Here is a 57,144-nt window from a genome sequence, read left to right as displayed (position 1 = left end):
GTGGGCAAGCGCGCCCGGCGGGGCGCGGCCGCGAAAAACGCCTGGAGGGGAGATGGGGTATCCCTCGCTGCTCACGCCGCCCGAGCCCTTGCGAGATGCGGCGGCGGCGCTCGCCTCGATCCACGCGGCGAAGCTCGGCCTGCGCGCGCCGCCGCTCGGTGATGGAAGGCCGCTCGGGCCCGGGGGCGTGGTGCTCGCCGCGGCCGTGGGGCTCGCGGAGACGAAGGGCGTGGCGGAGGCGCTCGCGGAGGCCTGTCCGGAGCTCTCGGGGGCATGGGATCTCGTGCTGCGGGACGCGATCTGCGCGCGCGCGCTCGCGACGTCGATCGACGCGGACCTCGCAGACATGCTGCGCGCGCGTTCGCCGCTCACGGCCGCGCTCGGCAGGCCCGCGCCCGGCGGGGAGGACGAGACGATCACGACGATCGCCGCGCTCGCCCGGCACGCGGACGGGAAAAGGTTGGTGGTCCAAACGTTCGCGCGGCCGGGCGCTCCGCGCGAGGTGCGGCGGTTCCGCGCGGCGGCGATGGAGCGGCTGCGCACGGGGGAAACGAGCTTGCTCGATCTGGTGATCGAGGTGTACGAGGCGGGGCTCGTGTTTCATCGCGAGCGCGTGATCGAGGAGATCTCGGCGGCGCGGGCGGTGATCCTCGGGCGGGGGGACCCGGAGGCGAAGATCGAGGACGCGCTCGCAGTGGCTGCGTTTTACGGGCCGCTCTGGCGGATCCGGCGGGCGCACGCGGAGCTCTTGCGAACGCGGCACGGGCTCGATCTCGAAGGGATGCTCGAGGGGACACGGCTGTTCCAGCTCGGCGCGCGCCTCGCCGGAGAGGATGCATGAGCCGGCCGCTCGTCTCGCTCGCGCCGCTCGGGGATGCCGAGGCATTTCTGGACGCGCTTTTTCATGCGCAGGATCAAACGCTGCGCGGATTGCTCGAAGCGTGGCCTGCCGTGTCGCTGGAGCCGCTCGCCGAGGTGCTCGATCGGCGCGTGTCGGATCTGCGAATCAAGGTGGTGACGATCTCCGAGCGGACGCCGGTGTTTTGGCCGCCGGGGCTTCGGCTGCCGACAGCGACGGCACACGCCGCGCCGAAGGCATCCGCGCCGGTCGTCGCGCCGCGGGCGCCCGCAGCCGCGGCAAAGCCGCCGCCCGCGCCCGCGGCGGAGGGGCATCCGCAGGCGATCTCGGAGGCGCAGGCCGTGGAGATCGCTTATGGCGACGAGATCGAGCAGGTCGCGTCGTTCCTGCACGCCGGTTTGTCGGCCATGGTCATTTGCGACAAACTCGTCGTGCGGCACCTCTGGCCGCGGATCGTGGCGGCGGCGCGGCTCGATCGGGTGGTGCTGGAGTTGCCGCCCGAGGACGCGGAGGCGGGGATCGTGCCGCGGGGCCTGCGGCAGATGCAGATCGCGCGGCTGCGGGAGCTGATCTTCGGGCTGAAGGAGGGGCAGGTGCTGGTGCTGCCGCACCTCGATCTGCTGGTGGCGGCGACCGAGCGCGGGATGTCGAGCGAGGCGCGGGAGATCACGGAGCTATTGTACGAGGCGCCGGATCGGCCGCTGCTCGCGTTCGTGGATCGGTCGCTCGTGGTGCCGGAGGTCGTGGCGGCGCGGTTTTCCGTGCGGATCTCGCTCTCGGGTTTGCCGCGGGAGGTGCCTTTGGAGGGGCGGCGGGCCCCGGTGGGCGTGGCGCTCGTGACCCAAAAAGAAAGGGCGATGTTCGCCGATTACAAGGCGGCGGAGCTCTTCAAGCAGGTCGCGGGGCTCAATCCGATCCGCCTGCGTGACGCGATGGCCTATGCCGTGCAGATCGAGGCGCGGCGCGGGCATGGCCCGGACAACCCCTCGCGGGTCGCCCGGCTCTACGAGTCGATCCGGGTGTTCAAGGCGCAGACGTCCGAGGATTTCGTCATTCCCGAGGTCACGATGGACGACATCGGGGGATATGAAGACGAAAAAGCCCTGCTCGCGCGGGCGATCAAGCTGCTCGCCGGGGTGTTCCAGCTCCCGGACGACAAGCTCCGGCGTGAGCTCATCCCGCGGGGATTTTTGTTCCACGGGCCGCCGGGGACGGGCAAGACGCTGTTCGCGAAGGCGATCGCGAACCAGATGAACGCGACGATCCGCGTCGTGTCGGGGCCGGAGGTCACGGACATGTACGTGGGCGAGAGTGAGCGAAAGCTCCGCGCGATTTTCGCCGAGGCGCGCCGGAACGCGCCGAGCGTGGTGGTGTTCGACGAGTTCGATTCGATCGCGGCCAAGCGCAGCGGGCGCGACGATGGCGGGAGCCGCGCGGGAAATGCGCTCGTCGCGCAGATTTTGACGGAGATGGACGGGTTTCGGCCGGACGTGCCGATGCTGGTGATTGGCACGACGAACCGGCTGAACCTCATCGACGAGGCGTTGCTCCGGCCGAGCCGGTTTCAGCCGATCGCGATCGGATTGCCGGACGAGGCGGCGCGGCGGCGCATCGCCGAGGTGCACGCGAAGCATTTTCGGATCGAGGCGAGCCCCGCGTTGCTCGATGTGATCGCGGAGGCGACGCACGGGATGAACGGGGATCAGATCCGCTCGATTTTCCGCGACGCGTGTGTGGGGCTGTTTTGCGAGACGCCGCCGGTCGAGCCGACAGCGGAGCGGCTCGGGTTTCTGGTCGGGAGGATTCGCGCGGCGGCCGACGAGCAAAGGCTCGAAGGGGCTGCGCCGATCGTGGCTGTCGCCGCGCGGGCGGCGTCGGGGCCCGGGCCGCGGCGGCCGTCGGGGGCCTTGTTCACGCTTGCGTCGGGGAATGGCCCCGGCGGGAATGGGACGTCTGGAGGAGGATCGACGTGAGTTATCCGGAGGCGACCCTTCGGACGGTGGAGCGGCTGTCGCGGCTCGCGAAGGAGCTGAAGCGGCAGTTTTTTCTGCGGGACGAGGCGGTCGACATCCTCGTGCTCGGCGCGGTTTGTCAGGAGCACGTGCTCTTGCTCGGGCCGCCGGGCACGGCGAAGAGTGATCTCTTGACGCGTTTCGCCGAGCAGATCGACGCGCCGCGGTTTCATTACCTGCTCACGCGGTTCACGGAGCCGGCCGAGATTTTCGGGCCGCTGGATCTGCCTGCATTTCAAGAAGGGCGGTACCACGTGCGCACGGAGGGGATGTTGCCTTCGGCGACGATCGCATTCCTCGACGAGGTGTTCCAGGGCGGGAGCGCGATCCTGAATACGCTGCTCACGCTGGTGAACGAGAGGGTGTTTCATAATGGCCCCGTCCGGCAGCGGGTGCCGCTGATGTCGCTCGTCGGGGCCTCGAACGAGCTGCCGGACGATCCGACGCTGAAGGCGTTCGCCGATCGGTTCGCGCTGCGGGTGCTGGCCCCGCCGGCGCCGGACGAGGGGCTCGGAGAATTGCTCGATCGAGGCTGGGACCTGGAAGTGGAGCGGCTCGACGCGGCGAAGAGGAGCGAGCGCGGGGAGGGGACGGCCGTGGTGCCGATGTTGAAGGAATCGGCGGTGCGGGGGCTGCAATATCATCTCGCGGAGGTGAAGCTCTCGGAGGTGCGGCCGCTGTACGAGCAGATCCTGCGAGATACACGGGCCGAGGGGCTGGAGCTTTCGGATCGGCGGATCGTGAAGGGGCTCCGGCTCGTCGCGGGCGCGGCGCTCGTCGCGGGGCGGGAGCAGGCGGCGGTCGAGGATCTGTGGCCGATCAAGCACGTGTGGTCGCGGCCGTCGGACGCTCCGATCCTGCGACGCGTGGTGGAAGCGCAGATCACCGAGGCCGGGGGCGCGAAGGCGCCGCGGGCGCGAGGGCAAAAGTACATTCTCGCGGACCTGGAGACGCTGGAGGAGCGCGAGGGGAGCTTGCGCGGGGAGACGGCGATCTCCGCGCATTTGATGGCGCTCAATCGCCTGCGGCGCGAGGTGATTCTGGATCACCCGGACGGGCGGGAGCTCCGGGAACGAATCGAGGTCGTCGTGCGCCGCGTGCTCGCGCGGCTCGAGGAGGCGTGATGTGCAATCCGCGTCGGGTGGAGGTGACGGCGACACGCGCAATCGTGGAGGCATGGGAGCGTGAGGTGCGCCGCGTGGCGTCGCGGACGGGGACGGTGCGCGGCGAGGTGCGGATCCGTCAATCGCTCGCGGCGTCGCTCGGCGCGCCGGCCCTGGCCGCATTGGAGCGCGCGCTCGACGCGGGGGATCTCGCGTGGCGGGAGGTGCCGGAGGGATACCGGTACGCCATCGAGGGAGGATATGCGCTGTATTCGCCGGACGATCGGAGCTTGACGATTGTGGCGACGCAAAGCGCGGAGGTGGTCGGGCGGGGCGAGGCGGAGAGGCGTTTGTCGGGGCGCGTGGAGGAGGAGATCTCGGCGCGCGGGACAGGGGCCTATTACGACGACGGATACAACGGGAGGACACGGGCTGCGGCGGACGTGGATGCGCGGGCCGCGGCGCAGGTCGCGCTCGACGCGGCGGCGCGGGCGCGGGTCGCGCAGGCGGCGAGCGACGCGGAGCTGTCCGTGCGCGCGGAAGTCGAGGCGCAGGCGGCGCGCGCGGCGGAGGCCGATTTCGAGGCGCGCGCGGCGGAGCGGCAAGCAGAGCTCCAGCGGCAGGTGGAGGGGCGCGCGGATCGGGTCTTCGCGGAGGCGCGGCGGGCCTTTCACGCGCTGCTCGCGCGAGCATACCGGGACGCGCTGCTCGCCATGGCGCGGCACCGTGGAGCGCAGGGCATTTCGGTGCACGAGGACGGTGACGTGCTCGAAATCGAGTTCGAGCTGCCGAGGTAGGAGGCGCGCCATGCCGACGCTCGTGCGATTTCGTTTCAACAAGGTGACGGGGGAGGTCGAGGAGTTTCTGGTGGACGATCAGGATCGCCACCTGCCCGAGGCCGAGCACGATCGCATCGCCGCCGAGGTGGGGCGGTTCGTCGCGGCTTTCCCGCGGCTGCGGGAGGTGGGGCCGGAGGGCGCCGATCTGCGTGAGGCCGGGGGCGCGCGCGAGGAACCCGCCGAGGAGGCGGAGGGCGGGCCGCTGGTGCCGGAGGTCGAATGACGTCGCCGCGGGAATTATGGGCGTCGGCCGGGCGGTGCTGGCTCTCGAACGGGGACGAGGACGAGGCGCTCCGGTGTTTCGAGGCGGCCGCGGCGTGGGGGAGCCTCGGGGTCCTGCTCGAGCGAAAGGGACGGTTTGTTGAGGCGGCAACGGCCTATCAGCGCGCGGAGCAATGGGTGGACGCGGCGCGCTGTTTTCACGCGGCGGGGAAATGGGAGCCGGCCGCGCGTTGCCTGGCGCGGGCGGAGCTGCCGATGCGGCGGGCCTGGACGCTCGTGCACGAGATGGGGCTCCTGGCCGATGCGGAAAAGGTAATCGACGCGGCGCCGATGCGCGACGTGGCCGAGACGGTGTCGATGACGCTCGTGCGTGCGCGTTGTGACGTGGCGCGCGGGGATCACGCGGCGGCGGCGAAGAAGCTGCGCGAGGTGTTTCCGGATCTCGCGAAGGTATCCCCGGCGTCGGGGTATCGGTGCGTCACGGAATGGGCCGTGCTGGTCGGGGAATCGATGCGGCGGCCGGATCTGTCGGCACTCGCGCTCGCCGCTGCACCGCGCGGGGTCGAGGCGGACGAGTTATGGGAGCGCTGGTCGTCCCGGGTGTTCGGAGAGGTGGTGCCGCCGCCATTCTCGCTGCACGCGCGGGATGAGGAGGCGGGCGCCGGATGAGCGACGGCAAACCCCCGACGTTCTGGCAGAAGCTCTTCGGGCGCGCAGGTGACGTGGCGCGATCGGATGAGGCGGCGGCGAAGGAAGATCCGCCGCCACCGCCGCCACCGCCACCGCTGCCGCCGCCACCGCCTCCGGCTGCGATTCCGCCTCCGGCTGCGGTTCCGCCTCCGCAAACCGAGGCCGTTGCGGAGTTTGTCCAGGCGCCGGCAGGGCAGGCCATGGCGCTGCTCGAGGCAAACCTCTGCGGGGCCATGTTTTCCGGCGCGGGCGAGGCCCTCGCCTTTCTCGGAGCGCTCGGCGGGGCGCGGCTCGCGGCGCGGGCGGTTTGTCGGAGAGGTCCACAAGGAAGAGTATGGGTCGAGGCGGCCGCGCCGCCCGAGAAAGCAGCGATGCTCGCGCGTCTGGCCGGTGGGCGAGCATTCACGGGGCTCGTCGCGGGCGCAGGCGAGGAGCCGACCCTGGGCGAGCCGCGGGCGTGGGTCGCCATGTTGCCCGATGGAAAACCCATGCCGCCGCGGATCCTTTTGCCGCAAGGGCCATCGCGTACGGTGCTGGTCACGGGGCGCGACGTGGAGCGGCTGGAGCGGACGTTGTGGAGCAAGGCGCCATTGCCTTCGCTCCTCGAATCGACGTCGCTGCGCGCCGAGCGGGCGCGGGCGCGCAGCGAGGTCGTGGCCGTGGTGCCGCCGGAGCTCGCGCGCTGGGTCGTGGGGCGTTGTCTCGCGCTTGGGCTCGTGGTCTCGCTCGCGCCGGCGGAGCGGCGGGGGCTCGTCGAGACCGAGGAAGGCGCGGGCGTTGTATGGATGCGCGTGCACGCGCCGAAAGGCGTGGTGCCGGCGTCGTGGATCGCGCGGCTCGCGGATCTGCCGGGCGTGGTGGTCGCCTATGCGGCCGGCGGAGATGCGCGGCTCTTCGTGGATGCGCGGTGCGACGCGCCGGCGTGGGCGCCGTTTTTCGCGGCGTTTTTGGGGCGGGACGAGGTATGGGTGCTCGGCGCCGTGGACGTGGGGCACGCGCGCCTGCGTCTGCTCGGCGAAATGGTCTCCGGCGGCTCGCTCGTGACCTTGCCGGATCGCGCGGCGGCGCCGATCGAAATGGGAGCGACGGCGGCGCGGTTGCCGGCGCCGATCCAGGTGGAGCTCGTGCACGACGGGCGCGCGACGCGGGGCGACGCCGTGCTGCTCGACGCCGATGAGCTCGAATGGGCGCGGCAATGGCTTTTGCGGCTGCCGGCGAGGGATTCGGTGGTTCTCGCGTTCGGAGACGAGCGGCACCTGCTCCTCGCGGCCGACGAGACGGCGTCACGCGTGCCGTTTGGCTTATCGCTCTCGCGGATCGGACCGGGGGCGATTTATATGGAGCAGGGGCTCGGGTTTTTCCCGGCCATGCCGCCCGAGGCGCGGCGCCGGGCGTTCGGGCCAAAGGAGGGGGAGCTCGTGGTCGTGACGCGCGGCGGCTCCTTCGTGTTCCGGATCGATTCGCTCGCGCCGGCCTGGGCGGCGTGGATCGCGGAGCCGCCGCCCATGCACCCCGAGCCGTTTGGCGAAGCGACACGAAAACTCGCGGAGATCGAGCGGCGGGCGCGTGCGGACGAGGCGCGCGCCGCGGCCCGGAGGCTGCCGATCGAATTCGATGTGCAGGACGGCGAGATCGACGCGGCGCGGATGCGCGAGCAGGCCACGCGCGCGCTCGCCGCGGGGAACCTCGCCCGCGCGGCGCAGCTCTACGAGCGCATCGGTGATCTCCGCGCGGCCGCCCAGCTCTACGAACGCGCCGCGCGCGGCGAATAGATCGACGGAATCGGCGCGTCGCCGACGTGAAGGCGTTTCGCCTCGGGCAGTCGTGTGTTTCGAGCGCCTTCCCGCGTGCTCCTTCCTGCCGATCGTTGTAGTCTGCGTTACTTTCGTGGGGCGCCGAACGCGTGACGCATGCGTGTTCGGCGAATGAAAGAGGGAGGATGCATGCAACGACGACGGATGGCGGGCGTGACGCTCGGCGTGGGGCTTCTGCTCGGTCTCGGGGCTTGTAGCAAGAACGACGATTCCCGGGTCGAGTCCTCGCCGGGGCCAGCGGCCTCGGGTCCCGCGATGTGGTCGAACGCGCTCGGCGCCGACGGCAGGCAAGCAGGATGGTTCGTCGGCGCGTCCAAGACGGGCGAGATCGTTCTGGTCGGGACGATGGAAGGGTCCGTGCAATTCGGCGACGCAGGGGCCCTGCAAGCCAAGACGAAGAGCGACATCTTCGTGGCATGGCTCGGGCAAGACGGGAAAATCAAGCGCGCGCGGCGCTTCGGTGATTCGGGCCGGCACGTGCCCGTGGGGGTGGCCGTCGATCCGCAGGGCGGCGTCGTGATTTCGGGCCTCGCCGACGGGAACATCGATTTCGGCGGCGGTCCGCTCGCCGATCTCGGCGGCGGTGACGCCTTCGTGGCCTCGCTCGGTCCAAACGGCGAGCTCCGGTATGCGCTGCGCGTCGGCGACGCGATGATGCAAAACGGCGGCGAGGTCGTGCTCGCCTCCGACGGGAGCGTGTACTGGTCCGGCTCGTTCGACGGGACGATCGATATCGGCGGACAAACCCTGACGAGCGCCGGAAACTCGGACGTGTTCGTCGCGCGGATCGATCCCGCTGGCAAGGTCACCTGGGCGAAATCGCTCGGCGGGGCAGGGACCGAGGCCGACGGCTCGCTCGCGATCGACGCGAAGGGCCAGATCCTCGTGTCCGGATATTACGAGGGCGCGCCGAACCTGGGCGCAGGCGCGCTCCCGGACACCGGCGCGACGGACGGCGAAATGCTCGTCGCCCTCGATTCGTCGGGCAAGGTGCTGTGGTCGCAAGGCGCGCCGAACAAGACCGGCTTCTTCGGGTTCAGCATGCAGGCGGGCGAGAACGGGACGTTCCTCGTCGGCAGCGTGGCAGGGTCGATCGATTTCCTCGGCAAGACGCTCGCCGCGCAAGGTGGCTCGGGCGAGGGCCTCGGGGTCGTGCTGATCGACAGCGCAGGCAAGGTGCTGCGCGCGGACGTGTTCCCGGTGGAGCGGCTCGGGCAGGTCTTCGCGACGCCGGTGAAGGGCGGCGGTCTCGTCCTGGGGGGCCATTTCCAGGGCACGGTCGATCTCGGAGGGCAGAAGCTCACGAGCGCCGGCGAGGAGGACATGTTCGTGGCCTGGATGAACCCACAAGGGCGCATCGAGCGTCGTGAGCGGCTCGGCGGCAAGGAGCACGAGCGGCTCGGCGATATCGCGATGACGCCCGACGGGCACGTCGTGCTGACCGGGATGTTCGAGGGGACGATGAACCTCGGCGCCGGCGACCTGACGAGCGGCAAGGGGCCGGACGCGTTCATCGCGTTCCTGCGGTAAGGACCAACGGAGCGCGTCGGGCTCGCTTTGGGCAGGGTGGGCCCGACGCGCTCGCTTTTCTTTGCTTCGTTATCGCGTGGGCTTGAGGTGGAATGCCCCGCAGCCCGGGTATGTGATCTTGCCGGCGAAGAGGGAGTTGTCGGTGGCGATTTCGCCCTCCATGCTGACCATGATGTAGTGCTCGGGCTGCACGATCCAGCGGCTCGGATCGAAGCGCACGCGGCGGGTCTCGGGCTCGTACGTGCCGGAGATGAGGTACGAGCCGGTCACGCCCGAGGGGGCGTGCTGGAAGTCGAAGACCGCACGCACGACGCGGCCGCGGACGTCGACGATGCGGAGCGCGAGGCCCGTGTTGCCTTGCGTGCAGTCGTAGTCGCCGACCCAGGTGCGCGCGCGCTGGAACGGGTTTTCCGCGGGGAACTCGCTCGGGACCCAGCCTTCGTCTTGTTGGACGATCTCGGGCGCCGGGGCACCCTCGGGCTGGTTGACGATGATGTAGATGGCCGTGGGCTCGGGCGCAGCGAACTCCGCCGGATCGGGAGGCAGCGGCGCCGCGGCGCGGACGTAGTGCGGGCCGCCCCCACACCCGAGGGCAGAAAGCGCGCCGACGAGGAGCACCCCTCGCACGGCACGAAACCCCATCGCGACCCTTTCCTCGGACGAGCTCAAGAACATCGTGTCCTCCCCGGCTCGAGTGCCTTCGTGACCCGCGGCGGCCGGCCGCAGGGGGGAGAATAGCGCGTTTTCCCCGAAAGCACGTTCCTTTCGCTCGTTTCGCGGAAGTCGCGTCGCTCTGGACATGATCCCGCGCAGCGCCCCGGAGGCCCCGACGGCGTTTCCCGAGCCTCCCTCGGTCAACGGCGAACGTGCAGCGGTTCACGGCGCGGGGTAGAGATCACACACCATGGATCTCCTTCTATTCCGACACGGCGAGGCCGTGGAGAACGCTCCCGGGCTCGGCGACGCAGGCAGGTGGCTTACGGCGAAAGGCCGTCGGGTGTCGCGAAAGGTCGCGCGCTGGCTCGACGAACGGTCGTCGCGCAGGCCCACGGCGATCTGGACCTCGAGCCTGGTGCGCTCGGTGCAAACGGCGGAGATCCTCGCGGCCGAGCTCGGGCTGGAAGAGGAAATCCTCGTGCGGCCGGAGCTCGCGCCGAGCGGGGATCTCGCGGATCTCGTGCGGCTCATCGAAGCCCATCGCGGGCGCGGGCCGCTCGCGCTCGTGGGCCACGAGCCGGGGTTGTCGATGCTCGCCCGGAACCTGCTCGGCGACGTGACCTGGCCCGGGATCAAGAAGAGCGGGGTCGCGGCGATCCGTCTCATGCCTGCCGAGGGCGACGGGGGACGGCGGGAGGTGAGCTTCCGGTTTTTGCTCCAGCCGAAGGGGATGGAGATCGTGCGCTCGCTCGACGTGAGCTCGCTGGAAGACGCGGCGCCGCCGCAGCAGGCGTCGGCCTAACGCAAGCTCTTCGCCGCCGCTTCGAGGACGTCGACGTCGCGCACGCCGTCGGCCTCGGCGCGGTAGGAGAGGACGATGCGGTGGCGGAGCGCGGGCACGAGCATGGCGCGGACGTCGTCGACGTCGGCGGCGGCCTCGCCGCGGAGGGCGGCGCGGGCCTTGGCGGCGAGGACGAGGGCCTGGCTGCCGCGCGGGCCGGCGCCGTAACGCACGTACTCCTTGACCTCGCGGGCGACCTTGCCCGCCGTGGGGCGCGTGGCCCGGCAGAGCGAGACGGCCAGGGAGACGGCCTCGTCCGTGACGGGGATGCGCGGCACGAGCTTGCCGATCGCGCGCACGTCGGCGGCATGGAGGACGGGCTCGATCTGCGGGGCCTTGCCGCTCGTGGTGCGGCGCGCGACCTCGCGCTCCTCTTCCTCGCTCGGGTAATCGACGTGGATTTCCAGGAGGAAGCGGTCGAGCTGGGCCTCGGGTAGAGGGTAGGTGCCCTCCTGCTCGATCGGATTGCGGGTCGCGAACACCTGGAAGGGATCCGGGAGCGGGTGCGTCGCGGCGCCGACCGTGACCTTGCGCTCCTGCATCGCTTCGAGGAGCGCTGCCTGGGTCTTCGGGGGCGTGCGGTTGATTTCGTCGGCCAGGATCAGGTTGTGGAAGATCGGGCCGGGCATGAAGCGCAGCGTGCGGCTGCCGTGTTGCTCGTGGAGGACGTCGGTGCCGGTGATGTCGGCCGGCAGGAGGTCCGGCGTGAACTGGACGCGGCCGAACGAGAGGTCGAGGGCGCGGGCCAAGGAGGCCACGAGCAGGGTCTTGGCGAGGCCCGGGACGCCGACAAGCAGGGCATGGCCCCGCGCCGCCAGGGTGACGAGCATGGATTCGACGACCGCGTCCTGGCCAACGACGGCCTGGGCCACGGCGGTGCGGAGGCGCTTGGCGGCGGCCTCGGTCTTTTCGAGCAGCTCGGCGTCGGAGAGTTCGGCCTCGCCGGTGTCGGTCGTCGTATCGGTGGACATGGGGGTTCGGGGGCGCAGCTCCGCTCGCGGAGTGGAGCCCCCGAAGCGGTGTACGCGGCTGGCCTCGTACCGCGGGCGTCGTGCCCGAGCAAGGCTTCCGGAACTTCCCATGATCCGTCCGGGCCCAACTGTGTGACAATCACATCGATGCCCCCGAAGCAGGAGCCTCGCGAAAAAGACACGCGGGAGGTCGCCGCGTTCGCCGTGCCGCCGCCGCCCCTCGTCCCCGCGGAGGCGGACGAGGCGCGGGAGGCCAGGGACGCAGCCGAGGAGCCCTCGAAAGAGCGCGAGCGTCCGCCGGAGCGGACGTCGAGCCCGGGGAAACGGAACGGGAACGGGAACGGGAACGGCTCGGCGAAGGCGCAGGTCGCGGACCACGCGGCGACGGCGCCGCTCGAGTCGCTGAGCCTGCGCGACGACCCGATCCCATCGGTGCCGCCGCCGCCCGCGGCAGGGCCCTGGCGCTCGTACAAGGAGATCCTGGCGAAGCTCTCGCAGCGCGTGCTGGAGGCGCAGCGGCCGATCCGGATCCTGCAGGCGCTGCGCTGGGAGTCGGTGGTGGAGGAGCAGTTCCTCCGCGGTAAGCAGCGGGATCTGCCGAAGGTGACATACGCGTCGGACCTGGGCTTCGACGCGGACGCGAAGATCGCCGAGCTCGAGGAGATCCTGCGCGACGCGGAGCGCGAGCTCGGGAAGAACGATCGGCTCGGGAACATCCTGCGGCAAACGGCGGCGGAGTACCGCGACGTCGTGCGGATGCTCAAGGCGCGCGGGAAGCGCGATTTCTACAAGATGTCGCGGGTGCTCTACGGGTCGCCGAAGGACAAGCTGCCCGACGGTCAGACGAGCGTGCGCGACATGGGGATCGTGCTCTACGACGTGCTCACGGCGATCGGCGGCGAGAAGCTCGGTCCGCCGGAGCGGCGGGAGATCACGGCCGAGATGGCGGCGATGGAGCTGAACGCGCGCTTCGATCGGTTCTTCGGGAGCGCGGCGATCCGCGTGCAGGTGGACGACTCGATCCTCGCGGACGCGGCGGCGGGCAGCGACTACGTGAAGATCCGGAGCGGGGCGACGTTCTCGACGCGGGACATCGACATCCTCGAGGCGCACGAGGGCTGGGTGCACGTGGCGACGAACCTGAACGGTCAGGCGCAGCCCGTGGCGCGCTGGCTCGGCAAGGGGCCGCCGCGCACGACGGCGGTGCAGGAGGGGCTCGCGGCGCTCGTCGAGATCTTCACGTTCCGATCCTCGCCGCGGCGCGCGAAGAAGCTGAACGATCGGATCCTCGCGGTGGACAAGGCCGAGGACGGCGCGAGCTTCCTCGACGTGTTCGAGTGGTACCGGACCGAGGGCTACGAGGAAGACGAGTGCTTCCAGAACGCGCGCCGGGTCTTCCGCGGCGGGCTGCTCGAAGGCGGCGGGCCGTTCACGAAGGACGCCTGTTACTGCAAGGGGATCGTTTTGAACTACGCGTTCATGCGGGCCGCGATCCAGCAGGACAAGGCCGCGCTGATCCCGTTCTTGTTCGTGGGGAAAGTGGCGCACGAGGACGTGCCGGTGCTCTACGCCCACGTCACCGACGGGATCGTGAAGCCTCCGCCGTACCTGCCGCCGCTCTTCGACGACATGAACGGGCTCGCGATCTGGATGTGTTACTCGTCCTTCTTCTCACGGCTCGGGGCCACGGCGATCGCCGAGCACTACAGCAAGGTGATGGCGCTCTAGCAAAGAGCGCACCGCATAAAGCCGCGGCCCTGTCAATAAAAAAGGACAGGTCATGGGATCGCGGACGATGCGGTATGGGGTGAGCGTGGCGCTTCTCAGCGTCGCGCTCGGCGGGTGTGGAGAAAGCGGCGGGACGGGCGGCACGGCCGGGGCGAGCGCGTCGAGCACGGGCACGGGCGGCGCCGGCGGCAGCGGGGGTGACGGCGGCGGCGGGATGGGCGGCGCCGGCGGCTCCGGCGGCGGGACCGTGGACAAGGCGAAAGATTGCGCCGACACGTTCGGCGACGCGCTCACGAGCGCCTTCGGGCGCGCCGATGGAACGGTGCTCGCCATCGTGAAGCCGACCGATACGCAATGCGCGATGCCGAACGACGATCACGTGGTCGTGCAGGTGGTCATGGACGGCAAGGCGTATCGGATGGTGGTGAACGTGCTATCGAGCTTCGGGGATCCGAATGTGCGGTACCTGGAGACGTCGCACGCGTTGCCCGGCCCGGCGTGGGCAGAAGGCTGGCACCCCGACCTCTCCCTCGATTATGTGAACGACCTCGGGGTGCAGGCGGAGGCATTCGCGCCGTACGACATGCCCACGTTATCGGACATGATCGCGGACGTGATCCCGCTCGGCGAGAAGATCAGCGTTTATGCCCACAGCTCGGGCGGGGCGAGCGCGCACAAGGTGCACCGCAACAGCGCGGCCGAGGATGGGGTCATCGTGCTCGATCCGGAGGGCGCCGCGCCGAAGATGCTGCTCTTCCGCTTCTCGAATCAGGTATTTTGAGCTTCTCTCCGCGTTGCGCCGCGCGGCCCTGAAAACGGGACCCGCGCGGCGCGCATGGGCCTCGGCACGGCCCGTAGGGGGCCCGCCCCTAGGATTTCTCCTGCAAGTCGACGCATGCTCGGGGCATGTTCCATCGCCGGACCGCTCGACGTTTCGACGCCCGGGCCGAATGAAATGGGTCGTGGTCAGACCTTCGCGGCAACCGAGCACATCGCTGCTTTTCGGCCCACGGAGGAAAGACCTCACCGAAGCGAAGAGGAAACAGGGGGAGGTTTCGTATGAAGAACACGTCGAAGGTCTTTGCGTTGATCCTGTCCGCGTCGGCTGGCGTATGGCTGACGGGTTGCGCGGCCGAGTACGGGGATCTCAGCGAGGATACAGACGACGCGGCGGCCAACCTGGAGAAGGGCGGCATCACGAAGGGGCATCTCGGCGGTCAGGCGGAGTTCCCCGCGATCTCGAAGGGACGGGGCATGATCGGGCAGGGCAGCCAATTCGAGGGCGGGCTGGGCAAGGCCGCGCGGGTCGTGGCAGGCGGGACGCAAATCGAGCAGCCGGCGTTCGGCGGAAGTCTGGAAGGCGGCCAGGCTGCGCGCGAGGAGAAGGTCGAAGAGGGGCAGCGCGCCGGTCTCGAGGGGCAGCTCTCGGAGACGGCCCTCGTGAACGAGGAGTCGGCGGGGCAGGACGTCGCCGGCCAGGTCGAGGAGGGTGATACGTCGGAATCTCAGGAAGCGCTCTCGAGCTGGTGCGGGGCTGGCATTGGGTACGCCGGGTTCGGGTACGGCTGGCGAGGATATTATCCCGGTCGGCTCTTCTACGGCGGCATCGGCGCGGGCTGCTACCGCCCCTGCGGCGGCTTCGCCTACTTCGGCGGCGGGTGCGATCTCGGCTTGCCGGGCGGTTATTGGTGAGAGCTGGGCCTATCGCCCGAATCGCTCCGTGAATCGAGCTTGTGGGCCCGGTTGGACTTCTTGGAGTTCGATCGGGCCCGGTTCATTCCATGCTCCACGATTTCCCAAACAATCGAACCTGCGCCGGACATCGGTTTTGGGGAGCCCGCGGGGTGATCGTCCCTGCGGGCGTTTCACTGCCCCTACCGCTCGACGTTGGGCCGCCCCGGCCAAATGAATTCGCTTGTGGTCGGACCCTCATGGCGGAGCGAACAGCGCGCTCTTTTCACGCAGGGAATGGCCGCAGCGAAGTGGGAACAGGGGGAGGTTCGTATGAAGAACGTGTCGAAAATCGTGGCGTTGATCCTTTCCGCGTCCGCGGGCGTCTGGCTCGCGGGTTGCGCCGCGGAGGTGGGGGATATCGACGAGGAGACGGATAGCGCTCTCGACAACGTGCACAAGGGCGCTGGCTTGACCAAGGGGCGCATCGGCGCCGCGACGGATGTCTCGGTGGGCCAGGACAGCCAGCTCGGCGAGAACCAGCCCCTGGGCGGCCAGGTCGCGGGCGAGATCGCGGGAGGCATGCTCGGCAAGGGCCTCGGCAAGGGCATGGGGAAGGGGAAGGGATTCGAGCAGGGGCTCGGCAAGGGCGCCATGGGGAAGGGCCTCGGCAAGAGCACGGAGAAGGGGCTCGGCGAGGGCTTCGCGCAGGCGCTCGGCAAGCACTTCAGCAAGAGCGCGCCGATCGCGGCAGGGGAGAGGGCTGGGGAGCAGCCGGCGCTCGGCCAGCAAGAGGAAAGTGGTCAGGTCGCGGAGGAAAGCGGCCGGATCGCCGGCGAGAGCGGTCAGCTCGCCGAGGAGAGCGGCGGCCAGGTCGCGGGCGCGGAGAGGATCGAGGGCCAGGTGGCCGGCCACGAGGGGCAGAGCGAGGGCTCGGCGGTCGCGGGTGAGGAAGATGCCGACCAGGCCAGCCAGGGCGAGGAAGCGACGGCGGAATCGCAGGAAGGGCTCACGGCGCAGCCGTGGCGCCGCGGCTGGTACGGACGAGGTTATTACGGCGGGTACGGTCGGTATGGATACCGCTACCCGTATTACGGCGGTTATCGCCCGTACTACTACCCGTACTACGGTGGCTACCCGTACTACAACTACCCGTATTACGGCGGCTACTACCCGTACTACGGCGGCTACCCGTACTTCCGGCATCATCGCCGTTACTGGTGGTGATCGGCGGAACCGCTTCGTGACGTGAACCCATGGGCCCGGTGGGTCTCCTCCGGAGGCCGACCGGGCCCGTTTCATTTCATCGTTGTCTCGATTCCGCGCCCACCCCCGGCGGCGCCGCGGCCGCTTCCGTCCCGGCGGCGCGTCCGCCGTCCTCTCCGCCTCCGCCCGCCCTTCCTCCCTTTCCCCTTCCGCTCCCGTCCGCCCCGGTGGCATCATCGTCGCCGTGAGGATTTGCCCCGCGTGCTCGCGCGAGTACCCCGATGCGCGCTCGCATTGTCAGGATGACGGGATCAAGCTCGTCAGCCTGGACAAGACGGCGGCGCTCCGGGCCGAGCAGCTCGTCGGGCAGCTCGTCGACGGGCGCTACCGCATCGAGCGCGTGCTCGGGCACGGCGGCATGGGCACGATCTACGCCTGCCGGCACGTCGTCGTCGGCAAGGCGTTCGCGATGAAGGTGCTGCGTCCGCCGCGCAGCGGGCAAAACGAGGGCGTGCTCGCGCGCTTCATCCGCGAGGCGCAGACCGCGAACGCGCTGAAGAGCCGGCACATCATCGAGACGACGGACTTCGGCCAGCTCGCCGACGGCCCGTTCTACGTGGTGATGGAGCTGCTCGAGGGCTTCGATCTCGCGCGGGCGATGCGCGAGTCGAGGCTCGGACCGGCGCAGCTCCTGCACGTGTTCATCCAGATCGCCGACACGCTCGAGCTCGTGCACGCGCACGGGATCGTCCACCGCGATCTGAAGCCGGACAACGTGTTCCTCGTGCAGGAAAACGGCGATCCGCTGTTCGTGAAGCTCCTCGATTTCGGGATCGCGAAGGTCCTGCACAGCGGTTCGTCGGAGCTGACCGAGGAGGGGATGATCCTCGGCACGCCGCACTACATGGCGCCGGAGCAAGCGCGCAGCGAGAGCGTGGATCACCGCGCCGACGTGTACTCGCTCGGCGTGATGATGTACCGCGCCTTCACGGGGAGGCTGCCGTTCACCGCGGAGTCGACGATCGGCGTGATCACGCGGCACGCGATGGAAGCGCCGGAGCCGCCGAGCCGGTTCTGCGCGATGGATGGGCTGCTCGAAGCGTTGATCCTGCGCTGCATGGCGAAGCGGCCCGAAGAGCGGCCGCAACGCATGGCCGAGGTGTCGCGGGATCTGCGCGCGCTCGCGATGAAGTCGTCGGGGCAGGGCTGGCCCGTGCCGAACCCGAGCAACGCGCCGGCGCCCTACGCGACCGGGAACTTCGCGCGGATCTCGACGAGCAGCGTGCCGATGCCGATGCCGGCGGCCACGCCGAGCCAGGCGCCGCCGCCGATGATGGAGAGCGGCGCGACGCAGCGCGGGTTCGTCACGTCCGCGACCGGGATGCACAAGGCGCCGCCGAAGCGCAGCGCGGCCGTGCTTGCGTCGCTCGTTGTCGCGGCGCTCGCGATGAGCGGGATCGGTGCGGTGCTCGCGTTCGCCGTGATGCGCGGAGGCGGAAGCTCGCAGCAGAACGCGAGCGCATCGAGCGCGGAGGCGCCCGCCCCGAGCGCGAACCCGAGCCCGACGTCGCCGCCGCAGGCGCTCGCCGCGACGGCGCCGCCCGAGTCCACGATTTCTCCCACGACGTCGGCCGCGCCGCCGACGACGTCGACGCCGACGGCGACACCCGCGACCCCACAGACGCAGGCTCGCGGGACGTCGCCGGGGCCCGTTCGCACCGCAGCGCCGCCGCCCACGACCACCAGCAAAACGGGCCGCAGGTCGGAGATCCGGAGTCCCTTCGAATGATCCGTCGCTCCATGCCGCTCGTCGCGGCGTCGCTCCTCGGTTTGTCCTTCCTCGTCGCGAGCCCCCTGGCCTCGGCCCAGGCGAAGAAGCCCACGTCCGCTCCGACGACGAAGAAGAAGCCGCCGAACAAGAACGATCCGAAGCTCGTCGAGGCCAAGCGCCTGTTCCAGCAGGGCGAGGATCTCTACACGAAGGGCGACTACGAGAAGGCGATCGAGGTGTGGGAGATGTCCTACGAGCTCTCGCAACGAGAGCTGATCCTCGAGAGCATCGCGAACGCTTACGAGCGGCTCGGGAAGGCCGAGAAGGCGCGCGAGTACCTCGGGCGCTGGCGGGAAGCGGCGCCGCCGGAGGAGCACGCGGATCTCGACGCGCGGCTCGCGAAGCTCGACGAGCGCATCGCGAAGGAGAAGACCGAGCAGGCCGCGAAGGAGAAGGCCGAGAAGGACGCCAAGGACAAGCGCGACGCCGACGAGCGAGCGAAGCGCGAGGGCGGCAAGCTCTTCATGCCGGGCGTGATCCTCGCGGCGGCGGGCGGGGCCGTGGCGATCGGCGGCGGCGTGCTCGACATCCTGGCCGCGACCCGCCGGCCGGACGCTGCGTCGGTCTGCGGAACGGCGGCGGATGGCCGGCAGCTTTGCCGGTCGTCGGCGAAGGACGACATCGAGACGTCGAACACGTTCGCGACCGTGGGCGACATCATGCTGATCGGCGGCGGCGTGGCCGCGGCGGTGGGCGTCGTGCTCGTGGTGACGCAGAGCGGCGGGAAGAAGGGCGCGGAGGAGAAGCAGGCCGTCGTCGCGCCGTGGTTCTTGCCGGGCGGCGGCGGGGTCGTGGCGGGCGGGTCGTTCTAGCGGACGCGTACCGGTCGCATACGACGCAGGCGCCGAGCGATGCGGGTCGATCGCTCGGCGCTTGTCAAGCGATTTAAGGCGTGCTGTTGGGATCCGCCGGATCACTCCCGGCGTCGTGCTCGTCGCCGTCGCGGAACCCGTCCTCGTCGCGGTCGAGCCCCAGGCGCTCGCCTGAGCCGGGCGGCGTGCAGGTATAGGTCAGTGGCAAGTTGAGCAGGAGGGACACGAGGCGGAGCGTGGTGTCCGCGATCGGGGGAGAGCCCGCGCGATTGCTCGTGAACAGACCGCCGCCGGCGTACAGATAGCCGAGCTCGCTGCCGAGCAGGCGCCCCTTCACGACGAGATCACATTCCCCGGCCTCGGCGCGGCTGCGCAGCAGATTGAGGCGTGCGTGGACGGCCGCGTTGCTCGTTTGGGTCAAGGTCGCCTGCTGCCCGACGATCGGCGCCATGTTGGTGTCGAACGCGAGCAGGAATGACTCGACCTGCCGGCGCAAGAGCTGGCCGCTCGGGCCGACCGGGAACCCCTCGGGGTTGAATTCGCTTTCTCCGAAGCCGAAATGCATGAATCGGAAGATCGTGTCGATCATGCCGTCGTGCAGATAGCCGAAGCCGCGCACCTGATCGCCCATGAAGCCATTGTCGCCCGGCTCGATCCCCGGCGCCTCGGCCATGCCGAACATCCCGACCTTCTGGTAGAGGTTGCGGAAATGGGGGACCTTCATCGTTTGCGGCGTCCCCTCGAAGGTGCTCAGCCCCATCGTGCCGAAGAAACCTGGCGCCTCGCTCTCCGGGTTGCCGGTGGTATCGAGGGTGTGGCATCCCTCGCAGCTATGCGTGACGTCGGACAGGGGGCCGGTGAAGAACGCTTTTCCTGCTTGCTGGTCCGGCGTGAGGGAGTTGTCGAGGTTGCGGATCGGATTCGGCGGATAGGTGATACGCAGGACGAAATCGGTGAATGCGTCCATGTCCGCCTCGGAGAGCTCGGTGTGGCGCCCCAAGAGCTCCACGAAGGCGGGGTTGAATTTCTTGAAGGCCGCGACCTCGTCGAAGATCCCGCTGTCCGGCTGGACGGACGGCGCGTCGTTGCCGCCGGTGCGGTCGCCGCGCCAGTGCATCGGGCCGTGGTTTGCCATGCCGCGCAGGCTTTGGGTGGTCATGGGGCCCTTCAACGGACGATAGTCGGGGGTGCCGGGATCCTCGACCAGGAAGGGCCCCGGATTGGTGATCGTGACCGCGTCGGGGTTGCCGAGATCCCAGGCCAGGCTGTCGAAATCGCCGAACACGTGGCAACTCGCGCAGGACGAGTCGCCGTGGCTGGAGGAGAATTTCGCGTCGTAGAGGAACTTCCGGCCATGCGTGATGCTGGGCGGCTCGGGGTTGTGCATCGGGACGTGGGCCGTCTCGACGCGCGCCGCGGTGTCGATGATGGAGATAGCGTTGTCGAAGCTCGTCAGCGCATAGAGGCGGCCGCGCGCTTGATCGAGGACGATCCCCGTGGGCCCCCCGCCCGAGACGGGGATATGGTTCGCCGCCGAGGGCGCGAACGTGTCGTTCTCCAGGGCTGCGGTGTTGAAAATGCCGATCTTGTCGGAGCCCAGGGCGGCCACGTAGAGCGTCGCGCCGTTGCTGGTGATGGCCATGCCCTGCGGGAGCGCGAGGCTCCGCTCGTTTTCCGTATTGGGCAGGGGCGCGCAGCAGGTCGCGTAATCGATGTGCTTGTTGATGTGCCGCGGGGCCACGCTGCCCGGGCCCAGCACCGTGATTCGGCTCTCGTGCAGGTGTCCCCGCAGCGTCTCGCCCGCGAAGATCCCCGGGCCCTCGAACCGCTTGTCATTCTGCGCGTCGGTGTTGGTGACGTAGACCTTCCCGTTCACCGGGTTGACGATCATGTTGTACAGAATGGTGCCGACGCCGGTGTAAAACCCTGACACGCCCGCCTTTTGCGCCGGCGGATTGGTCGTGGCGTCGATGACGAACACGTCCTCGTCGGGCAACGAGAAGCGCATCTCGTCGTCCCAGGTGCGGCCGATGGAATCGACCCAGTGGGCGCCGTTGTACTTGACGATGATGCTGCTCTCGGGCTGCGGGACGCCCTCGAAATTCGTGTTGGGCGCGGCGACACCGCCGGCCGCTTCCCCGCCGTCGGGGACCAGCAGATCGCTGACGACCGTGGTGCGGTTGCCGGAATGGAAGGCGGCCGCATACACCTTGGAGCCGTCGGGGGAGACGGCGAGCGCGCGCGGCGTGTCGCTGAAGAGGGTCACGATGGTGAGCGGCGTCCCGCCCAGGGGCGCGCCCAGCGCATTGGCGTCGAAGACCCATACGTCGGCGCGGCCGACGCCGGGCGTGGTGAACTGCGGGTCGCTCGGGCGATTCTGGCCGCGGTGGGCCGTCGTGATGAATGCGCGCCGGCGGTTTGGCCCACCAAAAACGATATCACGCGGTTCGTCCCCCACGAGCAGCGTGCGCACCACCCGCCCGTGCGCCGGATTGCTCACGTCGACGACGCTGATGCTGTCCGAGAGATGATTGACGACCCATACCTCGTCATCGTTCCTCGCCGCGACGGCGACGGGCTCGAGCCCCACGGGCACCGAGCCGACGTGTGATAGGCCGTTCGTTTTGACGCGGAAGATCTCCAGGCGACCATCGGGGGTATTGACCGCGAAGAGATGTTTGCCATCGGTCGAGAGTGCGAGGGGGCGCACTTGACCACTTTCAAAGAGTGTGTACGACGAGGCAGCGTGAGCGAGGGTGGGGGCGGCGAGAGGGACGGCGAGCCCGATAACCGCGAGGGCTTTGCGCAGCAATCCAGATCTGGTCATCACCTTTTCCTTGCAAGCGTCGCGGGGCGGATCCCGGCGTTGCGCCGGAGAGCGTGCTCGACGCCACTCTGCAATGTGCTACGGGTGACGAGCCCGCGCAAATCGGTCCCGAGTTCGACGAGCGTGCGCGCGATTTCCGCCCGGATCCCTGTGAGGACGACCTCCGCCCCGAGGAGCGCCACGGCCTGCGCGGCCTGGATCAGCCCATTGGCGACATCCGCGTCCACCACCGGGACGCCCGTCACGTCGAGGATGGCGACCGCCGCCCGATGCGCCATCACCCCTTCGAGCAGCGTCTCGATGACCTGCTGCGCGCGCGCGGCGTTCACGGTGCCGATGAGCGGCATGACCACCACGCCCTCGGCGATGGGGATGAGCGGCGTCGACAGGGCGCGCAGGGCCTCGGCCTGCATACGAATGATCTCCTCCTGGAGGCGTACGTTTTCGGCCTCGGCACGCTGCGTCTGCTCGATGGCCCGCTGCGCCCGCTGCTGCGAGGTGACGTCGATGTTGAATTCGACCACGTACTCGGTCCCGTCGTCGCCCTCGACGGGGATGTAGGTGGTCTCGGTCCACACCACGCGCTCGTCGACGGTCGCCAGGGTGGACCCCGCGGTATCGTAAGAGGTCGGCGGCATCGTGATGTTCGTGTGCTCTGCAGCCGCCCGCTCGAAATTGGCGACGAACCCCATCGATATCGATGCCGGATCGGTCAGGATGTTGAATTTCCCGATGATGTCTTCTCGCACACCCCCGATGACGTCGAGGGAATTGCGGTTCATCGCGACCGATAGGCCATCCCGCCGGTAGACGCCCAGGCCCACGGGGATGGAATCGAAGATCTTGCGATAGGGGACGCGGCGCTCATGCTCCGTGAGGGTGCTCTCCAGCACCTCGCGCTCGGCGAGCGCACGCTCGAGCTCGTCCACCCGCGCGCGCAGGGCTGCGTTATCGGCTCGCAAGGCTTCGTAGGTCGGCTCGTCGTTCACGCCTCTCCTCCTTCCGGGGCCGTACCGCCAGCACGCATGGGTTGGAACAGCAAACAGCCGGGATTCACCCGCGTATCGTATCCAAGAGCAAGACCCGCGAGGAAGCGAATCCGTGCGGCGCGAGGCGGGATTCCGTGTCTTGTCGGGGCGATGTGAGGAAGGCAATGCGACAGCCGATTGACGCTCACGTCTTGCGTTCAGTTTCCTCGGAATTTCGGGCCGACGCGGTAGCGCCGGGGGGCGCCCTTTCTTCCTACCAGCCGACCGAACGCGGCATGCAGCGGTGGGGTGCAAAACGATGGAGCGCGACGAGCTCGCAATCGCGCCTACGTGTGTCCTGCCAAGCGATGGGGCGTGGCGATTGCCGAGTTCTTCCGGGGAAGCGTATTTCGTGATTCTAGCGGCTCTCGCTTCGAGGCGGGTACGGTCGGTACGCGGGGGGCTTGCCGTCGAGCGCGCGCTCGACGTTGCGCCGGACCCGGGCCCGGCGGATCCGCGTGAAGAGCGCGTTGCCGCCGGGGAGCAGGAGCCTCACGAGCTCGGTCGCGAAGTTCCACGCTGTGCTGCCGAGGACCAGCCATTTCCACGCGTTGTTCGGCAAGCCGAGCTCGTCCCCCGCGTCGTCGCCCAGCACGAGGCGCGAAAAGCCCGCACGCCACTGCGCGTCGATGTAGACCAGCGGACGGGGTCGATCCGGCTCCACCGGCACGGCGAGCAGCGCGGCGGCGAGCTTGCGGCTGTCCTCGTCCCCTCCGGGCTGCGTCGCGGCCGACAGGTAGACGAGCGCGCACGCCTCCTTGAAGTCGTGCGGGAGCAGGTCGAGGCGGACGCCCATGAGATACCCGACGTAACGCCAGAAATGCACGAGCGCGTCGGCCTCGCGCCGCGTGATGAGATGGCCGAGGGTGCGGAGGCCAATCACGAACACCGACGAAAAGAGGAGGTTCGTCGCGAGCAGGTCGGCCTGGTTCACCGGCAGGCCCCACGCCTCCATGCGCCAGCGCGGATCGTCCGTGAGCCGGACGCGGACCATGGCGTGCATGAGACGGACCATGACGGCGCCGCGAAACCCCGCCGAGCCGCGCGCCACCGTCCGCGACTCGTACAGGTCGAAGACGAATTTCGAGGTCTCCGCGAGCCGCCGATACGCCATGGATTCGAGAGCGCCCGTGAATGCGATCGGCTTGTTCGCGGCCGACGAGCGGTAGCCGCCGGTGAGGCAGATGCAGCTCAGGACCCGCTCGCCGCTCATCCCCACGCGATCCGCCGTGCGCGCCGCGAGCTCGAGTTGGTCGTTATCGACCCATTCCGGCCGGGCGTCGAGCTCGGCGAAAAGGGCGACGAGCGGCGCGGGCGCCTCCGGAATGCTGGCGATGCCCTCGTCGACGGCGCGCGCCAGGAGGCGATACCCCTCGCCGCGCGGCAGCTCGGCGAACATTCGAACGACCTCGTCCGCGAGCGGATCGCCGTCGAAGAGGGTGTCGCGGAAGCGCGCGATGTGCTCCTCGCGCGGCGGCGGAAGTCGGTACGCCTTCCGGAAGAGCGCGTTGCGCGCGCTCTCCTTCACGAGAGGGTCCTGGTACCGGGTCGGAACGGCGCGGGCGCTTGCGTGGGCGGCCATGCGGGTCTCCTGCATCTCCTGGTTGCCCAGGATCATGATCCGAGCAATAACGCCGATCAGCTCGGATTCTACGCCCCGCATCGGTGGAGCACGCGCATGATCGCAAAAGTCTTTGATCCGAAGCCGCGCAAGTGGCCCCGGCAGGGGCGGTCCCGGGCCACCTTCGACGCGCTCCTGGATGCGACGGCTCGGATTCTTGAAGAGCGCGGCTACGAGGGGCTGACGACGAACGGGGTCGCGGAGCGCGCCGGCGCGAGCATCGGGACGCTCTACGAGTACTTCCCCGACCGCGAAACGCTGGTCGCGCTCCTCGTCGAGCGTGAAGCGCGCCGGGTGCTCGCGGCGCTGGAGGCGAGCATGGCCTCCCTCCATGGCCTTCCGCTCGAAGCGGCGATGCGGATCTGGCTCGAAGCGATGTTCGCGGAGCTCGAATCGCGCCGGGCGCTCGTGGCCGCGCTCCTGACGGGTGTTCCGTTCGTGGGCCTCTTGCCGATCGCGACGGAGTTTCCGGCGCGCCTCGTTGGCATCGCGGCCGCCGGGGGGAGCCATCGGCGCGAGGAGATCACGCTCGACGGGCTCCCTTCGGTCTTCTTCCTGATGGCAAACATGCTCCGCGGCGCCTACCTCGCGATGCTCCTCGAACCACCAGCCGGCCTGTCTCGCGCGTGCATGCTCGACGACCTGACGGTGCTCGTGATGCGCATGCTCCGCCCTTCGCAGCCCGCGACGCCTCCCGCCACCGGCGAGGGCTCATGACGTGTTTGTCAAGCTAATTTTCCTCGGCGCCCGAGGGCCGCGCGAGGAGGCGGGACGGACGCGACGGCCCTTGAGGCATCGAGGGTTGCCGGGCATGCTCTGTCGATGCCGACGTCCGACGGAGCGAAGAGCACCAGCTACGAGCGCCTGCACCACATCATGGCGGCGGCCGAGGACCGCAGCGGCCCGTGCGCGGCGCAGGTCTTCGGCCTTTTGCGTGCCCAGGGCATGCAGATCCGCAGCGTGCTCGATGTCGGCTGCGGCCTGGGATCGTGGCTGGCCGCCGCGCGGGACGAGCTCGGCGCGGAGGTGCTCGGCGTGGACGGGCCCTGGACGAACCTCGATTTGCTTCGAATCGACCGCGCCCGCTTCCAGGTGGCGGACCTCGAAAAGCCGCTGTCCCTCGGCCGGTCGTTCGATTTGGCGATTTCCGTCGAGGTGGGGGAGCATCTCCCCGCAGAAGCGGCCCCGGTGCTCGTGGCCTCGCTCGCGAAGCACGCCCCCGTCGTCCTTTTCTCGGCGGCGATTCCAGGGCAGGGAGGCATTTCGCACGTGAACGAGCAATGGCCCGCCTATTGGGCAACACGATTCGCGGAGCACGGATTCGGGTGCTACGACGTGCTGCGCCCGCTTCTGTGGGAGCGCAGCGACGTCGATTGGTGGTACAAGCAGAACCTGCTGCTTTTCGTCCACGAGGCGAGGGCCGCGGAGGCAGGGGTGCGGCTCGGGCTCGGCAGCCCCGAGACGCCGCGCCGGCTGGTCCACCCGGACGTATTCGCCGTGCGCTGCCCGCCTCGGAACATCGATATCTTTTACGAGAATGGGACGGCCAAGGGCCGGTACTGGGAGTGCGACCGCGAGACCGGTGAGCTGCGGGATGGCGGTCGCTGACGGGAACGAGCGGTAGGCGAGGACAGTCCGCGCCCACCGCCCCCGTCTCCCTCCCCTCGGATCAGTTCACGCCGTTCGTCCCGGCCTGGTAGTGCGTGTAGCCGGCCGTGGCCTCGTCCTCGTCGTGGCCCTTGCCGTTGCTCGACATCACGCGCTCGACCTCGGCGTCCATCTTGCCCGTGAGGATCTTGCTCCACATCACCCAGTCGGCCGCGAAGGACCAGAGCGGGTACTTGAAGCTCGCGGGCTTGTTCTTCTCGATGAAGAAGTGCGAGAACCACGCGGGCCCGTAGCCGGCCACGAGCGCGATCGGGACGAGCGCCGGGCGGCGGAGGGCGATCGCCGCGAGGGCCGTGAGTCCCGCCACGGTCGTCCCGGCGAAGTGGAAGGTGCGCGTCGCCTTGAGGCTGTGCTCGCGCACGTAAAACGGCCAGAATTCCTCGAAGCTCTCGATGTCCTTCGTCGACATGTTCGAACTTCTACCACGCCGGGCCGCGGTTCACTTGCCCTGGAACGACGCCTTGCGTTTCTCGACGTAGGCCGCGATGCCCTCGCGGGCGTCCTCGGAGGCGAAGAGCTCGGCCTGGAGCTCCCGCTCGAAGGCGAGGCCTTGCTCGAGGCCCATCTCCAGGCCGGTCTGCACCGCGCGCTTGATACGCCCGACGGCCAGGGCCGCGCGGCCTGGGGTCGTGAAGCCCTGGGCGTACGCGATCGCGCGGTCGAGGAACGCGGCGTGGGTCTCCGTGTCCCAGACCTCGTCGACGAGGCCGTAGGCGAGCGCCGTGTCGAAGTCGAACGTCGTGCCCTCGCACATGAGCTTGATGGCGCGCGGTTTTCCGACGAGCCGCGCGAGGCGTTGCGTGCCGCCCGTGCCCGGCAGGACGCCGAGCGCGACCTCGGGCAGGCCCACCTTCCCGGCGCCGCGCCGCGCCACGCGCAGATCACAGGCGAGCGCGACCTCCAGGCCGCCGCCCACGGTGTGGCCGTTCAGCGCGGCGATGACGAGCTTCGGCGTGTGCTCGAGGCGCAGGAGCGTCTCGTTCGCGTGCAAGCAGAACTGGTATTTGAAGCTCGGCGTCGCGGCCTTCAGCATGTTGATGTTGGCGCCGGCGCAGAAGAACTTCTCGCCGTGACCCGTCACGACGATCGCCTGCACCGCGTCATCGAAGCGGCAAGCGAGGATCGCCGCGTCGAGCTCCTTCATCATCTCGTGCGTGTAGCCGTTCACCGGCGGGTCGTTCAGCGTGAGGACGGCGACGCGAGATCTTGTTTCGCACTCGACAAGAGCCATGGCGCGCCCCATTTACCGTGACGGCGCGACGGGATCCACCGTCGCTGCCACGGCGGGCTCGCTCGCGATGCGCGCGTGTTCTCCTTCCTTCCGCGACGCCGGCCTCGGGCGCGGCGGCGCGAACCACCTTCAAACGGGGCACGGTTTCGTGCTACCTGGGACGCGTTGATACCCATGGATCCTGCGGACGTGCGGCAGAAGCTCAAGGAACTCATGGTCACCGAGCTCAACCTCGAAGGGAAGACGCCGGCGGACATCGACGACGCGGCGCCGCTCTTCGGCGAGGGGCGCGGGCTCGGGCTCGACTCGCTCGACGCGCTGCAGCTCGCCATGTCCGTGGAAGAAAAGTTCGGCGTGCGTGTCCCGGAGGGAGACGAGGCCCGCAGCATCTTCGCCTCGGTCGACGCGCTCACCGATCACATCGTGCGCGCGAAGGCCGCGGCCTGACGAGGAACTTTCCTTTGTCGCCCGGCCGAACGCGCCGGGCGGCGCCGTGACGAGGCCGAGGGGCGCATGCGCATCTGGGTGACCGGCATTGGCGTCGTCTCGCCCCTCGGGCGCGGGGCCGGCGTCACCATGGACAGGCTGCTCGCGGGCGATCGCGCCTTCGGCGAGCTCTCGATTTTCCACCTGCCCGACATGCGCACGCGGCTCGCCGCGGAGGTCCCCGGGATCTCGGCGGCCGAGGTCGCGCCCGAGGGTGATGCCGAGGCGTGGTCGCGCACGGACGCGATGAGCGTGCTCGCGGTGCGCGAGGCGCTCGCGCAGGCCGGCGTCGCGCCCGCGGCCGGGCCCATCGATCTGATCGTCGGCGGCACGACCGCCGGCATGTACGAGACTGAAGATTTGCTCGCGGAGCTGTCGCGGGACGCGGATGCGATCAAGCCGCTCCGGGCGATGCTCACGCACCCGCTCTCGTCGACGGCCGATCACGTGCGCGCCGCGGTGGGGCCGTTTCGGCGCGTGCGCAGCTTGTGCAGCGCGTGTTCGAGCGGGGCGAACGCGCTCCTGCTCGCGGCGGCCTGGATCCGCGCGGGCGTCTCTCCGTGCGTGGTCGCGGGCGGCGCCGACGGGCTCTGCCGGCTCACGTACACGGGGTTCGGCGCGCTCTCGGCCGTGGACCCGAACCCGTGCCGCCCGTTCGACAAACGCCGCGCGGGCCTGAACCTCGGCGAGGGCGCGGCGTTCCTCGTGCTCGAACCCGAAGACGCGAGCCGCGCGCGGGGCGTGACGCGACCGATCGCGGAGCTCGTCGGCTGGGGCGTGGGCGCCGAGGCGCACCACATCACGAACCCCGAGCGCGAGGGGCGGACGGCGGCGCGCGTGATGCAGGCGGCGCTTTCGAAAGCGAGCCTCTCGCCCGCGGACATCGACCACGTGAACGCGCACGGGACGGCGACGCCGCTGAACGACTCGATGGAGGCGGCCGCGATCCGCGCTTGTTTCGGGCCCGACGCCGAGCGCGTCCTCGTCTCCTCGGTGAAGGGCCAGATCGGGCACACGCTCGGGGCCGCGGGCGCGATCGAGGCGGCCGTGTCGGTCATGACGATCGCGCGGGGCGAGATCCCGCCGACGCAGGGGCTCGAAGAGGTCGATCCCGCGTGCCCGCTCATGCACGCGACGCGCGCGACGAAGGCGGACGTGCGTGCGGTGATGTCGAATTCGTTCGGCTTCGGAGGAACGGACACATCGCTCGTGTTCGCCGCGCCGGGCGTGTTCCCCGCCCCGCAGGCGCCGCCGCGGCGCGCGGTGGTGGTGGTCTCCGCGGCGACCATCGGCCCGCTCGGGGTGCTCGGCGCGCGGGAGAACGACGTGTACCTGGAGCCTGGTCCTCCGCCCGCGCCGGGGCCGATCCACTTCAACGCGGCCGATCACCTCGACGTGGGCCGCGCGCGCAGGCTCGATCGGGCGGGCCGGCTGTCGGCGGTGGCGATTCAGCGGGCGCTGCGGGACGCGGGCCTCGATCCGCTCGATCCCTCGATCGGCGTGGAGGTTGGCGCGATCCTCGGCGCGGCGTTCGGCAGCGTGGATGGCTCGACCGCGTTCATGCGGCGCATCTACGAGAAGGGCGTGAAGTTCGCGAGCCCGGCGGATTTCCCGAACCTCGTGCCCTCGTCGCCCGTGGGGCACGCGTCGATCTACCTCGGGCTGCGCGGGCCTGTGTTCGCCGTGGCCGACCTCGGGGTGACGGCCGAGTGCGCGGTCGTGACGGCGGCGGATCTGATCGCGGTGGGCGAGGGGGAGGTGCTCGCGGCCGGCAGCGTGGAGGAGGCGAGCCCGATGATCGAGCGTTGCCTCGGCCCGATCTGTTCGGGCGAAACACGCGGGGTCCGCAGCGAGGGCGCGAGCGCGATCCTGCTCGAAGCCGAGGAGCACGCGAAGGCGCGGGGGATCCGGCCGCTCGCGCGCCTGCCCTGGTGGACGTCGTGGCGCGGCGCGGGCGAGGGTGCACTCGACGCCGTCCCGGCACCGCCCCACCGCGCTGCGGTCCTCACTGGGCAGGAGGATCTCCCGCCTGGCCTGCGTTTGCCCGAGGCCTGGGCGCGTGTCCCGCATCGCGCCGTCGCGCCGCGGTCGGGCGTGCACGAGGGCGCGGGCGGGTTCGCCATGGCCGCGGCCCTCGCCGCGATTGCGCGGGGTGAGCTCGACGCCGCGCTCGTCGTGGGGCACGCGCCCGAGCGGGGGTACGCCTTGCTGCTCACGGCCGAACGATCGCCGGACGAACCTGGTTCGTCGTGATGCGCCGCGCGGGCTTGCTCGGGGCCTTTGGGTTGCTCCTCGGCGCGACCTCGTGCGCGGCGCCGGACGCGCTCGCCCCGCGCGCGGCCGAGGCCCCGACGCTCGCGCGCTGGCGTGAGGCGCGACGGAAGCTCGCGGCGATCTCGAAGGCGGCCGAGGGCGAGGGCGCGCGGACGCTCCGGCTCGCGCTCGCGTTGCGGGAGCCTTTGACGGGCCGCACGCTGGAGGCGCGTGGCGCCGTGGCGATCGCGCCGCCGGACGCGCTGCGCATGATCCTGCTCGGGCCCGGCGGCACCACGGCGCTCGACCTCTGGATGCGCGCGGAGCGCTTTCGGTTTGCGGTCCCCGCGATCGACCTGCTGAAGCGCGGCGACGCGTCGACGCCCCGCGCCGAAAAACGCGGGCTGCCTGTGGATTTCCTCCGCTGGTGGCTGCTCCGGCCCGCGTCGGGGCGGCTGCTCTGGCACGAGGCCGAGCCTTCAGGGGATCGGTTCACGCTGCGCGACGGCGCGGCCGTGATCGAGCTTTTCGCGGCGAGCTCGGGGGCGCTTTCGGCGCGGCGAACGACGTGGTCGAGCGAAGGGGTGCGCGCGAAAAAGCTCGACGAGGAGAGCGTGGAGGCCGATCGGATCGGGTGCGGCACCGTGCGCTACCGCCAGGCCTCGACGGGGCTCACCGTGACCGTCACGTGCGAGGGCGAGGAGAAAGGACGCGCGCCGAACCCGCGCGCCTTTGCCGATCCGGATGCGCCCGCGGAGGACGTCTCCTCGGGAGGAGGCGCGTCGTGAGTGATGCATGCGTGATCGCGGTGGGCGCCGTCTCGGCGCTCGGCGTGGGGCCGAGCGCGTACCACGCGGGGGACGTCGGCGCGCCGGCGCGTGTGGTCCTTACGCGGGACGAAGAGCTCGCCCGCGCAGGCCTCGCCCGTCCTTTCGCCGCGCGCGCGCCCGGCTCGCTCCCGCTCCCCGCGGGCACGTCCTTCGAGGACCAAGCGGCGACGCTGCTCGCCTGCGCGCTCGGACAGATCGTTCCTTCCCTCGACGAAATGCGCCCGGGTTGGCGTGACGAGCGCCTCGGGATCGCCGTCGGCACGTCGAGCGGCGGGATGCTCGGGGCGACGCGGTGGTTCGCGGCCCGCGAAGCCTGGGCCCGCGGCGAGGAGGTTCGCGAGGACGAACGCGCCGCGCTCGCCCGACGCGCCACCTACTTCGCGCCCTTCGACGAAGCGTTCGCCGCGGCGGATCTTTCGGGCCCCAACGTTTGTCGTCGCGTGCACCTCGTCGCCGCGTGCGCCGCTTCGACCCTGGCGATTGGCCTCGGCCTGCGATGGCTCGACCGGGGCGCCTGTGACCTCGTGATCGCCGGCGGCTACGACGCGGTCTCGGGCTTCGTCGCCACCGGCTTCGAGGCCCTGCGCGCGACCACGGCCTCGCGCCCCCGACCTTTCCGTATCGGCCGCGACGGCATGAGCCTCGGTGAAGGCGCCGGCCTCGTCGCGCTCGTCCGCGAGGAGCACACCCGCGGCGCTTCGGTGTTCGTCCGTGTCGCCGGCTTCGGCGCCTCCACGGACGCCGTGCACATCACCGCGCCCGATCGCACCGGCGACGGCCTCGCGCGCGCGGGCGCCGCCGCGATCGCGGACAGCGGCCTCGCGCCCGCGTCGATGGGCCTCGTCAGCGCCCACGCGACCGCCACTCCCTTCAACGACGCGATGGAATCCCGCGCGATCGCCCGGCTCTTCGAAAACTCCCCCGCACCCGTCGTGCACCCCTTCAAGGCCCAGATCGGCCACACGCTCGGCGCGGCCGGCGTGCTCGAATCGCTCGCCGCCGCGGATGCGCTTCGCCGCGGGATCGCGCCCGCCGCGGCCGGGGAAGGCGAGCTCGATCCGGACGCTGCCGTCTCCCTGCTCGATCGCGCCGAAGCGCGCCCACTCGACGCTGCGCTCAAGCTCTCGGCTGCGTTTGGCGGCGCGAACGCGGCGCTCGTCCTCACGCGCGCGCCGAGCGGTCGCGTGCCGAGGCAAGCGCGCCCCGTGTACCTGCACGCGCACGCCGCGATCACGAGCGTCGATCTCGTCGAGCTCTCCGCACTGACGGGGGTCGCGCGGGATCGCCTCGCGCGGCTCGATCCGCTCTGTCGGCTCGGAATGCGCGCCGTCGCCGAGCTTGCGCGTGTCGTGGGGCGCGAGGCCCTCGCAGGCGCCGGCATCGTCGCGGGACACGCGCTCGCCACGCTCGACACGAACGATCGCTTCGACGCGCGCCGCCGCGCGCGAGGCCCCGGCGCCGTCGATCCACGCCTCTTCCCGGCCACCTCGCCAAACGCCGTCGCGGGCGAGTGCGCGATCGTCTACCAGCTCCGCGGCCCGAGCTTCGCCGTCAACGCAGGCCTCGACGGCGGGACCGAGGCGCTCTCCGTCGGCGCGGAGCTCGTCGCGATGGGCGACGCGGATCGTGTCGTCGTGCTCGCGGTCGACGATGCCGGCCCTGTCGCGCGTGATCTTCTGTCATGCACGTCCGCCTCGGACCGCGCCTACGCCGAGGGCGCGGTGGCCGTGTTGCTCGGCGTTTCCGCCGAAAATGCGCTTGCTTTGATCGACCCTGACATCACGAGCGACCACGACGCGGGCCCTCTCGGGCACCTTGCCTTGCAGGCAAACGTCCTCGATTTCGTGACAAAATGGCGGTCGGCTTGCCGGAGGTAGGGGTCGTCTGGCAAGTTGCGCGTGGACCTCGATGCCTTCGACCCGAACCCTTGCCGCCTTCGCGCTCGCCCTCTCCACGCTCACGGGATGCGCCACGCGCTACATCCCCAACACCGACGTGGAGGACTCCGACGAAAACCGCAAGATCATCGCATTTTGCGAGAAGTACCGGCACGCCGTCGAAGACAAGGATCTCTCCGTCCTCTACGGCTTCGCGTCGCCCGACTATTACGAGGACGGCGGCAACGTCGATCCAGGCGACGACATCGATTACGCCGGCTTGAAGGCCTACCTGAGCGGCGCATTTCAGGACGCGCGCGCAATCCGCTACGAGATCCGCTACCGCCGCATCTCGCGCGAAGACGACCTGATCTTCGTCGACTACACGTACAGCGCGAGCTACCGCATCCCCGGCACACGCGGCGAAGAGTGGCGCCGCAAGGTCGAGGACAACCGCCTCGAAATCGTGCCCTACAACAACGAGTACCGCATCGTCGCTGGGATGTGAGCTGGCCGCTGCGCTGCGCTGGGGCTTCGCCCCAGGCCCCACCAGGGGTTGTCCACCCCTGGACCCGGACCAGCGCAAGCGCTGGACTCGGGGTCGATGAACTGCGCGGAGCGCAGTTCATCGAACAGCCGCTGACAAGACCGGCGACGATCCTGCCAACCAAGGCTGCAGCGCTGCAGGTTCAGTCGGCAACGTTCGCGTCGCCAGGTTGAGACCCACCTCCCTGGTCTTGCCACCGGCCCGATGGAAGAACTGCGCATCGCGCAGTTCTTCCATCCTCGGTCCAGGCCGTGCCTGGTCCGGGTCGAGGGGCGGATAGCCCCCGCGGGGTCCGGGGCAGCGCCCCGGCGCGGGCGGCCCCAGGTCAGTTGAGCGGACTCGTCTGCTTGTTCGTCCGCTCGAACAGGCCCTTCTCCTTCGCCTCGGCCAGCACCCGCAGCGCTTGCCGATATCCTCGCAGCACGAGCGATCGCACCGCGAAGCGGTTCAGGTAGCTGAAGGCCCCGATCTCCGGCGCGATGTCGAGGAACGTGACGTGCGGGTGGAGTTTTCCGTAAAGCTCCACGCCCTGCCGCTCCTTCTCTGTGAGCAGCACGCTCAGCGACTGCCGCAAGACGGGGAAGGGGCCGCGTCGCGCCAGGCTGCGCCGCCCTTCGCGCACGCGCTCGGGCCTGTACACGTTCGAGACGATCACCACGTCGGCCCCCGCCGCGATCGCGATGTCCGCCGAGAGCGTGCGCGCCACCTCGCCGTTCACGTAGTACCTGCTCCCGATGCGGAACGGGCGGAAAATCCCGGGCACGCAGCAGCTCGCTGCGACTGCTCGGCTCACGGGCGTCGTCTCCTCGTAGCCTGGTCCGAACACCACGCGCTCGCCCGTGTCGATGTCCACGGCGGTCACGAACACGGGGTTCGGGAGCTTGCGGAAATCGTTGATGGGCAAGAAGCTCGAGAGGTAGGTCTCCAGCCGGTCGGCCGAGAAGATCCCCGAGACGAGGTGCCCCGGATCGAGCAGCTCCGCGGGCCTCGGCAGGCCGAGGAACGTGGATGGGAAGAGCCGAGGGCCGCGATGACGGCGCCGCCACGGCAGGCGATACGCGTCGAGCAGGACGTCGAGCGGGATGTCCTGGCCATAGGTCGCGGAGATGAGCGCGCCGGAGCTCGTTCCCACGAAGATCTCCGGCAAGACGCCGAGCTCCTCGCAAGCCTTGAGGACCCCGAGGTGCGCGAGGCCTCGCACGGCCCCGCCCGACGCCACGAACGCGACCTTGAGGCGACTCATGGTAGGCATTGTGGTCACCCGAGCGAGGTCGGGCAAACCAAGCACCTGATTCTCAAGGCATCTGAAAATCTTCGACGATGCGATAGATGCGGTATCGCTCGCCCTCGCGGCGCAGCCAGAGCACGACCTCTTCGCCGAGCAGCCGATCCGACCCCAGGCGCGACGTCGCGATCGGCACGCGCACCACGACGTCGCCCGTCGAAAGCGCCTCGACGCGAATCGCCGGGTGCGGCGAGGACGTGAGCGCATCCTCCGCGCGGTAGATCTCGAGCTCCACCTCGCGGAAGACGACCTCGCCGGCGAGCTTCGTGTAGTCGAGCCGGCGCATGCGTTGCGTCCAGAAGAGGGGCGCCGAGGGCGCGCTGCCGCTCGGGCCGTAGCTCGTGCTGATCGACAGCGCGTCGCGCGTGAAGAGCGCTTCGAGCGCCTCCATGTCCTCGTCCACGATCGCCCGGAAAAAACCGCTCACCGTGGTGAGAACGGCCTCCGTACCGAGCGGCGTGCGTAGCGTGACGAGCCCCGCCTCCGCGTTCGCCACGTCCTTCGCGCGTGGCGGCGCGCTCGCCGGGTCCACCGCGACGCCGTCCGGCCTCCGGGATCCTTCGGGCAGCTCCGAGGTGGTGGCAAACAGAGGCGCCCCCGCGCCCCCGCAGCCAAGCAGGCTCACGAACAGGAGCACGCACGCCGCCACGGAGACGCGCGTGTGGTGAGGCAGGTCAGATCGGCTCGACGAGAGGGTCATCCGTGCGGGTGAGGGTGACGATCGCACGGTCCTGGACGGCCGTCCATCCGGGCGGCGTCTGGTCGTCGTCGAAGTCGGAGGCGAGGATCGAGAGGCGGCAGGAGGCGAAGTCGGGCAGGCGCATGCGCCCGAGGCCGCCGTCGCCGAGGATCCGCTCGAGGTCCGCGGCGCCCTGGAAAACGCGGCAAACCATGCGGCCGCTCCCGTGCATGGCGATGACGTAATCGGGGGCCGCCACGAGCAGGTTCATGCGGCTCGGTCCCTTGCCCTCCTCGGCCGAGAGCCCGTCGACGAGTGCGACGCTCGAACGGAGCGCGCTGCGCGCCGTCTCCGGCGGTACGTCCTGACGCTCGAGGGCCCCGGCGTCGTGGAGGAACGACAGGAAGAGGTGGAAGAGCAGCTCGCTGTCCGTCTCGCCCCGAACGTCACGCTGCAAGAACTGCGGCAGCGAGTCCGAGAGGCGGCCGCGCAGCGTGGAGAAGGCCTCGACCGTGCCGGTATGCGCGAAGAGCCACTGACGGTACCGGAAGGGGTGCGTGTTCTCCGTGCGCGAGCCGCCGACGGTGCCGAGCCGCACGTGCGCGATCAGCGTGTCGGCGCGCAGGCCGTGGGTCATCTCGGCGATGTTGATCTGCGGACGATCGTCGATGGGGCGGCGTTTCAAGAGGATCTCGCCACCCTGGTAGAAGCCGACGCCCCAGCCCGGGATGCGATCGGGCTGCTTGTGCACCGCGAGGTGGCGCGCTTCGAGCTCGAGAACCCGTGCCCCGAGGTCCGGACGGTTGCCGACGAAGCCGACGAGACGAGCCATGGCTTTTTTCCCTCTCCGCGAGCGCGGTGAGACGTGGGGGATGGACGGAGCCTGCTCCCCTTCTTTGTGATGAAACGGAGGCGTCCGGGCAAGTCACTGCTTTGCTTGCCTGCCCGCATTCGGGCCGCGGGCCTGAACGACGTGGGGAGAGGCAGTGCGGCGTCATCGGGGGCTCCCGCAGCGCCCCTCGATCTCTGATAGACAGGAGCTTCGTCCTTGGCCAGGGTGCCCCGGACGCGTGTTGTGACTCCGTCTCGAACTTCCCCCTCCGCGATGAACACGAAAAGACTCGCCTCCGCGCTCGTGCTCGCGAGCACCCTCGCCGCCGCGACGTTTTCGACCGGATGCGTCGCCCTTTATCCCGAGATCGGGACCAACATCCGCAAGATCACCGCCGAGCAGGCGCTCGATCCGCCGCCGCCCGAAGACCTGCGCTGGATCCGCCTCGTCTCCGCGACGGTCAAGGATTCGATGCGGGACGGCAGGACCTGGAAGCAAGCCATCGGCAAGCTGCCGGATCCCTACGCGAAGCTGTACATCAACGATCAAGAGGTGCTGCGCACGAACCCGAAGAACGAGACGCTCGAACCGAGCTGGGACGACGCGCCGCGTGGCAACTTCCAGGTCTCGTCCGCGGACAAGATGCGCGTGGAGATCTGGGACGCGAACACCGTCACGGACAAGCCCATCGGCGTGAAGGACTTCCGCGCGACCGAGGATCTCGTGCTCGGCGATCGCATCCGGATCGACGTGCCAGGCGCCGGCGAGGTCGTCCTCGCCTACGAGCGCGCGCACGCGATGTTCGGCCTCGGGCTCTGGTTCGAGCTGCGCACGGACACGTGCTTCCTGACGCGCATGATCGGGGGCAGCCCCGCCGAGCGCGCGGGCGCGCAGCCGGGCGACGAGGTCATGCAGATCGGCGGCAAGGACGTGAAGACGATGAGCAGCAACGCGGTGCGAAGCGCGTTCAACTCGATCCCCTCGGACGGCCTGCCGGTCGTGCTGCGGCACGCGGACGGGACGACGGCGAGCGTGACCTTGCGCGAGGGGCCGATCTACCCGACGTTCGCCGAGTTCGGGCAAGTCGACTGATCCGTGAAGGTCCCCGCGTTCAACCTGTCCACCGACGAGATCCGCGAGGAACTCGCCCCGATCCGGCACCCGTTCTCGATCGCGGTCTGCCGCGCGAAAAACCCCTTCAACATCGGCGCGATCATCCGCACGGCGCACTCGTTCCTGGTGCGGGAGATCTTCCTCGTGGGCACGGAGCCCTGGTACGAGCGCGCCGCGATGGGGATGGCGAAGTACGAGACGATCGTCGAGTGCCCCGACGAAGCGGCCTTCCTCGAAGCCGTGCGTGGCCGCCCGTTGATCGGCGTCGAGCGAGATCACGCGCGCACGACGTTATGGGAAGCAGAGATGCCGGACGACCTCGTGTTCCTGTTCGGCAGCGAGAACGACGGGCTCTCGGACACGTTGCTCGCGGCGTGCAGCGAGATCCTGGCGATTCCGATGTATGGGATCAACCACTCGTACCCGGTGGCGATCGCCGCGGGCATGGTGATGTGCGAGTGGGCGCGGCGGCGGGATCCGCGGGGAAAACCCTCGCCGCCGTAGCTCCTCCGCTCTCCGTCTCCTGGGGGAGCCGTCCTACTTGGCCTCCGTGGCCTTGTTACGGCGCTTCTCCAGCCGCTCGAGCACTGCGCGTACGAGGAGCGGCCACGCGACTGTCGCGTCTGCGTACACCTCGGCGTAGCGGCCGCCCTCATTTGGCGGGACGAATTTGCCCCAGCTCACGCCCTCCGAGTAGGTGCAGCCCGAGAGACCGCCCCAGTGCACCGGCTCGGGGCAGATTCGCACGCCGTACTGGAAGCGCGGGTGCGTCACCTCCACGCCGAGCCGGTGGCCCACGATGTCGTAGAACGGCCCGACCTGCTGCGCCCAGTTGCGCGGCACGCCGCCGCCGATCGTGAAGATGCCGAGCTTCTTCTTCGTCGCGATGAGCTTCGCGTAGCTCAGCAGATCGAGGAACGGGTTGAACGCCGGCGGGGCCGCGTGCTTGAACGGATCGAAGTGCGGATCGCTGCCGTGCTGGGCGTGGATCTGCCGGAGCTTCCACACGGCGACGTCGAGGCCTATCTCGCTGTCCGTGAAGGCGGGGACGTAGACGGGCACGTTGTGCAGGTAGGCGCTGCGCAGGATGCCCGGAGAATCACCCATCTCTGCGAGCGCCTTGCCGAGCTGGCGACAGATCATCTCGCTCGACCACGGCACGTTCGGGTCGAGCTTGTCGAGCTCTGCGCGGACGAACTCGTCGATCGTGTTCAGGTTCTTCTCCATCTCGAGCGTGTCGTAGACGCGGTTGTAGCCCTTCTGGAAGAGCACCTCGTCCGGCACGTTCGGGTTTGCCTTGTAGTGCAAAAGCCCCACGGCCTCGCTGAGCCCGTGCGCCATCAGCGCGCCCGTCGAGATGATCGCGTGGATCATCCCCGCTTCGATCATGCGGACGATGACCATGCCCATCTTCGCGACCGTCATCGCGCCGGAGAACGTCGCGACGATCAGGCACTCCGGATCGAGCGTCATCTCCGTCAGCACGTCGCACGCCTCGCCGAGCGAGCGGCCGCTGAAGGCCGTGCGGCCCATGGCCGTGACGAGATCGTCGAAGCTCTTGATTTGCAGGGGATCCAGCGCCGTGATCGGCACGAGCTGGTCCTCCACGCCGTCGTTCAGGTCCCGGACGGCGCGCGGCGGTTCGTGGGGAGGGTGGGGATGTCGGTCGGACATGACGAACACCTTTTGGGTTGTTCGGTCCTTCCGTACAAGTCAGGGGGAGCCGACTTCGATCACTTCCGCTCTTCGAGCGTGCAGGACAGCTTGAAGACCTGATCCTTGGCCGGCAAACCGCGATCGCCGCCCTCCGCCTTCTTGCCGAGGAAGTCCGCCCGCACGAACGTGATCGGGCCCTTCTTCGCGGGCGGCGGAGCTCCCTTGCCGGGCGCCGTCGACGGCGGCGGCGGCGTCGGCCGCGCCGAGGCTCGGTCCGGCGCGTAGAGCGTGGACATCTGCGCGATGCAGGCGTCGTTTCCCGAAAGGCGCACGTCGTAGAGCGCCGAGGCGAGCGAGCCGCTCGCTCCGTCCATCGCGGCCCGGGCATACCCGCGCGTCACGAAGAACCGTGCGCCCGCCTTGGGCTTCGTCCCGCACGAAGCGAGCTTGCCGACCTGGTTGCGGACGTTCGGCACCGTCGTCCAGCCTTCGAGCGTCGGCGCGAGCGGCAGAGGCGCGGGCGCGCCCTTCTTCTCGGGCGGCGGGATCGGGAAGACCCGCATCGCGCTCCAGTCGTTCGAGCTCAAAAGGACCGGGATCCCGTCCTTCGTCGGCTCGCCGAGCGTGCGCGTGCTGCGCGCTGCCACGTGCCCGATGATCCGCGGCGCCTCGCCGAGGGCCCACACGACGAGCGCCGTGTCGCGCATCCACGCGATCGGCTCGCCCTTGTCCACGCCGAACACGACTTCGTTCGTGGGAAGGAGATCGTAGCCGACCTCGGCCGTCTCCACGCCGCCGCCGGCCTTCGTGCGCACGAGCAGGTTCTTCGAGCTGCCCACGCGCAGCGTGAAGAGCGCACGGGCGCCGCTGCCTGCCGCCGCGCGGAGCTCCGTGCCCCACGCCGTGCCCTTCGGCGGCGGGCCGCTCCACGTGCGCACCTTGCCGCCCACCTCGGCCGCGTCGTGCCAGGAGAGCGTCCACTTCGCCGGCTCCGAGCCGGGCTTGTCCGGTCCCTCCTCCTCGAGCAGCGCGACCACGTCCATGAGCCCGTTGCGCGCCGTGGGCGCCGTCCTCGTCGCCCTTCGCGTGCCCTTCGGCGCCGCGCCCTTCTTGCCGAGGAGCTGCGCGATGAGGCTCGAGCTCGAGAGCGGCGCCGTGGCCTGGAGCGGGCCCTCGCTCGTGCACGCGAGCACGCGATCCGCGCCCGGACCGTAGTTCGTCTCGTTGCGCGCGATCGTCACGTCGAACGGAGGATCGGCGCGGTCCTCGCGCGGCTCCTCGGCGCCCCAGCCGATCCGCACGTGCCGATCGAGCATCATGCCGACCTCGGACGAGCTGAACACCGTGGCATCGTCGAGCAGGCCGCTGAGGTCGGGGAGCGACGCGCGCACGGGCTCCGGCAGCGGCACGCTCTGCCACGTCCGGCCGCCGTCGCTCGACGCGCTGATCCCCTCCTCGCCGACCGCGATGCCACGCCCGCCGCGGATGCGCGCGTTCGACGCGCCCTGGAGCCGGTGCGGCTTGCGCGCCTCCTTGCCCGAACCCGTGGCCTGCGAGACCGCGTAGACCCCCTCGTCGTCGGCCATCACGAAGGAGAGCGTGTGCTCGTCGTCCTCCTCGATCGCGCTGATCACGCGGAGCTCGCCGATCGGCTGGAAGTCGATCGTGGCGATGCGCTCCTCCTTGCCGCCCTCGCCGAGCGCGGCGACGTAGACGCGCTTGTGCTCGGGGACGGGTTTGTCCTCGCGATCGCCTTCGCCCTCCTCGCGCGGCTCCTCTTCTTCCTCGCGATCGCGCCCGGATTCCTCCTCGTCGCGGCGCTCCGACTCGGGCACGTCGCCCTCCCAGATGTTGCGCACGAACGCGATGCGGCCGTCGGAGAGCGGACCGGCGCCGCGCGGGTAGAGGTCGATCTCGCCGCGCAGCGTGAGCCAGCGGCCGTCGGGCTGGCGCGCGCAGATGTCGCCGTCGTCGTCCGTGCTGCAGGGGCCGAGCAGGAGGACGCCGCCGCTCGGCGAGGTGCGGAGCTCGGCCTCGCCGCTGCGGATGAGCGCCGGGCGCTCCGGCTTCAAGGCGCCGCCTTCGAGCGAGACGCGCATCACGCCGAAGGGATCGTACCGATCGCCGCCCATCTCCTCGCTGAGCGAGCAAGCGATCCACGCGTTCTTGCCGGCGCGGCTCATGCCACACGCGCCGAGCCCGTCGCCACGCGCGAACTCCGCGGCGGCCGTGACCATGCCGGTTTTCGTGTCGACGCGCGCGAGCAGGCCGTGGCTCGCCACGATCGCGCCGCCGTCGGGCAAAAACACGCCCGCCGCGGCCGCGGCCGCAAGCGGATCGCGGTGCGTCGCGCGGATCCATTTCACGAGCGCCGGCTCGTCTTCCTTGGGCGTGTGATCCGCGAGCCGCCCGAGGCGCGCCTGCGCCACGTCGATCGGCGCGTCGCGGCCCTCGTCGTACACGAACGCGCGGAGCATGTTGTCTCGCAGCGCGATCTCGAACACGCGGAGCGCGTCGCCCTTCACGTCCTCGGTCACGCGCTTCCACGTCGCGCCGCCGTCGGCCGTGACCGCAAGCCCCACGCCGTCGAAGACGCCCGCGCCTTCCTTGCTGTCGCGGAACGCGACCGCGCGCAAAGGCAGGGGCGGCAGCGTGGTCACGGGCTTGATGCGCCCCGTCTCCACGTCGACGAAGCGCGGCATGTCGCCGCCGAAGGTCCACACTGCGACGAGGCCCGCGTACGCGCCCATCGAGCGGATGTCGGACTCGGCCTGGGCGAGCGGCTTCGGGGCGCCGAGCGGATCGTCGAGCCTGTAGATCCCGCGATGACCTCGCGCCACGAGGCGGCGGCCGCCGCTCGGCATCGGGACCTCGACCACCTCTTCGAGCGGCTCGGGCGCGGGCGCGGTCTCGGCCTTCACGGAGCCGTCTTTGCCCACAAGCGCGCGGCGCCCGCCGACGAGGACGAGTGTGCCCGCGTCGAGCTTCGGGCCCACCTCGGTCGCGCCGCCCGCGGACGACCAGTGCGACGGCGGAAGGGGCGCGGGCGCGGCCACCATCACGGGCGGCGGCGCGGGCTTGGCGATGGGCTTGGGCGCGGGCGGCGGCGTGGATGAGCAGGCGGTGGCTGCCGCGGTCGCGAGCGCGGCGAGCGCGACGACGGAGGAGCCGGCGCTCGTCCGGCGAAGCAGGGACCTCTTCATGAGGCGCGCACTGTATCGACTCGTGATCTCGAAATGAAGCGCTCTTTCGTTGGCTCAGGCCTGCGCGATCCAGAGGACGAGCGCGCCGAGGGCGATGCGGTAGAGGCCGAACGGCGCGAGCCCGAAGCGCGTGAGGTATCGCAGGAATGCGGCGATCACGAGCCACGCGACGACGAACGAGGCCGCGAGGCCCACGGCGAGCGAGAGCGGGCCGGAGGGAGAGGCGAGCAGCGCCGCGCCGCCCTTGACGAGGTCGTAAAAGGTCGCGGCGCCGAGCGTGGGGATGGCGAGCAGAAAGGAGAAGTCTGCCGCGGCCTTGGTGCGCAGGCCGGCGAGCTGGCCGCCCACGATCGTGGTCATGGAGCGCGACGCGCCGGGCCAGAGCGCGAAGCACTGAAAGAGGCCGATCACGGCGGCGCGGCCGAGCGTGATGGAGGCGAGCTCCGGATCGTCGTCCGCGCCCGACTCCGCGCCGTTTCTGCGCCGCCACGCGTCGACGCCGGTCATCACGACGCCGCCGACGATGAGCGCGAGGCCGACGGGACCGGGGCCGAAGAGGCGCTCCTTGATGAAGCCGTGCAGCAGAAAGCCCACGAACGCGGCCGGGGTGAAGGCGACGGCGAGCGCTGCGAGCAGGCGCAGGCTCGCGGGGTCTTTGCGCAGGCAGCCGCGGGCGAGCGCGGCGAGGCGGGCGCGGTAGTACACGACGACCGCGACCACGGCGCCGAGCTGGATCACCACGTCCAGCGTCTTCGCGACCTCGTCGTGCTTGCCGAGCCAGGCGCCGAGCAGGATGAGGTGACCGGTCGACGAGACGGGCAAGAACTCGGTGAGGCCCTCGAGCGCGCCGAGGAGAAGGGCGTCGAGCCAGGTCATCCGAGGGTCAAGCTGCGGCGCCGCGTCGGGCTTCGAGGCTGGCCTGGTCGGCGGCGGCCTGGGTCGTCGCGTAGCGGGCGAAGCGCTTCGTGCCGCCCATGAAGATGCGCCCCTGATCCTTGAGCGTCTTCAGCGCGGAGCCGACGGCGGAGCGCGTGAAGCCGGACTGCCGCTCGATCTCGCCCACGCTGAGGCCACTTCCATTGCCGACGATGCGAGCGATGCGCTCGATGGCCGCGGCGCGCTCCTCGTGCGTCGGGCGGGCGGCGTTCCTGCGCTCGGAGACGGGGGCGCGGACGGTGGCCGGGGCGCGGTTCGGCGCGCGTTTGCCGCGGGAGGAGGTGGGCGCGGAGGGCGCGGAGGCCGGCGCGGACCTCACTTGCACCGTGCGCGGGGTGGGGACGCGTGTGGCCGGCGCGCGCTCGATCCCCAGCCGACGGAGGAGGAGCGCGCGGATCTGGTCTGCCAAGTCGCGGGAAAACTTGCTGACGAGCTCTTCGAGCTCCGCGTCGAAGGGTTGCGCCATGGGACCCGACCCTAGCATGTTCGGGGTGATTTTCCGCGAGCGCGGGTTCTTGTTCCGCGGGGGCGCGGGGACGTCAGTCGGTCCGGGCCGCCCTCGGCTCCTTCCCGAGCCATGTGTACACGACGGGCAACACGAACAGCGTGAGGAGCGTCGCCGTCAAGAGCCCGCCGATCACCACCGTCGCGAGGGGTCGCTGCACCTCGCTGCCCGGCGCCGTCGAGATCGCCATCGGGACGAAGCCGAGCGACGCGACGAGGGCCGTCATGAGCACGGGGCGCAGACGAAGCTCCGCGGCATGCTCGATGGCATCCGCGTGGCCCATGCCCTGCTCTTCCAGGTGCCGCGCGAACGAAACCAGCACGAGGCCGTTCAGCACCGCCACGCCGAAGAGCGCGATGAAGCCGACGCCGGCCGAGATCGAGAACGGGATGCCGCGGAGCCAGAGCGCGAAGATGCCGCCGATGGTCGCGAACGGCACGCCGAGGAAGATCAAGAGCGCGGCGCGCGTGGAGCGAAACGCGAACCAGAGCAGGAACAGAATGAGCGCGAGCGCGAGCGGCACGACGATGGAAAGGCGCGCCTTGGCTTCCTCGTAATGCTCGAACTGTCCACCCCATACGGCGCGATACCCTGTCGGCAGCCGCGCGCCGCGCTCCACCGCGGCCTGGGCCTCCGCCACGACGGAGAGCAGATCCCGGCCGCGGACGTTGAACTCCACGGTCAGGCGGCGCGATTGATTCTCGCGGCTCACCTGCGCAGGCCCCGTGAGGAACTTCAGCTCGGCGACGTCCCCGAGCGGCACGATCTGCCCGCTCACCGATCGCAAGGGCAAGGCGCGCAGCGCGTCGAGCTCCCCGTTGAAGCCGTGACCTGTCTTCACGACGATCCCGAAGCGGCGCTCGCCCTCCATCACCTCGCCCGTCGAATGCCCCACGGCCATCGTCTCGACGATCTGGTTGACGTCGGCCACCGTCAGGCCATACCGCGCGAGCTTGCCGCGATCGGGAATGACGCGCAGATACGAGAGCCCCGCGACCTGCTCCACCCGGACGTCCTCCGCGCCGGGGATCTTTCGAACGATCTCGGCCACGCGGTCGCCGTGGGTGCGGAGCTGGTCGAGGTCGGGCCCATAGAGGAGCACGGCGACGTCCGAGCGTACGCCCGCCACGAGCTCGTTCGTGCGCATTTGAATCGGCTGCGAAACGCCGCCTGCCACCTCCGGCACCTTGTGCTCGACGGCCTCGGCGATCTCCTTGGCGATGTCCTCCTTGGTGATGCCTGGCCTCCACGTGTCCCGCGGCTTGAGACCCACGTACACGTCGGATTGCTCGACGCCCATCGGATCGGTCGCGAGCTCCGGCGCCCCCGTGCGGCTGACGACGTAATCGACCTCCGGGACCTCTTTGATCGCTTTTTGCAACCGAAGGTCCGTCGAGACGGATTCGCTCAGCGCGATCCCGGGGAGCCGCCTCGCCTCGACGAGGAGATCTCCCTCGTCGAGCTGCGGCACGAACTCGGCGCCGACCCGCGTGAACACCACGGCCGCCGCCGCGAGCGCGAGCACGCCGGCCGTCAAGGGGACCCACCGCCGCCGCATTGCACGCCGGAGCAGCGGGATGTAAAGCGCGTGCGCTTTCCGCAAGAGCCACGTCTCGTGTTCGCCCTTTCCAGGGCGAATCAAGTAACTCGCGAGGACGGGGACGAACGTGAGCGAGAGGAGGAATGCCCCGAGCAAGGCGAGCAGCACGGTGATCGCCATGGGGTGGAACAGCTTTCCCTCGATCCCCGTGAGCGCCAGGATCGGCAGATACACGATGGCGATGATCGCCTCGCCGAAGACGCTGGCCGAGCGCACTTCGAGCGTCGCCTCGCGCACGGTCTCCACGCGCTCGCCTTCGGTGAGCGCGCGCCCGATCTCCAGTTGCCGGAGCGAGAGCCGCCGGACGGCGTTCTCGACGATGATCACGGCTCCATCCACGATGAGCCCGAAATCGATGGCGCCGAGGCTCATCAGGTTCCCGGACAACCCCGCCGCGTTCATGACCGTGATCGCGAAGAGCATCGACAGCGGGATGACCAGGGCGACGACGAGGCCCGCGCGGAGATCGCCGAGCAGGAGAAACAGGATGCCAATGACGAGGAGCGCGCCCTCGATGAGGTTCGTCGCGACGGTCTTGATCGTGCGATTCACGAGCACCGAGCGGTCGTAAAACGGCTCGATCCGCGTGCCCTCGGGCAGCGACGGCTGAATCGCGGCGAGCCGCTCCTTGACGGCTTGCGTGACCGTGCGGGAGTTCTCGCCCATCAGCATCATCGCGACGCCGACGACCACCTCGCCCTCGCCGTTCTTCGACGCGGCGCCCCTGCGCAGGCGTGGCCCGAATTGCACGTCGGCCACCGTGTCCATCGTGACGGGCACGCCGTCCGACGTCGCGCCGATGACGACACGCCGCAGGTCGTCGAGGTCTTTCACGAGCCCATCGGAGCCGATGACGAACTGCTCGCGGTTGTGCTCGATGTACCCGCCGCCCGCGTTGGCGTTCGACTTTTCGAGCGCATCGATCACCTGCGCGACCGAGATCCCGGCCGCCTGGAGCCGCTTCGGGTCGAGGACGATCTGATACTGTTTGTCCTCGCCGCCGAAGCTGTTCACCTCGACGATCCCGGGGACGGTGCGGAGCGCGGGAGCGATCTGCCAGTCGAGCACCTCCTCGAGCTGCATCAGCGTGAGGTTGTCGTTGCGAACGGCGAATTGATAGATCTCGCCGAGGCCGCTGCTGATGGGCCCCATCTCGGGCATGCCGTATTGCTCGGGGACGGCCTCCTGCGCCTCGCGCATGCGCTCGTTCACGAGCTGCCGCGCGAAGTAGATGTCCGTGCCGTCGCGGAAGACGACCGTCACGACGGACAACCCATACTTGGAGATCGAACGGATCTCGGTCGTGTTCGGGATGCCGGCCATGGCCCGCTCGACCGGGACCGACACGTATTGCTCGACCTCGACCGGCGAGAGCGCGGGCGCCGTCGTGATGACCTGCACCTGCACGTTGGTGACGTCGGGGACGGCGTCGATCGGGAGGGTCGTCGCCGCGCGAATGCCGAAGAGCGCAAACAGGACGGTCGCCGCGACGATGACCAATCGATTCCGCAGCGACCACGCGACGATCGCAGAGAGGAAGGCCATCAGTGGTGACCCTCCTCGTCGATCGTGCCCTTGAGGACCGCGCTCTTCAGCGTGAAGACCCCCTCGACGACGACCTCCTCACCCTCGCCGAGGCCCGAGAGCACCTCGACCGTGCCGAGCGCCGAATCCCCGAGCACGACGTCGTGCATCTCGAACGCCCCTTCCTCGGGGAGTTTGACGAAGACCACGGGCTTCTGTCCGATTTCGGTGATCGCCGACCGCGGCACGAGCAGGCGCGGCTCGCGGGCCTGGTCGCCCCCGGTCGCCACGTAGGCCGTGCCGAAGAGCCCGATGCGCAGCATGTCGTCGCGGTTCTGGAGGTGGATTCGCGCCGTCACGGTGCGGGCGACGGGATCGATTTGTTGCCCGATGTATTCGAGCGATCCCGCGAAACGTGTGGTCGGGTAGGCATTGAGCTCCACCTCGGCCCCGGCCCCGACGCGCAGCCGCCCGAGGTCTTTTTCGAAGACCCGGCCGAGAAACCACACTTCACGCAGATCCGCGATGCTGCCGAGGACGTGCTCGGCGGTCACCGGCTGGCCGACGACGGCGTCCCGCGCGAGGATCGTGCCGTCGATCGGCGCGCGAAGCGTGAGCAAAAAGGGCGCGCCTCGCGAAGCGCCCGCGCCCATGGCCGTGAGCTGCTCACCAAGCGCCGCGGCTTCGATCGAGAGCGCGCGCGCCTCGGCTTCCGCGTCGAGGACAGCTTGCTCCGAGGTGAGCCGCTGTTCGAGAAGCGCCTTCAGCCGCGCCGCATTCTCGCGCGCCGCTTTGGCCTTGGCCAGCGTCGCCGCTTGCGCCCCGCGCACCTTGCCGAGCTCGGGGACACGCACCACCGCGAGGACGTCGCCTTTTTTGACGGCCGCGCCCTCCTTGAAATGCACCTCTTCGAGTTTTCCCTCCGCAGGCGAGGAAATGCGCGCCGAGCGATCCGGATCCGCGGCAATCGCGCCGGGCAGCGCGATCGTGATGGCCAACGTCCCCATGCGGACGGGCGCCGTGTGAATGCGCGCATCCGTGATCACCGAAGGCGACAGGGTGACGCGTCGCGGGAGCTCCTCGTGCTCCCCATGCTCGCCGTGCTCGCCTTCGCCATGTCCGTGCGCGGAGGCGGCCGCCGAGGGAGCCGCCTTCGCGGGCTCGTCTTTGTGGTTCTCTCCCGCCCCGCGTTTGTCGCAGCCGGACGCAGCCAGCAGCAGCGCGAATCCGAGGACACATGCTCCCTTCCTCATGGCGTACCTCGTTCGAGCGGATAACCGGAGGCCAGCGCGAGATCGACGGAGCCGAGCGCCAGGTTTTTTCGGGTCTCGAAGCCCGCGCGCAGCAGATCCACGAGGGCTTGCTGGGAGACGACCGCGTCTTTGGGACCGAGGCGACCGGCCTCGATCTCCGACGCAATCGCGCGCAGGCTCTGCTCGGCGCGCCCGAGCCGTTCGGCGGTGTAAAGGTCGTTTTGCGCGCGCAGCGAGGCGTACGCCGAGAGGGCGTTTGCGAGGTCGAGCCGCAGCGCGCGGCGTGCTTGTTCGGCTTCGGTCCTGGAGCGCCGGGAGAGCGCCTCGGATTCGGCGATTTCACCTGCATAGGTGCGGCCCACGGGCTGCGGCAGCGGGATCGGCATGGACAGGCCGACGCCGAAGACGCGCTCGTTGAAGCCGTCGTTCTGTGCGAACACCGAGAGCGTCGGATTCGGAACACGCGCGCGCCGGTACATCGACGCCCGCGCCTCGTGAGCGCGCCCCGAGGCTTCGAGGGCCTGGACCTCGGGCCGCTCCTCGACGGCGCGTGGATCTTGCTTCGCCGCGAACGCCTCGACGCCCGCGAGCGGGACGAGCTCGCCTTCGATGGCCACCTCGCGACGCGGATCGAGGCCCATCGCGCCGAGGAGCGCCGTTTTGGCCTGCTCTGCGCGGCGCGCTGCGCCGATGCGCTCCTGCGCGACACGTGCATACGCGACCTCGGCCACGTCCGCGTCGATCCCGGACACGAGGCCCTTGTCCGCCGCGGCGCGTGTCGCCGTCGCGACCCGCGTGGTGAGCGATTCGACGAGCGAAAAGAGGCGCACCTCTTCGCGGGCGGCGATCGCCTCGAAATAGGCCCGCCATGCGGCGGCGGCGACCTCGCGGTCCGTCACCGCGACGGCCTTCTCCTGCGCTTCTCGCTCGGCGTCTGCGGCGCGCCTCCTCGCCCCGCGTTGCCCGGCGATCTCGATCTCCTGCGAGAGCGTGGCGTACCAGTTGAGGACGGGCCCCTGACCGGCGGCTTCTCGCCGCGCGGCCGACAGGGCCAGCACGGGATTCGAAGGCAGGACCGGGCTCGTGGCCTCTTGCCGGCCCTTCACAGCTTCGAGGCCCTGGCGCTCGGCCTTCGCGGCGAGGCTCGCCTCGAGCGCGCACGGAATCAGATTGGCGCGCGTGAGGGCCGTCGTGCATGTCGACGTCCCCGCGCTTGTTTCCACGGCATAACACAAACTGGCGACCGCCACGGCGGCGACCGCGATGAAGCGCGTCCGTTTCACGACCCAAACTCCTCCGCCAGGCGCGAAAAAAGCGCGCGTGACGGTTCCCGGGAGAGGGCGGGCAGGCGGCATGCCTCAAAAGGCAGGCGCGCGCGGCCACCCCACGTTTACGGGTTCACGGAATCAGGCGCGGGTCTGTCTGGGGGGTCGATACACGGCCGCGGGATCGGGCCTCGGAGGCGCGAATGCTTCGTAGGGCGCGAGCGCGATCTCCGCGCCGCTCGGGAGCTCGATCAGAAAAGGCGAGGGGGGGAGGAGCGGGAGCGCGCCCATCGGGTGCGTGCAGTGACAGTCGGGACAGCCCGGGGGGCACTCGCGCCCGTCCTTCTCGTTCGGACAGTCGTCGTCCCGGTGGTCGCTCCCCTCGGCGCCCTGGAGGGCGGCGACCGCGTCCACGGCGAAATGCGGCAGCCCGGTCATCTGGAAGGCGGTGAGGGCCACGAACAAACGGACGGCCACGAGGAGAATCCGCATGGCGCGGGATCCCCGGGGGAACCGTCTCCGTCGGAGGGGGGCCGTTTTCACTCGCCTGCCTGACGTTACTCCCTGGCGGGACTGGCTGCAACAAGGCGCGCGCGGGCGGCGCCTCGTTTCACTTCGGCCCGTCGGACGCGCAGAAGCCGCCGATGCATTTCGCGTCCGGGTCGCAGCAATTCGCGGACGTCATGCAGGCCTCGCCGAGCTTCGAGCAGCCTTGCGACTGGTCGGAGCAGACGAGCGCGCCGCTCTGCGCGTCGGGCTTGCAGAAGCCGTCGCAGCATTCGAATCCGGCGCTGCAACCCTCGCCGAGCTGCTTGCAGGGCGACTTCGCCCATTCGCCGCGCATGTTCTGGTTGTCGAGCCCCTGGCCGGGCAGCCAGAACGCCGGGTGGCTCGGATCCTGGCCGGGCACGGGATTCGCGTCGATCGCCGTCACCCAGAGCTGCTTGCGCCGCGTGTTCGGGTTCGTGTCGAGCAGCGTATTGCCGTACTTGCGCTCGGACACGATGACGAGCCAGAAATACCCGCCGAGCGAGAACGGATTGAACGTCGGCTCGTAGTTCGTCGTCGTCTGCTCGGCCTCGATGTGGCCCATGCCGTTCGTGTTGTCGAGCGGGATGACCACCGAGCCGTCCGTGTTCGTGAGCCAGATCTCGGCCAGCGCGCCGCGCGAGCGCGCCTGCGTCGAGCGCTCGAACGCGATCCATTTCGAGTCGGGGCTGAAGGTCGGGAACGTGACCGTGGGCCGGCCGGCGTCGTTCAGCACGATCATCTTCGTATTCGTGAAGGACGGGATGGCCAGGTTCACGTCCGTCACCCAGAGCGTCGATTGGTTGAAATCGAGCCCATTGCCGTCCGTGCGCACGCTGAACGCGATCTTCTGGCCGTCGCCGGACCAGGCCGGGTGCGCGGGCGCGCCGCCGCCGGGGTTCAACTGGGCGAGCTCGACGTCGCTGTTGTACGTGCTGAGCGAGAGGAAGCCCGTCGAATTGAAGGCGCCGTCGCTCCAGTGCCGCCAGAGCACGTGCGAGCCGTTCGGCGAGATCGCCTGGAAGCCGGACGAGGCTTCCGTGTTGAAGAGCGACGTGCCCGTCGCCGGGTCGAACGTGCCCCAGGGGCTATAGCCGCCGTGGAACGAGGCCACGAGCCGCGTCCCGTCCTTCGAGACGCTGTGGCAGGCCACGCAGCCGACGCCGGGGGGCGGCGTGAGGAACGCCTCGGGGCCGAGATCGCCCGGCTTGATGCGCACGACGCTGCCCGTGTTGACCTCCCAGTAATAAATGGTGCCGGCGAGGTTTGCCGGGGCGATCTTCCAGGTCTGCGTCTTCGCGACGTAGGCCTTCGTCCCGTCGAAGCGGGCGATGTCCACCTGCACGTCGCCGCTCGTGGAGTCGGTGAGCTTGCGCCAGATGTCGTCGGGCACCTTGGGGAAATCGAAGCGCGAGGGCGGCGGCACGGCGCGCCAGGTCTCGTATTCGAATGCGGGGCTCTTGACGTGAATGTGATAGACGTCGCCCGCGTTTCCGCCATTCCACTGGATCGTGGGCCCGAGCAGGCCACGCGGGAACACCGTCTTGTCGTAGGGATAGAGGAGCGAAAGGGCCGGGTCCGCTTCGGCCGCCGTGGGGAATTGCGCCTTGACGTTCGGATCGATCATCTGCGAATCGTCGAGGTAGCGGAGCTTGACGGTGGCCGTGGTCGAGCCTTTCACGCCGTCCGCCTCGAACGTGACGGTGCCCGTGCCGCCGAGCAGGCCGCTCGCGGTGAACGCGCCGTTTGCCGGGACGATGCTGCCGATGTCGCCGCGATCGTAGGTCCACGATCCGACCACGTCGACCACGCTGCCCGAGCTCGTGAGGCCGGTCGCCTTGTAGGTGATGGGCGGCGGGATCTGGCCATTGACGACCTCGATCACGAGGTCCTTCGGCGTCACGTCGATCGACACGAGCTGGCCCACGCCGCCGTCGCCGAAGATGTCGCCGCCGAGGCCCTCACCGCCGTTCCCCGCGCCGCCGGCGCCGCCCGATCCGCTGCTGCTCGCGGCGCCGGCGCCCTGGGTGGTTTCACTCCCCGATCCGCCGCACGCGGCGAAAAAAGCAGCGACGAGGGGGATCGCGATGGCGGCGAGCGTGAGGGGACGACGCATACGGCAAGCTCCAGTCTCGGGGTAGAGGGGGGAGATCCTATCGGAGGAGTGGGACTCGCCGCATCTGGAAAGGGTGGGGAGGCGGAGGCGGAGGCGGAAGCGCGGGCGGGGTGGTGTTCAGGAGATCGGGACCGGCGAGGTGCTCCAAAACGGATCGCTTGGGGCTCCAAAATGGAGCGGGGAGGCTCCAAAGTGAGGTCCCCGCGCTCGGGATCGGTCATGGGGAGGCTCCAAAGTGAGGTCCCCGCGCTCGGGATCGGTCATGGGGAGGCTCCAAAGTGAGGTCCCCGCGCTCGGGATCGGTCATGGGGAGGCTCCAAAGTGAGGTCCCCGCGCTCGGGATCGGTCATGGGGAGGCTCCAAAGTGAGGTCCCCGCGCTCGGGATCGATCATGGGGAGGCTCCAAAGTGAGGTCCGGGCGCTCGGGATCGATCATGGGGAGGCTCCAAAGTGAGGTCCGGGCGCTCGGGATCGGTCATGGGGAGGCTCCAAAGTGAGGTCCGGGCGCTCGGGATCGATCATGGGGAGGCCCCAAAGCCAGGTCCGGGCGCTCGGGGGGGTCTTTGGGGAGGCCCCATCGCCGAAGCGGCACGCACGCCCGGCGCGGGAGGGCGTCGCGGTGCTGGGAGTTCTCGCGGAAGCACATGCCGCGTGCTGCTTCGTCATGGTGGGAGTGTTCGTCCGAGCCAGCCGCAGAGCTCTGCCGTCGCCAGCGGCAGGTTCCCCATCTGGCAATGCTGGTCGGCGTTTTCGGCGGCGGTGAAGATCCGGGTGGTCACGGGAGCGGCCGTGAGCGCGCGCGCCTGCAGAGCCGCGAGCGCAGGGGGCTGGAACCGGTCGCGTTCTCCCACGAAGAGGAGCGTCGGCACCGAGACCCGCTCCGAGCCGAGGTGCTCCCGGTTCATCCCCAAAAACCAGCGCGCCGCCGCGACCGGCTCCTCGGCGCGGGTCATCCAGTTCGCCTGGGCCACGACGTGCCGGAGGATCGGAAACATGCGCATCCTCCAGCGGATCGTCACGTTCATGAACCTCGTCCAGCCCACCATGCGGCGGACGAGCCAGGCGGCGAATCGGGGAAGCGTACCCAGCCAATCGTAGACCGGCGACCAGGAGACCACGGCGGCGATACGCGGCTCGCGCGAGGCCGCCCGGATCGCCCAGTACCCGCCCATCGACATCCCGACGAGCGCCGCGCGCTCCACCCGGAAATGATCCAGTACGGCCGCGACGGGCCGCTCCCAGTCGTGGGTGTGCGGCACGCCGTGGCGCGCGCGGGCGCCACCTTGGCCGGGCCCGTCGAAGGCGACGGCGTCGAAGCCGGCCTGGGAGACGCTGCGCCAGATGGGGAAGAATTCCTCGATCACCGAGTCGAACCCGCCGAACACCAGCACGGTGCCTCGGCGGGCGCCTACCGCGGGCCGGGTGAGGGCGGGCAGGAAGGCGCCCTCGAACGGCACCTCGTGGCGGGTGATGCCCTCGTCGGCGACCGCGCGATCCCAGAGCCCTCGGTATCGCTCGTACGCAGCGACCTGCACGTCGGAGGGGCGCGGGGTGAAGAACTCGGCCAGCCGCGCGCATCCGGCCGCCTCTGTCCACCGACCTTCACGTTCGGCTTCGCCGGCGAGCGCACCGAAGACCGCGGGTACATCCTCCGGCCGCTCGATCTGGGCAGCGCCACGCTCGGCGGTCGCCCGAGGCAGGGTGCCCAGCGCGTGGGCGCGGTTGAGCTGGTAGTTCACGAAATCGTTCGGGTGGAAGTGCTGAAATCCGATCGGGAGCTGAGGAGCGGGCATGGTTCACCCTCCGGTATGCTTGCTGGAGGAAACGGTCTCGACCGACAGTCCACACTCGTCGCAGCGGGAATGAGGAGCGCGCTCGCGACGCACATCGGCAGAGCGTGCCCGCATTGACGATCGCGTCCGTCCGCTCGACAACCTACTCATGGGATTTGCGCATCGGCGCGGAGAAAGGATGCTCTCATGAAACATGGGTTGCCGCTCTCTTGGTTCGTGGCCTTGACGAGCGCCGCCGCGCTGCTCTGGTGCACGCCCGCCGCCGCCGAGACAGACGAGACTGCCGAGGGCGCCGAGACGCTCCTGGAGGCGGAGGACGTGGAGGACAGCGGGGAGGTCGCAGAGGTCGAGCTCGCCGTGACCGTCTTCAATCGCAGAATCAGGAACGTCGGGTCCGGCCGCTGCGTGTCCACCGTCGGCGCCGAGGCCATCCCCCGCCTGACGAATTGCAGCACGGCCTCGACCCACCGGTGGGACATCATCCAGCTCCCGAATGGTCAGCACATGATTCGCTCGACGAATCCCCAGCAGAATGGCAGGTGCCTGAGCATCGCCGGCGAGGTGATCCGACCCGGTTCGATCGCCTTCATGGGCCGCTGCGGCGACCGCGCCGCCCGTCGCTGGCGCATCGGCAACGCCGCTCCCCGCACGATATGCGTCACCGCTCAGAACAACACGCTCTGCCTGGCGAACGTACCTGTGGGGACGCCCGTCCGGGTGCAGCCCTCCAGCGGCGGCGTGAATCAGCTCTGGCAATTCCCCTGAGGGCCTGGTTGAGCGTTCCAATCGACGTAGGGGGGGCTCAGCCTCTCACCAGAGTGACGACGGTGAACGCGACGTAGAGGCCGACCGCGAGCGCCCCTTCCAGGCGTGAGATCGTCCGTTCGCTCCGGATGTACAGCGCCCCGAGCCCCGTCATCACGAGCAGACCCGCGAGATCCAGCCCGAGCGTCCCCAGCGGCGCGCGCACCGGGCCCGCCAGCGCCGCCGCGCCCAGGCAGAGGAACGTGTTGAAGATGTTGGAGCCCACGACATTGCCGATGGCGATGTCCGCGTGCCCGCGCCGCGCGGCGATCACGCCCGTCACGAGCTCCGGCAGCGAGGTCCCCACCGCGACGATGGTGAGACCGACGAGCCGGTCGCTCATCCCGAGCGCGCGCGCGACCGAGACCGCGCCGTCGACGAAGATGTCACCCCCGAGGAGCAGGACCCCCAGGCCTACGCCGGCCGTCGCCGCGGCGCGCAAGGCTCCCCCGCGCTTCGGGGCGCCGGCCTCGTCCGCGGCCCGCTCGGCGACGGTCGCGTCTTCCCGGGCCTCGGCGACCATCGAAGCGGAGCGCGCAGCGCGGATCATCCATCCCGTGTAGGCGGCCGCCACGAAGAGCAGCCCGACCGCTTCCCAGCGGCGCACGGCGCCGTCGAGCATGAGCAGCGGGACGAGCAGCGCGCTCGCGACGAACATCGGCAGCTCACGCTGGCGAAGCGCGCCGTCCACCCGCGCCGGCCGGATGAGCACGGCGACGCCGAGGATCAGGCCGATGTTCACGATGTTCGAGCCGACGACGTTCCCGAGCGCCACCTCGCCGTGCCCGTCGATCGCCGCCTGCACGCCCACGATGATCTCGGGCGCCGATGTCCCGTACGCGACGACCGTGAGACCGACGAGGATCTGCGGCACGCGCAGGGCGAGGGCCAGCGAGGACGCGCCGCCGACGAACCACTCCGCGCCGAAGTACAGGAGCACCCCGCCCCCGACGAGCTGAATCCACGGGCTCGTCATCAGACCTCCGTCGAGCTCTCCGCCTCGTCGGCCGTCTGCGCGGCGCCTGCCGTCCCCACCGGCGTGAGGAGCGACCGGCCGAGGCCGAGCCCGAGGAGCGCCGCGCCGCCGCTCGCCGAAAGGACGCCGAGCTTCGCCGCGGCGAGGAGCGACGGGTCCGCAAAGGCGAGCTGCGCGACGAACAAGGCCATCGTGAACCCAACGCCGGCGACGACGCCGAGCACCACGAGGTGCCGCGCGCCGAGGCCCACGGGGAGCGTCGCGATCCGCAGGCGCAGCGTGATCCAGCAAGCGAGGAGCACGCCAACCGGCTTGCCGACGACGAGGCCCACGGCGGCGGCGATGAGGACACGCCACGAGGCGGGATCGAGCGACCCACCCGACACGGCGACCCCCGCGTTGGCGAGCGCGAACAGGGGCATGATGCCGAAGGCCACCCACGGATGGAGCGTCGTGATCAGGCTCTCGGCGGGCGACGTCGCTTCACGGCGCGCGAGGTCCACGTGGCGCAGCGTCCCCGCGAGCTCGTGCGACGAGAGCTCGTGCGGCGTGGACTTCGCGAGGTGCTCGAGCTGGTTGCGAATGCCGACGATGAACCCGTCCGGCCCGAGCCACGCGCGCACCGGCGTCACGAGCCCGACGATCACACCGGCGATCGTTGGATGCACACCAGCCGCGTAAATACCGGCCCACGCGACGATGGCCGGCGCGACATAAGCCAGCTTTGCGCGCACGCCGAAGCGCTGCATCGCGAACACGCCGCCAAACCCTGCCGCGGCGATCACGAACCCCGAGATCGAGATGCCCTTCGAGTAGAAGAGCGCGATGACGACGATCGCTCCGAGATCGTCGATGACCGCAAGCGCGAGCAGGAGCACGCGCAGCGCTGCCGGGACGCGTTTGCCGAGCAGCGTGAGGACACCGACGGCGAAGGCGATGTCGGTCGCCATGGGGACGCCCCACCCCGACCGGGTCGCAGGGGCGCCGGCGAAGCCGAGGTAGAGCGCCGCCGGAGCGAGCATCCCGCCCAGCGCAGCTGCGGCGGGGAGCGCCGCGCGCCGCCACTCGGAGAGCTCGCCGTGGTGGATCTCGCGTCGGATCTCCATCCCCACGACGAAGAAGAAGATCACCATCAGGCCGTCGTTGACGAACCACTCGAGCGTGCGCTCGAAGGTGAACGTGCCGACGCGGATTCCGAGAGGCGTGTGCCAGAGCAACGTGTAGCTCTCCGCCCAGGGAGAGTTGGCCCAGACGAGCGCGACGGCCGCGGCGACGAGGAGCAAGATGCCGCTCGCGGCCTCGATCTGGAGGAAACGCTCGAGCGGACGACTCGCGAGCCGCGTGAGGCGCAAGAGCGGCTCCCAGGCTTCGGGAGGCGACGAAGGAAGGGGGCTCCGCCCCGGGGTGTGCGTGGTCGACATGCTCGCTCCCTCGCCGGCAGATGCGCCGGCTGGGATGGCGGCCCGACCATCCTCGATCCTGCAGCGACCGTCGCTGCACCCTTCCGTGTGATGAACGCGCGCCGACCATCGCACGCTTTCGCCTGCCCGTCGAGTGGGCGCAAGGGTCGTCCGAAGATGGAGAGATGCTTCACGGCTTCGCGCCTCGCTCCCCTCGAGGAGCGGCCCTGGTCTTCCTCGCAGCCACGAAATGCGCGTACTCGTCTACACGGGCGGACGGACGCACTCCGCGCCGGTAGGCGGACCGCGCGAGGATGTGTGCTCCCACCGGGGCCGTCATCCCGACGAACAACATCGCGAGCACCGCCTTCGTCACGGCAGCCTTGTCTTGCACCTCGAAGGCGAGCGCGGCGAGCAGGAAAACGAGTCCCAGCGTAGCGGCCTTGGTGGGGGCGTGGATGCGAGCATAAAAGTCGCCCAAGCGAAGCACCCCCAACGAGGCCAGGAACATGAAGCAGACAC

48 protein-coding genes (2 of these 48 running past the window's edge) are annotated in these 57,144 nt (G+C 69.8%); 25 read left to right on the top strand and 23 right to left on the bottom strand.

Annotation, left to right across the window (positions count from 1 at the left end; translation table 11 throughout):
* The 8 genes from POL67_RS35140 to POL67_RS35105 form a co-directional block, all read left to right on the top strand.
* Nucleotides 1-841, top strand: partial view of a hypothetical protein gene (locus POL67_RS35140; protein WP_271924995.1) — the 3' portion only. It extends 83 nt beyond the left edge of the window; 841 of the gene's 924 nt are visible here — the last part of the coding sequence; its start codon lies off the left edge, out of view; its stop codon occupies nucleotides 839-841.
* Complete coding sequence (locus POL67_RS35135) at nucleotides 838-2,832, top strand: ATP-binding protein (protein WP_271924994.1); 1,995 nt, start codon at nucleotides 838-840, stop codon at nucleotides 2,830-2,832. The genes POL67_RS35140 and POL67_RS35135 overlap by 4 nt, the downstream gene beginning before the upstream one ends.
* Nucleotides 2,829-3,995, top strand: a complete 1,167-nt coding sequence (locus POL67_RS35130; protein ID WP_271924993.1) for an AAA family ATPase — start codon at nucleotides 2,829-2,831, stop codon at nucleotides 3,993-3,995. The genes POL67_RS35135 and POL67_RS35130 overlap by 4 nt, the downstream gene beginning before the upstream one ends.
* A complete protein-coding gene (locus tag POL67_RS35125) occupies nucleotides 3,995-4,771 on the top strand; it encodes a hypothetical protein (protein ID WP_271924992.1) in 777 nt (258 codons plus the stop codon). Before POL67_RS35130 ends, POL67_RS35125 begins: the two co-directional genes overlap by 1 nt.
* 10 nt (nucleotides 4,772-4,781) lie before the next feature.
* On the top strand, nucleotides 4,782-5,036 hold the full coding sequence (locus POL67_RS35120; RefSeq protein ID WP_271924991.1) for a hypothetical protein: 255 nt from the start codon (nucleotides 4,782-4,784) through the stop codon (nucleotides 5,034-5,036).
* Nucleotides 5,033-5,704, top strand: coding sequence for a tetratricopeptide repeat protein (locus tag POL67_RS35115; protein WP_271924990.1), 672 nt, complete (start codon nucleotides 5,033-5,035; stop codon nucleotides 5,702-5,704). Before POL67_RS35120 ends, POL67_RS35115 begins: the two co-directional genes overlap by 4 nt.
* Complete coding sequence (locus POL67_RS35110; protein ID WP_271924989.1) at nucleotides 5,701-7,497, top strand: DUF8588 domain-containing protein; 1,797 nt, start codon at nucleotides 5,701-5,703, stop codon at nucleotides 7,495-7,497. The genes POL67_RS35115 and POL67_RS35110 overlap by 4 nt, the downstream gene beginning before the upstream one ends.
* Nucleotides 7,498-7,668: 171 nt before the next feature.
* Entirely contained in the window at nucleotides 7,669-9,069 is a 1,401-nt protein-coding gene (locus POL67_RS35105; RefSeq protein ID WP_271924988.1) for a hypothetical protein, read from the top strand.
* Between the two features lie 69 nt (nucleotides 9,070-9,138).
* Here the strand turns inward: POL67_RS35105 and POL67_RS35100 are convergent, their stop codons facing one another.
* Entirely contained in the window at nucleotides 9,139-9,711 is a 573-nt protein-coding gene (locus tag POL67_RS35100; protein ID WP_271924987.1) for a hypothetical protein, read from the bottom strand.
* Nucleotides 9,712-9,973: 262 nt separating this feature from the next.
* Here POL67_RS35100 and POL67_RS35095 point away from each other — a divergent pair, with 262 nt between their 5' ends.
* Complete coding sequence (locus tag POL67_RS35095) at nucleotides 9,974-10,528, top strand: SixA phosphatase family protein (protein ID WP_271924985.1); 555 nt, start codon at nucleotides 9,974-9,976, stop codon at nucleotides 10,526-10,528.
* On the opposite strand, the gene POL67_RS35090 is transcribed toward POL67_RS35095, so the two are convergent.
* On the bottom strand, nucleotides 10,525-11,538 hold the full coding sequence (locus POL67_RS35090; RefSeq protein ID WP_271924984.1) for an AAA family ATPase: 1,014 nt from the start codon (nucleotides 11,536-11,538) through the stop codon (nucleotides 10,525-10,527). The two genes, POL67_RS35095 and POL67_RS35090, sit on opposite strands and share 4 nt — an antisense overlap.
* A gap of 147 nt (nucleotides 11,539-11,685) precedes the next feature.
* Between POL67_RS35090 and POL67_RS35085 the strand changes: the two genes are divergently transcribed.
* The 6 genes from POL67_RS35085 (at nucleotide 11,686) to POL67_RS35060 (ending at nucleotide 18,786) form a co-directional block, all read left to right on the top strand.
* A complete protein-coding gene (locus tag POL67_RS35085; protein ID WP_271924983.1) occupies nucleotides 11,686-13,266 on the top strand; it encodes a peptidase MATCAP family protein in 1,581 nt (526 codons plus the stop codon).
* A 52-nt stretch (nucleotides 13,267-13,318) separates the two neighbouring features.
* A complete protein-coding gene (locus POL67_RS35080; RefSeq protein ID WP_271924982.1) occupies nucleotides 13,319-14,047 on the top strand; it encodes a hypothetical protein in 729 nt (242 codons plus the stop codon).
* A 278-nt stretch (nucleotides 14,048-14,325) separates the two neighbouring features.
* Complete coding sequence (locus POL67_RS35075; protein WP_271924981.1) at nucleotides 14,326-14,958, top strand: hypothetical protein; 633 nt, start codon at nucleotides 14,326-14,328, stop codon at nucleotides 14,956-14,958.
* Between the two features lie 312 nt (nucleotides 14,959-15,270).
* A complete protein-coding gene (locus tag POL67_RS35070; RefSeq protein ID WP_271924980.1) occupies nucleotides 15,271-16,164 on the top strand; it encodes a hypothetical protein in 894 nt (297 codons plus the stop codon).
* Nucleotides 16,165-16,387: 223 nt separating this feature from the next.
* Entirely contained in the window at nucleotides 16,388-17,932 is a 1,545-nt protein-coding gene (locus POL67_RS35065) for a serine/threonine-protein kinase (protein WP_271924979.1), read from the top strand.
* Nucleotides 17,929-18,786, top strand: coding sequence for a tetratricopeptide repeat protein (locus POL67_RS35060; protein ID WP_271924978.1), 858 nt, complete (start codon nucleotides 17,929-17,931; stop codon nucleotides 18,784-18,786). Before POL67_RS35065 ends, POL67_RS35060 begins: the two co-directional genes overlap by 4 nt.
* 73 nt (nucleotides 18,787-18,859) lie before the next feature.
* On the opposite strand, the gene POL67_RS35055 is transcribed toward POL67_RS35060, so the two are convergent.
* From POL67_RS35055 to POL67_RS35045, 3 genes are all read right to left on the bottom strand, one after another.
* Nucleotides 18,860-21,613, bottom strand: a complete 2,754-nt coding sequence (locus POL67_RS35055) for a beta-propeller fold lactonase family protein (RefSeq protein WP_271924977.1) — start codon at nucleotides 21,611-21,613, stop codon at nucleotides 18,860-18,862.
* On the bottom strand, nucleotides 21,613-22,602 hold the full coding sequence (locus tag POL67_RS35050) for an STAS domain-containing protein (RefSeq protein ID WP_271924976.1): 990 nt from the start codon (nucleotides 22,600-22,602) through the stop codon (nucleotides 21,613-21,615). The genes POL67_RS35055 and POL67_RS35050 overlap by 1 nt, the downstream gene beginning before the upstream one ends.
* A gap of 397 nt (nucleotides 22,603-22,999) precedes the next feature.
* Complete coding sequence (locus tag POL67_RS35045) at nucleotides 23,000-24,259, bottom strand: oxygenase MpaB family protein (RefSeq protein WP_271924975.1); 1,260 nt, start codon at nucleotides 24,257-24,259, stop codon at nucleotides 23,000-23,002.
* 60 nt (nucleotides 24,260-24,319) lie between these two features.
* Between POL67_RS35045 and POL67_RS35040 the strand changes: the two genes are divergently transcribed.
* Both POL67_RS35040 and POL67_RS35035 read left to right on the top strand, forming a co-directional pair.
* Complete coding sequence (locus tag POL67_RS35040; RefSeq protein WP_271924974.1) at nucleotides 24,320-24,979, top strand: TetR/AcrR family transcriptional regulator; 660 nt, start codon at nucleotides 24,320-24,322, stop codon at nucleotides 24,977-24,979.
* Between the two features lie 105 nt (nucleotides 24,980-25,084).
* Nucleotides 25,085-25,870, top strand: coding sequence for a class I SAM-dependent methyltransferase (locus POL67_RS35035; protein WP_271924973.1), 786 nt, complete (start codon nucleotides 25,085-25,087; stop codon nucleotides 25,868-25,870).
* 61 nt (nucleotides 25,871-25,931) lie between these two features.
* On the opposite strand, the gene POL67_RS35030 is transcribed toward POL67_RS35035, so the two are convergent.
* Nucleotides 25,932-26,339: an Mpo1-like protein gene (locus POL67_RS35030; RefSeq protein ID WP_271924972.1), complete on the bottom strand. Its 408-nt coding sequence runs from the start codon at nucleotides 26,337-26,339 to the stop codon at nucleotides 25,932-25,934.
* A 30-nt stretch (nucleotides 26,340-26,369) separates the two neighbouring features.
* A complete protein-coding gene (locus tag POL67_RS35025; protein ID WP_271924971.1) occupies nucleotides 26,370-27,161 on the bottom strand; it encodes an enoyl-CoA hydratase/isomerase family protein in 792 nt (263 codons plus the stop codon).
* 174 nt (nucleotides 27,162-27,335) lie between these two features.
* On the opposite strand from POL67_RS35025, the gene POL67_RS35020 reads away from it, so the two are divergent.
* The 5 genes from POL67_RS35020 to POL67_RS35000 all read left to right on the top strand — a co-directional run bounded on the left by POL67_RS35020 (nucleotide 27,336) and on the right by POL67_RS35000 (nucleotide 33,115).
* Nucleotides 27,336-27,608 (top strand): phosphopantetheine-binding protein, encoded by a 273-nt coding sequence (locus POL67_RS35020; protein WP_271924970.1) that lies wholly within the window; start codon nucleotides 27,336-27,338, stop codon nucleotides 27,606-27,608.
* A 66-nt stretch (nucleotides 27,609-27,674) separates the two neighbouring features.
* Entirely contained in the window at nucleotides 27,675-29,900 is a 2,226-nt protein-coding gene (locus POL67_RS35015) for a beta-ketoacyl-[acyl-carrier-protein] synthase family protein (protein WP_271924969.1), read from the top strand.
* On the top strand, nucleotides 29,900-30,688 hold the full coding sequence (locus POL67_RS35010; RefSeq protein ID WP_271930938.1) for a hypothetical protein: 789 nt from the start codon (nucleotides 29,900-29,902) through the stop codon (nucleotides 30,686-30,688). Before POL67_RS35015 ends, POL67_RS35010 begins: the two co-directional genes overlap by 1 nt.
* Entirely contained in the window at nucleotides 30,685-32,607 is a 1,923-nt protein-coding gene (locus POL67_RS35005; RefSeq protein ID WP_271924968.1) for a beta-ketoacyl synthase N-terminal-like domain-containing protein, read from the top strand. Before POL67_RS35010 ends, POL67_RS35005 begins: the two co-directional genes overlap by 4 nt.
* A gap of 31 nt (nucleotides 32,608-32,638) precedes the next feature.
* Nucleotides 32,639-33,115, top strand: coding sequence for a hypothetical protein (locus POL67_RS35000; protein WP_271924967.1), 477 nt, complete (start codon nucleotides 32,639-32,641; stop codon nucleotides 33,113-33,115).
* Nucleotides 33,116-33,479: 364 nt separating this feature from the next.
* Here the strand turns inward: POL67_RS35000 and POL67_RS34995 are convergent, their stop codons facing one another.
* Genes POL67_RS34995 through POL67_RS34985 form a run of 3 tightly spaced genes read right to left on the bottom strand, consistent with a single transcriptional unit; the run spans nucleotide 33,480 to nucleotide 35,950 of the window.
* Complete coding sequence (locus POL67_RS34995) at nucleotides 33,480-34,397, bottom strand: patatin-like phospholipase family protein (RefSeq protein WP_271924966.1); 918 nt, start codon at nucleotides 34,395-34,397, stop codon at nucleotides 33,480-33,482.
* A gap of 52 nt (nucleotides 34,398-34,449) precedes the next feature.
* Nucleotides 34,450-35,088, bottom strand: coding sequence for a hypothetical protein (locus tag POL67_RS34990; protein ID WP_271924965.1), 639 nt, complete (start codon nucleotides 35,086-35,088; stop codon nucleotides 34,450-34,452).
* A 25-nt stretch (nucleotides 35,089-35,113) separates the two neighbouring features.
* Complete coding sequence (locus POL67_RS34985; protein WP_271924964.1) at nucleotides 35,114-35,950, bottom strand: class II glutamine amidotransferase; 837 nt, start codon at nucleotides 35,948-35,950, stop codon at nucleotides 35,114-35,116.
* A gap of 273 nt (nucleotides 35,951-36,223) precedes the next feature.
* Between POL67_RS34985 and POL67_RS34980 the strand changes: the two genes are divergently transcribed.
* The gene (locus POL67_RS34980) at nucleotides 36,224-37,042 is read left to right on the top strand and encodes a PDZ domain-containing protein (RefSeq protein ID WP_271924963.1); all 819 of its coding nucleotides are present in this window, start codon (nucleotides 36,224-36,226) and stop codon (nucleotides 37,040-37,042) included.
* Nucleotides 37,043-37,045: 3 nt separating this feature from the next.
* Entirely contained in the window at nucleotides 37,046-37,567 is a 522-nt protein-coding gene (locus tag POL67_RS34975; protein ID WP_271924962.1) for a TrmH family RNA methyltransferase, read from the top strand.
* A 33-nt stretch (nucleotides 37,568-37,600) separates the two neighbouring features.
* On the opposite strand, the gene POL67_RS34970 is transcribed toward POL67_RS34975, so the two are convergent.
* From POL67_RS34970 to POL67_RS34925, 10 genes are all read right to left on the bottom strand, one after another.
* Nucleotides 37,601-38,737, bottom strand: coding sequence for a deoxyhypusine synthase family protein (locus tag POL67_RS34970; RefSeq protein WP_271924961.1), 1,137 nt, complete (start codon nucleotides 38,735-38,737; stop codon nucleotides 37,601-37,603).
* 59 nt (nucleotides 38,738-38,796) lie between these two features.
* Nucleotides 38,797-41,922: a beta propeller repeat protein gene (locus tag POL67_RS34965; RefSeq protein ID WP_271924960.1), complete on the bottom strand. Its 3,126-nt coding sequence runs from the start codon at nucleotides 41,920-41,922 to the stop codon at nucleotides 38,797-38,799.
* A gap of 54 nt (nucleotides 41,923-41,976) precedes the next feature.
* Nucleotides 41,977-42,798, bottom strand: coding sequence for an undecaprenyl-diphosphate phosphatase (locus POL67_RS34960; RefSeq protein WP_271924959.1), 822 nt, complete (start codon nucleotides 42,796-42,798; stop codon nucleotides 41,977-41,979).
* A gap of 7 nt (nucleotides 42,799-42,805) precedes the next feature.
* Complete coding sequence (locus tag POL67_RS34955) at nucleotides 42,806-43,324, bottom strand: hypothetical protein (RefSeq protein WP_271924958.1); 519 nt, start codon at nucleotides 43,322-43,324, stop codon at nucleotides 42,806-42,808.
* Between the two features lie 73 nt (nucleotides 43,325-43,397).
* A complete protein-coding gene (locus POL67_RS34950) occupies nucleotides 43,398-46,508 on the bottom strand; it encodes an efflux RND transporter permease subunit (protein ID WP_271924957.1) in 3,111 nt (1,036 codons plus the stop codon).
* Nucleotides 46,508-47,740, bottom strand: a complete 1,233-nt coding sequence (locus tag POL67_RS34945) for an efflux RND transporter periplasmic adaptor subunit (RefSeq protein ID WP_271924956.1) — start codon at nucleotides 47,738-47,740, stop codon at nucleotides 46,508-46,510. The genes POL67_RS34950 and POL67_RS34945 overlap by 1 nt, the downstream gene beginning before the upstream one ends.
* Nucleotides 47,737-49,023 (bottom strand): TolC family protein, encoded by a 1,287-nt coding sequence (locus POL67_RS34940; RefSeq protein WP_271924955.1) that lies wholly within the window; start codon nucleotides 49,021-49,023, stop codon nucleotides 47,737-47,739. The genes POL67_RS34945 and POL67_RS34940 overlap by 4 nt, the downstream gene beginning before the upstream one ends.
* Nucleotides 49,024-49,146: 123 nt before the next feature.
* The gene (locus tag POL67_RS34935) at nucleotides 49,147-49,497 is read right to left on the bottom strand and encodes a hypothetical protein (protein WP_271924954.1); all 351 of its coding nucleotides are present in this window, start codon (nucleotides 49,495-49,497) and stop codon (nucleotides 49,147-49,149) included.
* Between the two features lie 118 nt (nucleotides 49,498-49,615).
* A complete protein-coding gene (locus POL67_RS34930) occupies nucleotides 49,616-51,649 on the bottom strand; it encodes a TolB-like translocation protein (RefSeq protein WP_271924953.1) in 2,034 nt (677 codons plus the stop codon).
* Nucleotides 51,650-52,311: 662 nt separating this feature from the next.
* Nucleotides 52,312-53,442 carry an alpha/beta hydrolase gene (locus POL67_RS34925; protein ID WP_271924952.1) on the bottom strand — a complete coding sequence of 377 codons (1,131 nt, stop codon included), beginning with the start codon at nucleotides 53,440-53,442 and terminating at the stop codon, nucleotides 52,312-52,314.
* A gap of 186 nt (nucleotides 53,443-53,628) precedes the next feature.
* Here POL67_RS34925 and POL67_RS34920 point away from each other — a divergent pair, with 186 nt between their 5' ends.
* Nucleotides 53,629-54,207 carry an RICIN domain-containing protein gene (locus POL67_RS34920; protein ID WP_271924951.1) on the top strand — a complete coding sequence of 193 codons (579 nt, stop codon included), beginning with the start codon at nucleotides 53,629-53,631 and terminating at the stop codon, nucleotides 54,205-54,207.
* A gap of 37 nt (nucleotides 54,208-54,244) precedes the next feature.
* Here the strand turns inward: POL67_RS34920 and POL67_RS34915 are convergent, their stop codons facing one another.
* The 3 genes from POL67_RS34915 to mnhG form a co-directional block, all read right to left on the bottom strand.
* On the bottom strand, nucleotides 54,245-55,222 hold the full coding sequence (locus POL67_RS34915) for a calcium/sodium antiporter (RefSeq protein WP_271924950.1): 978 nt from the start codon (nucleotides 55,220-55,222) through the stop codon (nucleotides 54,245-54,247).
* Nucleotides 55,222-56,643 carry a Na+/H+ antiporter NhaA gene (gene nhaA / locus POL67_RS34910; protein WP_271924949.1) on the bottom strand — a complete coding sequence of 474 codons (1,422 nt, stop codon included), beginning with the start codon at nucleotides 56,641-56,643 and terminating at the stop codon, nucleotides 55,222-55,224. Before nhaA ends, POL67_RS34915 begins: the two co-directional genes overlap by 1 nt.
* A 169-nt stretch (nucleotides 56,644-56,812) precedes the next feature.
* Nucleotides 56,813-57,144, bottom strand: partial view of a monovalent cation/H(+) antiporter subunit G gene (gene mnhG / locus POL67_RS34905; RefSeq protein ID WP_271924948.1) — the 3' portion only. 31 nt of this gene lie beyond the right edge of the window; 332 of the gene's 363 nt are visible here — the last part of the coding sequence; its start codon lies beyond the right edge, outside the window; it ends in the stop codon at nucleotides 56,813-56,815.

It is taken from the genome of Polyangium mundeleinium (assembly GCF_028369105.1).
Taxonomy (GTDB): Bacteria; Myxococcota_A; Polyangia; order Polyangiales; family Polyangiaceae; genus Polyangium; species Polyangium mundeleinium.
Note: the sequence above shows the minus strand (reverse complement) of the source record. Positions and strands in the feature narration are given on the sequence as shown.

Coding starts and splice junctions, on each gene's coding strand:
- POL67_RS35110 (WP_271924989.1), top strand. CDS start 5,701: ATGAGCGACGGCAAACCCCCGACGTTCTGGCAGAAGCTCTTCGGGCGC.
- POL67_RS34920 (WP_271924951.1), top strand. CDS start 53,629: ATGAAACATGGGTTGCCGCTCTCTTGGTTCGTGGCCTTGACGAGCGCC.
- POL67_RS35020 (WP_271924970.1), top strand. CDS start 27,336: ATGGATCCTGCGGACGTGCGGCAGAAGCTCAAGGAACTCATGGTCACC.
- POL67_RS35080 (WP_271924982.1), top strand. CDS start 13,319: ATGGGATCGCGGACGATGCGGTATGGGGTGAGCGTGGCGCTTCTCAGC.
- POL67_RS35000 (WP_271924967.1), top strand. CDS start 32,639: ATGCCTTCGACCCGAACCCTTGCCGCCTTCGCGCTCGCCCTCTCCACG.
- POL67_RS35070 (WP_271924980.1), top strand. CDS start 15,271: ATGAAGAACGTGTCGAAAATCGTGGCGTTGATCCTTTCCGCGTCCGCG.
- POL67_RS35135 (WP_271924994.1), top strand. CDS start 838: ATGAGCCGGCCGCTCGTCTCGCTCGCGCCGCTCGGGGATGCCGAGGCA.
- POL67_RS34985 (WP_271924964.1), bottom strand. CDS start 35,950: ATGGCTCGTCTCGTCGGCTTCGTCGGCAACCGTCCGGACCTCGGGGCA.
- POL67_RS35095 (WP_271924985.1), top strand. CDS start 9,974: ATGGATCTCCTTCTATTCCGACACGGCGAGGCCGTGGAGAACGCTCCC.
- POL67_RS34925 (WP_271924952.1), bottom strand. CDS start 53,442: ATGCCCGCTCCTCAGCTCCCGATCGGATTTCAGCACTTCCACCCGAAC.
- POL67_RS35015 (WP_271924969.1), top strand. CDS start 27,675: ATGCGCATCTGGGTGACCGGCATTGGCGTCGTCTCGCCCCTCGGGCGC.
- POL67_RS35025 (WP_271924971.1), bottom strand. CDS start 27,161: ATGGCTCTTGTCGAGTGCGAAACAAGATCTCGCGTCGCCGTCCTCACG.
- POL67_RS34930 (WP_271924953.1), bottom strand. CDS start 51,649: ATGCGTCGTCCCCTCACGCTCGCCGCCATCGCGATCCCCCTCGTCGCT.
- nhaA (WP_271924949.1), bottom strand. CDS start 56,643: ATGTCGACCACGCACACCCCGGGGCGGAGCCCCCTTCCTTCGTCGCCT.
- POL67_RS34935 (WP_271924954.1), bottom strand. CDS start 49,497: ATGCGGATTCTCCTCGTGGCCGTCCGTTTGTTCGTGGCCCTCACCGCC.
- POL67_RS35085 (WP_271924983.1), top strand. CDS start 11,686: ATGCCCCCGAAGCAGGAGCCTCGCGAAAAAGACACGCGGGAGGTCGCC.
- POL67_RS35045 (WP_271924975.1), bottom strand. CDS start 24,259: ATGATCCTGGGCAACCAGGAGATGCAGGAGACCCGCATGGCCGCCCAC.
- POL67_RS34915 (WP_271924950.1), bottom strand. CDS start 55,222: ATGACGAGCCCGTGGATTCAGCTCGTCGGGGGCGGGGTGCTCCTGTAC.
- POL67_RS35120 (WP_271924991.1), top strand. CDS start 4,782: ATGCCGACGCTCGTGCGATTTCGTTTCAACAAGGTGACGGGGGAGGTC.
- POL67_RS34945 (WP_271924956.1), bottom strand. CDS start 47,740: ATGAGGAAGGGAGCATGTGTCCTCGGATTCGCGCTGCTGCTGGCTGCG.
- POL67_RS35010 (WP_271930938.1), top strand. CDS start 29,900: ATGCGCCGCGCGGGCTTGCTCGGGGCCTTTGGGTTGCTCCTCGGCGCG.
- POL67_RS35035 (WP_271924973.1), top strand. CDS start 25,085: ATGCCGACGTCCGACGGAGCGAAGAGCACCAGCTACGAGCGCCTGCAC.
- POL67_RS35075 (WP_271924981.1), top strand. CDS start 14,326: ATGAAGAACACGTCGAAGGTCTTTGCGTTGATCCTGTCCGCGTCGGCT.
- POL67_RS34970 (WP_271924961.1), bottom strand. CDS start 38,737: ATGTCCGACCGACATCCCCACCCTCCCCACGAACCGCCGCGCGCCGTC.
- POL67_RS34995 (WP_271924966.1), bottom strand. CDS start 34,397: ATGAGTCGCCTCAAGGTCGCGTTCGTGGCGTCGGGCGGGGCCGTGCGA.
- POL67_RS35125 (WP_271924992.1), top strand. CDS start 3,995: ATGTGCAATCCGCGTCGGGTGGAGGTGACGGCGACACGCGCAATCGTG.
- POL67_RS35055 (WP_271924977.1), bottom strand. CDS start 21,613: ATGACCAGATCTGGATTGCTGCGCAAAGCCCTCGCGGTTATCGGGCTC.
- POL67_RS35115 (WP_271924990.1), top strand. CDS start 5,033: ATGACGTCGCCGCGGGAATTATGGGCGTCGGCCGGGCGGTGCTGGCTC.
- POL67_RS34980 (WP_271924963.1), top strand. CDS start 36,224: ATGAACACGAAAAGACTCGCCTCCGCGCTCGTGCTCGCGAGCACCCTC.
- POL67_RS35040 (WP_271924974.1), top strand. CDS start 24,320: ATGATCGCAAAAGTCTTTGATCCGAAGCCGCGCAAGTGGCCCCGGCAG.
- POL67_RS35100 (WP_271924987.1), bottom strand. CDS start 9,711: ATGGGGTTTCGTGCCGTGCGAGGGGTGCTCCTCGTCGGCGCGCTTTCT.
- POL67_RS35090 (WP_271924984.1), bottom strand. CDS start 11,538: ATGTCCACCGATACGACGACCGACACCGGCGAGGCCGAACTCTCCGAC.
- POL67_RS35105 (WP_271924988.1), top strand. CDS start 7,669: ATGCAACGACGACGGATGGCGGGCGTGACGCTCGGCGTGGGGCTTCTG.
- POL67_RS35060 (WP_271924978.1), top strand. CDS start 17,929: ATGATCCGTCGCTCCATGCCGCTCGTCGCGGCGTCGCTCCTCGGTTTG.
- POL67_RS34950 (WP_271924957.1), bottom strand. CDS start 46,508: ATGGCCTTCCTCTCTGCGATCGTCGCGTGGTCGCTGCGGAATCGATTG.
- POL67_RS34965 (WP_271924960.1), bottom strand. CDS start 41,922: ATGAAGAGGTCCCTGCTTCGCCGGACGAGCGCCGGCTCCTCCGTCGTC.
- POL67_RS35030 (WP_271924972.1), bottom strand. CDS start 26,339: ATGTCGACGAAGGACATCGAGAGCTTCGAGGAATTCTGGCCGTTTTAC.
- POL67_RS34955 (WP_271924958.1), bottom strand. CDS start 43,324: ATGGCGCAACCCTTCGACGCGGAGCTCGAAGAGCTCGTCAGCAAGTTT.
- POL67_RS34960 (WP_271924959.1), bottom strand. CDS start 42,798: ATGACCTGGCTCGACGCCCTTCTCCTCGGCGCGCTCGAGGGCCTCACC.